The 55,798-nt window shown below is 61.0% G+C and carries 58 protein-coding genes and 1 pseudogene; 24 read left to right on the top strand and 35 right to left on the bottom strand.

Annotated elements, in window-relative coordinates:
* Positions 1–632: 632 nt before the first annotated feature.
* The 12 genes and pseudogenes from istA to AC0L25_RS17335 all read left to right on the top strand — a co-directional run.
* Positions 633–1,463, top strand: a pseudogene (gene istA / locus AC0L25_RS17390) (IS21 family transposase); the annotation flags it as partial.
* A 104-nt stretch (positions 1,464–1,567) separates the two neighbouring features.
* Complete coding sequence (gene istB / locus AC0L25_RS17385; protein WP_473596635.1) at positions 1,568–2,329, top strand: IS21-like element helper ATPase IstB; 762 nt, start codon at positions 1,568–1,570, stop codon at positions 2,327–2,329.
* Positions 2,330–3,983: 1,654 nt separating this feature from the next.
* Positions 3,984–4,334, top strand: coding sequence for a hypothetical protein (locus AC0L25_RS17380; RefSeq protein WP_473596634.1), 351 nt, complete (start codon positions 3,984–3,986; stop codon positions 4,332–4,334).
* A 142-nt stretch (positions 4,335–4,476) separates the two neighbouring features.
* The gene (locus AC0L25_RS17375) at positions 4,477–4,680 is read left to right on the top strand and encodes a helix-turn-helix domain-containing protein (RefSeq protein WP_473596663.1); all 204 of its coding nucleotides are present in this window, start codon (positions 4,477–4,479) and stop codon (positions 4,678–4,680) included.
* Positions 4,681–4,690: 10 nt separating this feature from the next.
* Positions 4,691–4,894 (top strand): hypothetical protein, encoded by a 204-nt coding sequence (locus AC0L25_RS17370; RefSeq protein ID WP_473596633.1) that lies wholly within the window; start codon positions 4,691–4,693, stop codon positions 4,892–4,894.
* 320 nt (positions 4,895–5,214) lie between these two features.
* A complete protein-coding gene (locus AC0L25_RS17365) occupies positions 5,215–5,742 on the top strand; it encodes an ATP-dependent nuclease (protein WP_473596632.1) in 528 nt (175 codons plus the stop codon).
* Positions 5,735–6,940 (top strand): ATP-dependent nuclease, encoded by a 1,206-nt coding sequence (locus AC0L25_RS17360; RefSeq protein WP_473596631.1) that lies wholly within the window; start codon positions 5,735–5,737, stop codon positions 6,938–6,940. Before AC0L25_RS17365 ends, AC0L25_RS17360 begins: the two co-directional genes overlap by 8 nt.
* Positions 6,930–7,499: a UvrD-helicase domain-containing protein gene (locus tag AC0L25_RS17355; RefSeq protein ID WP_473596630.1), complete on the top strand. Its 570-nt coding sequence runs from the start codon at positions 6,930–6,932 to the stop codon at positions 7,497–7,499. The genes AC0L25_RS17360 and AC0L25_RS17355 overlap by 11 nt, the downstream gene beginning before the upstream one ends.
* A gap of 153 nt (positions 7,500–7,652) precedes the next feature.
* Positions 7,653–8,300 (top strand): hypothetical protein, encoded by a 648-nt coding sequence (locus AC0L25_RS17350; RefSeq protein WP_473596629.1) that lies wholly within the window; start codon positions 7,653–7,655, stop codon positions 8,298–8,300.
* Between the two features lie 103 nt (positions 8,301–8,403).
* Entirely contained in the window at positions 8,404–9,009 is a 606-nt protein-coding gene (locus AC0L25_RS17345; RefSeq protein ID WP_473596628.1) for a competence protein CoiA family protein, read from the top strand.
* Between the two features lie 527 nt (positions 9,010–9,536).
* Positions 9,537–10,730: an AAA family ATPase gene (locus AC0L25_RS17340; protein ID WP_473596627.1), complete on the top strand. Its 1,194-nt coding sequence runs from the start codon at positions 9,537–9,539 to the stop codon at positions 10,728–10,730.
* Between the two features lie 2 nt (positions 10,731–10,732).
* Positions 10,733–13,249: a S8 family peptidase gene (locus AC0L25_RS17335; RefSeq protein WP_473596626.1), complete on the top strand. Its 2,517-nt coding sequence runs from the start codon at positions 10,733–10,735 to the stop codon at positions 13,247–13,249.
* 159 nt (positions 13,250–13,408) lie between these two features.
* Here AC0L25_RS17335 and AC0L25_RS17330 read toward each other — a convergent pair whose 3' ends face one another.
* The 7 genes from AC0L25_RS17330 to AC0L25_RS17300 form a co-directional block, all read right to left on the bottom strand.
* Positions 13,409–13,555 (bottom strand): hypothetical protein, encoded by a 147-nt coding sequence (locus AC0L25_RS17330; protein WP_473596625.1) that lies wholly within the window; start codon positions 13,553–13,555, stop codon positions 13,409–13,411.
* A 204-nt stretch (positions 13,556–13,759) separates the two neighbouring features.
* Positions 13,760–13,918: a hypothetical protein gene (locus AC0L25_RS17325; protein ID WP_473596624.1), complete on the bottom strand. Its 159-nt coding sequence runs from the start codon at positions 13,916–13,918 to the stop codon at positions 13,760–13,762.
* A 39-nt stretch (positions 13,919–13,957) separates the two neighbouring features.
* Positions 13,958–14,203, bottom strand: a complete 246-nt coding sequence (locus tag AC0L25_RS17320; protein WP_473581212.1) for a hypothetical protein — start codon at positions 14,201–14,203, stop codon at positions 13,958–13,960.
* Between the two features lie 1,060 nt (positions 14,204–15,263).
* On the bottom strand, positions 15,264–18,446 hold the full coding sequence (locus tag AC0L25_RS17315; protein WP_473596623.1) for an efflux RND transporter permease subunit: 3,183 nt from the start codon (positions 18,444–18,446) through the stop codon (positions 15,264–15,266).
* Complete coding sequence (locus AC0L25_RS17310; protein WP_473596622.1) at positions 18,443–19,654, bottom strand: efflux RND transporter periplasmic adaptor subunit; 1,212 nt, start codon at positions 19,652–19,654, stop codon at positions 18,443–18,445. The genes AC0L25_RS17315 and AC0L25_RS17310 overlap by 4 nt, the downstream gene beginning before the upstream one ends.
* Before the next feature lie 707 nt (positions 19,655–20,361).
* Positions 20,362–20,613 carry a DUF6074 family protein gene (locus AC0L25_RS17305; protein ID WP_473596621.1) on the bottom strand — a complete coding sequence of 84 codons (252 nt, stop codon included), beginning with the start codon at positions 20,611–20,613 and terminating at the stop codon, positions 20,362–20,364.
* Between the two features lie 260 nt (positions 20,614–20,873).
* Positions 20,874–21,980 (bottom strand): LysR family transcriptional regulator, encoded by a 1,107-nt coding sequence (locus tag AC0L25_RS17300; protein ID WP_473596620.1) that lies wholly within the window; start codon positions 21,978–21,980, stop codon positions 20,874–20,876.
* On the opposite strand from AC0L25_RS17300, the gene AC0L25_RS17295 reads away from it, so the two are divergent.
* Positions 21,979–22,134: a YjiS-like domain-containing protein gene (locus AC0L25_RS17295; RefSeq protein WP_084833633.1), complete on the top strand. Its 156-nt coding sequence runs from the start codon at positions 21,979–21,981 to the stop codon at positions 22,132–22,134. The two genes, AC0L25_RS17300 and AC0L25_RS17295, sit on opposite strands and share 2 nt — an antisense overlap.
* A 348-nt stretch (positions 22,135–22,482) precedes the next feature.
* Here the strand turns inward: AC0L25_RS17295 and AC0L25_RS17290 are convergent, their stop codons facing one another.
* The 7 genes from AC0L25_RS17290 to AC0L25_RS17260 all read right to left on the bottom strand — a co-directional run bounded on the left by AC0L25_RS17290 (position 22,483) and on the right by AC0L25_RS17260 (position 28,793).
* Positions 22,483–23,556 (bottom strand): 3-carboxy-cis,cis-muconate cycloisomerase, encoded by a 1,074-nt coding sequence (locus AC0L25_RS17290; protein WP_473596619.1) that lies wholly within the window; start codon positions 23,554–23,556, stop codon positions 22,483–22,485.
* Complete coding sequence (gene pcaG / locus AC0L25_RS17285; RefSeq protein WP_473596618.1) at positions 23,553–24,167, bottom strand: protocatechuate 3,4-dioxygenase subunit alpha; 615 nt, start codon at positions 24,165–24,167, stop codon at positions 23,553–23,555. Before pcaG ends, AC0L25_RS17290 begins: the two co-directional genes overlap by 4 nt.
* The gene (gene pcaH / locus AC0L25_RS17280) at positions 24,167–24,925 is read right to left on the bottom strand and encodes a protocatechuate 3,4-dioxygenase subunit beta (RefSeq protein WP_473596617.1); all 759 of its coding nucleotides are present in this window, start codon (positions 24,923–24,925) and stop codon (positions 24,167–24,169) included. The genes pcaG and pcaH overlap by 1 nt, the downstream gene beginning before the upstream one ends.
* Positions 24,922–25,326: a 4-carboxymuconolactone decarboxylase gene (pcaC, locus tag AC0L25_RS17275; RefSeq protein WP_473596616.1), complete on the bottom strand. Its 405-nt coding sequence runs from the start codon at positions 25,324–25,326 to the stop codon at positions 24,922–24,924. Before pcaC ends, pcaH begins: the two co-directional genes overlap by 4 nt.
* Positions 25,323–26,123, bottom strand: a complete 801-nt coding sequence (gene pcaD / locus AC0L25_RS17270; RefSeq protein WP_473596662.1) for a 3-oxoadipate enol-lactonase — start codon at positions 26,121–26,123, stop codon at positions 25,323–25,325. The genes pcaC and pcaD overlap by 4 nt, the downstream gene beginning before the upstream one ends.
* A 5-nt stretch (positions 26,124–26,128) precedes the next feature.
* Complete coding sequence (locus AC0L25_RS17265) at positions 26,129–28,021, bottom strand: bifunctional sugar phosphate isomerase/epimerase/4-hydroxyphenylpyruvate dioxygenase family protein (RefSeq protein ID WP_473596615.1); 1,893 nt, start codon at positions 28,019–28,021, stop codon at positions 26,129–26,131.
* A gap of 85 nt (positions 28,022–28,106) precedes the next feature.
* Entirely contained in the window at positions 28,107–28,793 is a 687-nt protein-coding gene (locus tag AC0L25_RS17260; protein WP_473596614.1) for a TetR/AcrR family transcriptional regulator, read from the bottom strand.
* 102 nt (positions 28,794–28,895) lie between these two features.
* Here AC0L25_RS17260 and AC0L25_RS17255 point away from each other — a divergent pair, with 102 nt between their 5' ends.
* The 6 genes from AC0L25_RS17255 to AC0L25_RS17230 all read left to right on the top strand — a co-directional run bounded on the left by AC0L25_RS17255 (position 28,896) and on the right by AC0L25_RS17230 (position 34,090).
* Complete coding sequence (locus AC0L25_RS17255; protein WP_473596613.1) at positions 28,896–29,879, top strand: shikimate dehydrogenase; 984 nt, start codon at positions 28,896–28,898, stop codon at positions 29,877–29,879.
* A 48-nt stretch (positions 29,880–29,927) separates the two neighbouring features.
* Complete coding sequence (gene dctP / locus AC0L25_RS17250; RefSeq protein ID WP_473596612.1) at positions 29,928–30,914, top strand: TRAP transporter substrate-binding protein DctP; 987 nt, start codon at positions 29,928–29,930, stop codon at positions 30,912–30,914.
* A 74-nt stretch (positions 30,915–30,988) separates the two neighbouring features.
* Positions 30,989–31,507 (top strand): TRAP transporter small permease, encoded by a 519-nt coding sequence (locus AC0L25_RS17245; RefSeq protein ID WP_473596611.1) that lies wholly within the window; start codon positions 30,989–30,991, stop codon positions 31,505–31,507.
* The gene (locus AC0L25_RS17240) at positions 31,504–32,805 is read left to right on the top strand and encodes a TRAP transporter large permease (protein ID WP_473596610.1); all 1,302 of its coding nucleotides are present in this window, start codon (positions 31,504–31,506) and stop codon (positions 32,803–32,805) included. The genes AC0L25_RS17245 and AC0L25_RS17240 overlap by 4 nt, the downstream gene beginning before the upstream one ends.
* 4 nt (positions 32,806–32,809) lie before the next feature.
* Positions 32,810–33,244: a type II 3-dehydroquinate dehydratase gene (locus AC0L25_RS17235; protein WP_473596609.1), complete on the top strand. Its 435-nt coding sequence runs from the start codon at positions 32,810–32,812 to the stop codon at positions 33,242–33,244.
* Positions 33,245–33,253: 9 nt separating this feature from the next.
* Positions 33,254–34,090 carry a 3-oxoadipate:acetyl-CoA acetyltransferase gene (locus tag AC0L25_RS17230; RefSeq protein WP_473596608.1) on the top strand — a complete coding sequence of 279 codons (837 nt, stop codon included), beginning with the start codon at positions 33,254–33,256 and terminating at the stop codon, positions 34,088–34,090.
* 168 nt (positions 34,091–34,258) lie between these two features.
* Here the strand turns inward: AC0L25_RS17230 and AC0L25_RS17225 are convergent, their stop codons facing one another.
* Both AC0L25_RS17225 and soxR read right to left on the bottom strand, forming a co-directional pair.
* Positions 34,259–34,828, bottom strand: coding sequence for an SMI1/KNR4 family protein (locus tag AC0L25_RS17225; protein ID WP_473596607.1), 570 nt, complete (start codon positions 34,826–34,828; stop codon positions 34,259–34,261).
* Between the two features lie 315 nt (positions 34,829–35,143).
* Entirely contained in the window at positions 35,144–35,578 is a 435-nt protein-coding gene (gene soxR / locus AC0L25_RS17220) for a redox-sensitive transcriptional activator SoxR (protein ID WP_473596661.1), read from the bottom strand.
* An 85-nt stretch (positions 35,579–35,663) separates the two neighbouring features.
* Here soxR and AC0L25_RS17215 point away from each other — a divergent pair, with 85 nt between their 5' ends.
* Positions 35,664–36,386 carry an SDR family NAD(P)-dependent oxidoreductase gene (locus tag AC0L25_RS17215; protein ID WP_473596606.1) on the top strand — a complete coding sequence of 241 codons (723 nt, stop codon included), beginning with the start codon at positions 35,664–35,666 and terminating at the stop codon, positions 36,384–36,386.
* Positions 36,383–37,417: an S-adenosylmethionine:tRNA ribosyltransferase-isomerase gene (locus tag AC0L25_RS17210; RefSeq protein WP_473596605.1), complete on the top strand. Its 1,035-nt coding sequence runs from the start codon at positions 36,383–36,385 to the stop codon at positions 37,415–37,417. The genes AC0L25_RS17215 and AC0L25_RS17210 overlap by 4 nt, the downstream gene beginning before the upstream one ends.
* A gap of 183 nt (positions 37,418–37,600) precedes the next feature.
* Here the strand turns inward: AC0L25_RS17210 and AC0L25_RS17205 are convergent, their stop codons facing one another.
* Complete coding sequence (locus AC0L25_RS17205) at positions 37,601–37,963, bottom strand: hypothetical protein (protein ID WP_473596604.1); 363 nt, start codon at positions 37,961–37,963, stop codon at positions 37,601–37,603.
* A 336-nt stretch (positions 37,964–38,299) separates the two neighbouring features.
* On the bottom strand, positions 38,300–38,878 hold the full coding sequence (locus tag AC0L25_RS17200) for a GNAT family N-acetyltransferase (RefSeq protein ID WP_473596603.1): 579 nt from the start codon (positions 38,876–38,878) through the stop codon (positions 38,300–38,302).
* 228 nt (positions 38,879–39,106) lie between these two features.
* On the opposite strand from AC0L25_RS17200, the gene AC0L25_RS17195 reads away from it, so the two are divergent.
* On the top strand, positions 39,107–39,826 hold the full coding sequence (locus tag AC0L25_RS17195) for a DUF899 domain-containing protein (protein WP_473596602.1): 720 nt from the start codon (positions 39,107–39,109) through the stop codon (positions 39,824–39,826).
* A gap of 140 nt (positions 39,827–39,966) precedes the next feature.
* Here AC0L25_RS17195 and AC0L25_RS17190 read toward each other — a convergent pair whose 3' ends face one another.
* Together AC0L25_RS17190 and AC0L25_RS17185 are read right to left on the bottom strand one after the other, a co-directional pair.
* Entirely contained in the window at positions 39,967–40,383 is a 417-nt protein-coding gene (locus tag AC0L25_RS17190; RefSeq protein WP_473596601.1) for a GFA family protein, read from the bottom strand.
* Positions 40,384–40,406: 23 nt separating this feature from the next.
* Positions 40,407–40,877: an SRPBCC family protein gene (locus AC0L25_RS17185; RefSeq protein WP_473596600.1), complete on the bottom strand. Its 471-nt coding sequence runs from the start codon at positions 40,875–40,877 to the stop codon at positions 40,407–40,409.
* A 104-nt stretch (positions 40,878–40,981) separates the two neighbouring features.
* Here AC0L25_RS17185 and folP point away from each other — a divergent pair, with 104 nt between their 5' ends.
* The gene (gene folP / locus AC0L25_RS17180; RefSeq protein ID WP_473596599.1) at positions 40,982–41,815 is read left to right on the top strand and encodes a dihydropteroate synthase; all 834 of its coding nucleotides are present in this window, start codon (positions 40,982–40,984) and stop codon (positions 41,813–41,815) included.
* 94 nt (positions 41,816–41,909) lie between these two features.
* Here the strand turns inward: folP and pqqE are convergent, their stop codons facing one another.
* The 9 genes from pqqE to AC0L25_RS17135 all read right to left on the bottom strand — a co-directional run bounded on the left by pqqE (position 41,910) and on the right by AC0L25_RS17135 (position 49,415).
* Positions 41,910–43,031, bottom strand: a complete 1,122-nt coding sequence (pqqE, locus tag AC0L25_RS17175) for a pyrroloquinoline quinone biosynthesis protein PqqE (protein WP_473596598.1) — start codon at positions 43,029–43,031, stop codon at positions 41,910–41,912.
* Positions 43,028–43,324: a pyrroloquinoline quinone biosynthesis peptide chaperone PqqD gene (gene pqqD / locus AC0L25_RS17170; RefSeq protein WP_473596597.1), complete on the bottom strand. Its 297-nt coding sequence runs from the start codon at positions 43,322–43,324 to the stop codon at positions 43,028–43,030. Before pqqD ends, pqqE begins: the two co-directional genes overlap by 4 nt.
* Entirely contained in the window at positions 43,321–44,079 is a 759-nt protein-coding gene (gene pqqC, locus AC0L25_RS17165) for a pyrroloquinoline-quinone synthase PqqC (protein WP_473596596.1), read from the bottom strand. The genes pqqD and pqqC overlap by 4 nt, the downstream gene beginning before the upstream one ends.
* A complete protein-coding gene (pqqB, locus tag AC0L25_RS17160) occupies positions 44,076–45,014 on the bottom strand; it encodes a pyrroloquinoline quinone biosynthesis protein PqqB (protein ID WP_473596595.1) in 939 nt (312 codons plus the stop codon). Before pqqB ends, pqqC begins: the two co-directional genes overlap by 4 nt.
* Positions 45,015–45,167: 153 nt before the next feature.
* Complete coding sequence (locus AC0L25_RS17155) at positions 45,168–45,263, bottom strand: pyrroloquinoline quinone precursor peptide PqqA (RefSeq protein ID WP_101954564.1); 96 nt, start codon at positions 45,261–45,263, stop codon at positions 45,168–45,170.
* Positions 45,264–45,429: 166 nt separating this feature from the next.
* On the bottom strand, positions 45,430–45,987 hold the full coding sequence (locus AC0L25_RS17150) for a PQQ-dependent catabolism-associated CXXCW motif protein (RefSeq protein ID WP_473596594.1): 558 nt from the start codon (positions 45,985–45,987) through the stop codon (positions 45,430–45,432).
* A gap of 10 nt (positions 45,988–45,997) precedes the next feature.
* A complete protein-coding gene (locus AC0L25_RS17145) occupies positions 45,998–46,861 on the bottom strand; it encodes a quinoprotein dehydrogenase-associated putative ABC transporter substrate-binding protein (RefSeq protein WP_473596593.1) in 864 nt (287 codons plus the stop codon).
* A 1-nt stretch (position 46,862) separates the two neighbouring features.
* Positions 46,863–47,387, bottom strand: a complete 525-nt coding sequence (locus tag AC0L25_RS17140; protein WP_473596592.1) for a c-type cytochrome, methanol metabolism-related — start codon at positions 47,385–47,387, stop codon at positions 46,863–46,865.
* A gap of 177 nt (positions 47,388–47,564) precedes the next feature.
* Positions 47,565–49,415 carry a methanol/ethanol family PQQ-dependent dehydrogenase gene (locus tag AC0L25_RS17135; RefSeq protein ID WP_473596660.1) on the bottom strand — a complete coding sequence of 617 codons (1,851 nt, stop codon included), beginning with the start codon at positions 49,413–49,415 and terminating at the stop codon, positions 47,565–47,567.
* Between the two features lie 715 nt (positions 49,416–50,130).
* On the opposite strand from AC0L25_RS17135, the gene AC0L25_RS17130 reads away from it, so the two are divergent.
* Entirely contained in the window at positions 50,131–50,484 is a 354-nt protein-coding gene (locus AC0L25_RS17130; RefSeq protein ID WP_473596591.1) for a hypothetical protein, read from the top strand.
* Between the two features lie 60 nt (positions 50,485–50,544).
* Here AC0L25_RS17130 and AC0L25_RS17125 read toward each other — a convergent pair whose 3' ends face one another.
* The 6 genes from AC0L25_RS17125 to AC0L25_RS17100 form a co-directional block, all read right to left on the bottom strand.
* On the bottom strand, positions 50,545–51,408 hold the full coding sequence (locus AC0L25_RS17125; protein WP_473596590.1) for a quinoprotein dehydrogenase-associated SoxYZ-like carrier: 864 nt from the start codon (positions 51,406–51,408) through the stop codon (positions 50,545–50,547).
* Positions 51,409–51,528: 120 nt separating this feature from the next.
* Positions 51,529–52,500 (bottom strand): quinoprotein relay system zinc metallohydrolase 2, encoded by a 972-nt coding sequence (locus AC0L25_RS17120; protein WP_473596589.1) that lies wholly within the window; start codon positions 52,498–52,500, stop codon positions 51,529–51,531.
* Between the two features lie 35 nt (positions 52,501–52,535).
* A complete protein-coding gene (locus AC0L25_RS17115) occupies positions 52,536–53,294 on the bottom strand; it encodes an ABC transporter ATP-binding protein (protein ID WP_473596659.1) in 759 nt (252 codons plus the stop codon).
* Positions 53,263–54,084: an ABC transporter permease gene (locus AC0L25_RS17110; protein WP_473596588.1), complete on the bottom strand. Its 822-nt coding sequence runs from the start codon at positions 54,082–54,084 to the stop codon at positions 53,263–53,265. Before AC0L25_RS17110 ends, AC0L25_RS17115 begins: the two co-directional genes overlap by 32 nt.
* Positions 54,081–55,085, bottom strand: a complete 1,005-nt coding sequence (locus AC0L25_RS17105) for an ABC transporter substrate-binding protein (protein WP_473596658.1) — start codon at positions 55,083–55,085, stop codon at positions 54,081–54,083. The genes AC0L25_RS17110 and AC0L25_RS17105 overlap by 4 nt, the downstream gene beginning before the upstream one ends.
* Positions 55,086–55,117: 32 nt before the next feature.
* Complete coding sequence (locus AC0L25_RS17100) at positions 55,118–55,327, bottom strand: hypothetical protein (RefSeq protein ID WP_352961940.1); 210 nt, start codon at positions 55,325–55,327, stop codon at positions 55,118–55,120.
* Between the last annotated feature and the right edge of the window lie 471 nt (positions 55,328–55,798).

The following is a 55,798-nucleotide window of genomic DNA, read 5'->3' as shown; positions in this document are numbered from 1 at the left end:
CGATCGAGAGGCACACGATCGTCGTGGTGACGTGGACGCGATCTATGACCTCATCCAAGACCATTCTATAGTCATGCCTTGGCCGGTCGCATACGAGACAATCCGAACGAGACTAGCGAGACGTCACATTGCTCTATCGCGAGTTGAGATGGAACTTAAATCTCCGCGCATTGGCTGGATCGATGACGCACCCTATCGGCAGCGGGCGCTAGAATTGGCCTTTCAGGCGGGGGTTCGAGAACATCGGCCCCTAAGCATGGTCGATTGCCTCATACGGCTACTGTTGGACGACCGCAATCTCAAGATCAACTATCTCGCGACATGGAACGAAGGCGACTTCGATGACGTCTGCCGAAAAAGGCGCATCGAGATTATCGGGTAGCGCCAAATCAACGCTCAGACGAATCCTATGGACCGTACGCGTTGCTCAGGCTGCTGCGTATTTCAGGCGATCGTGAGCACGGATTTCACCGCATCGTGAGCACGGATTTCACGGGATCATGAGCAACGATTTCAGACGATCGTGAGCAGCGATTTCAGAGGATCGTGAGCACCTTTTTCGGAGGTGCTGGACGCTTCGGCCGACAACTCAACCGGTCTACAGGATGCCTCGTTCAAAACGAGGAAGCCTGATGCCAACCCAGAGATTGTCGATGCGCCGGATCAGAGAAGTTTTACGTCTAAGGCATGTCCAGGGCCTGACCGAACGCGTCATCGCGCGCACGCTCGGGGTGAGCAATGGCGTCGTGCATGGTTATCTGCGGCGCGCCCGTCTTGCCGGGCTGAGCTGGCCGCTGCCTGAAGGAATCGATGACGAAGGCCTTGAGCTGCTGCTCTTCCCAGCGCCGAAGGCGGCGTCGCAAAGCCCCCGGCGGCCGGTGCCCGATTGGAGCTATGTGGAGAGGGAGTTGCGCCGGCGCAGCGTAACGCGGGTGCTCCTGTGGGAAGAGTATCGCGCCGCCAATCCCGACGGCTTTGGCTATACCTGGTTTTGCACGACCTTCGAGGCTTGGAAAGGGCGCGCGCGCCCGACGATGCGCCAGACGCACCTGGGCGGCGAGAAGGTGTTTGTCGATTTCGCCGGCGACACCATCGACATATTCGACCCCATCACCGGCGAAGCGCGTCCCATGAAGCTGTTCGTCGCAGCGATGGGCGCGTCGAACTATACCTACGCCGAGGCGTGCCCGAGCGAGAGCCTGCCCGACTGGATCGGCGTGCATACAAACCTTTTCGCCTTTCTGGGCGGCGTGCCGAAGTTCGTGATCTGCGACAATCTCAAGGCCGCCGTCACCAACCCCGATCGCTACGACCCCGGTCTCAACCGGACCTACGCCGAGATGGCGAGCCATTACGGCACCGCCGTGCTCGCGGCGAGGCCGAGACGCCCGAAGGATAAGGCAAAAGTTGAAGTTGCGGTGCAAATTGCCCAGCGCTGGGTGCTGGCGCGTCTATCCTCAAGAACGGCCTTGATAGCGCTTTCCTCGACGAGGCGCCCGATCACCAACCCCTGCGCCACGGCAACATCCGCGGTCAGGGCTATTTCCACTGAACCATGGAGATTTGAATGCTCACCCACCCCACTCATGAACGGCTGATCGCACTCGGCCTGACCGGAATGGCCAAGGCCTTCGAGGAGCAGCGACGATCACCGGATCTCGATGCCCTGTCGTTCGAGGAGCGCATCGGGCTCCTTGTCGATCGCGAAGCCGCCGAGCGCGACACCAAACGGCTTACGACGCGCCTCAAATTCGCCGCGCTGCGCCAGAGCGCATGCGTGGAAGATGTCGATTTGCGCACGCCACGCGGCATCGACCGCGCCGTCTTCGCCAGGCTCGTCGCCGGCGAATGGATCGACCGCCACGAGAATCTCCTGGTCACAGGCGCAACCGGCCTGGGCAAAAGTTGGCTTGCCTGCGCGCTCGGCCACAAAGCCTGCCGCGACAATCGATCGGTGCTTTATCATCGCGTCCCGCGCCTCTTCGAGGCGCTCGCGCTGGCGCGCGGCGACGGGCGCTATGGCCGCCTGCTTAAGACACTCGGGCGCGTTCAGCTCCTCATCCTCGACGACTGGGGCCTGTCGGTCCTCACCGCGGCCGAGCGCCGCGACCTGCTGGAGATCCTCGACGATCGCCATCGCCGTGCTTCCACAATCGTCACCAGCCAAATCCCCGTGCAGCACTGGCACGACGTCATCGGCGATCCCACCCTCGGTGATGCGATTCTCGATCGCCTCGTTCACAATGCTCACCGGCTTCAACTCACCGGAGAAAGCATGCGAAAACAGAACGCTCAACGCTCAGCCCTTGACGCAGACTCAAACACCTGAATCAATGAACAGGTCGGTCGAAGCGGCCGCTCATGATCGCGTGAAATACCTGCTCACGATCAAATGAAATGAGCGCTCACCATCGCGTGAAATGGCTGCTCACAATCAGCGAAATGCGCAGGCTGCACCGTTTTGTTCTAAATTGACCGGTTAATCCTGGGGACCAAGGGAGCTTGCGGCGTCACATGCTTAACGACGGCCAGGATCACGATACCGATCATCGGCAGTGTGGGATCTCGTCGACGATCCGCCTGTAACTCGCGGGCTCTTCATTGCGGTTCTCAGCAAATTTGCACACCGCGCGGGCCAGCTAGCCCTGGACCGCAGACAGCAAAAACACCGCGGCTATCTTGGCGCGCAGCCAGCGCCCTCCAATGCAAATCGTGGGGCTAGCCGGCGCAACACAGATCTGGCTCGAAGCGCAGCTTCGCCGCTGTCGGGCACGCAGTACGCTTGTCGATAGTTGGTTTCGAACGGCTACACCAGGGTGCAGGCCGGTGCGCGGGCAATTGACCGCCAACGTCCCACTTCGACTGCGTGGAGTTCGCCGATCTGGCAAGTCTTCCATCGCGATTGGCACGTTGATGGCCCGCGCCACTTCATAGAACTTGCGGCGGGTGTGCGCGCAACAGGCAGCGAGAGCGATGTTCCCCTCGCCGTGAGATGCTCGAAGCCGGCATAGCCAGCGACAGGCAGGACGCCTTTGAAGTGGTCGACATGCGAGGCCGGGCGTTCCGCTCTGCGGTCCGGCGCGAACAGATAGATCGACGCCGGCGACTCCGCCCAGCCGAGCGCGTTGTTGGCGCGGTTAGATCACAACCGCCCCGTTTTGGTGCGCCCACGGCCCCCGATTGAGCACCGGGCCTGCATGTCCCACGGCGAACAGAGATCTGTGGCGAACATCTTCGTCAGCCGCTCATGCAAGACTTCGGGCCACCTGCAGGGCGCCAGCGACCCAGCCGGCGAGCGTCGAGCGTGCATGGTCGACGACATCCCCGGCCACGATCTGCGAAGCGTCAAGTGCGGCGTGTGATCGCAATATTTGCCAACCGGCACCTGTGCCAGCAGCCCCGGGGCCAACGTCGCCCAGCGCCGATCTCAAGGACCGCAAGCTCCCGCGAGCACATCGTACGACGGCAGATGAACGCATGGCGTTGGTACGCTGACGGGCGCCATTTGAGATAAGGAATATCAGCTCCTGCGGATGAGGACCGATGCAGACCAGGAACCACGGAACGCACGTTATCCTGCCTGCGGCCGTGCCGACGATGAGACGGCCGGACCGCGCTCGAGTGCTTGTGACCATGCACCGCCAGTCCGATGGAAGAGTGCGCCACGACGGTTCGAGCGCTGCGTTCATGCGGCCGAACCACACGTCGTAGAGCGCGGAAGACTGCACGGCGCATCGGAACTCGACGCCTTTGCGCTCCAACGCACCAACGCACGCGCTGCTCGCATCTGCGCGCCAGTGATATCTTTCATATCATATGATTACAAAGTGATCTCTGATCTGCTAGATGATAAAAGACAACTCACGCGAGCCGTCTGCAGTGTCCAAGTCCCTGCAGTACTGGGTGCGCGTAAGTACGGCAGGGCGACGTGCGACTACACAAAGCCCAGCCTAACCACGCCAAGCCTGTTGGGAGCTCGGATCATGGGCGATTCCGACAATAGCACGCGTTTGTCTTTCGTCACGAGCGGGAAGGAACTTGCGCGAACGGCAAATGCAAAGCTGCGACTGCGGACAACCGAGTTTGCGCGGGACGACTTGGAAAAGGACCAAACTTCCGATCGTGCGGTAACGGTGTGGCGCCATTGGCAGGATGCCCACAACTTGACCGAGCGGCTGTGCCGTGAGCAACAACGAGTTTCCCTGGCCCCAAATCCGCTCGGCCATCGAGGATGTTGTCCGGATTGGCCGGCAGAGAGCCGGGTTGAAGCCGTCGATGCCGTTTCGCGCAGGTCTTTAACTCCCCAAGCATTCGGAAATCTGCTGAGTTCCTAGCGCGCACCGTGACAGGCTCACATTCCGGGGGTGACAGCTGCAACAGCGAGAGGCCTTGTCGGAGTCGAAACGGCTTCCTGCCTAGGCAAGGCCCAAACCTCAAACGAACCGTCATGCCGCGGATCAGCATGTCGGCAGGCAGATTGCGATCGTTCGTGTTCAGTCGGACGTATCGCAAGCCCAACTTGCCCGATCCATAGGCATCAGCTTCCAGCAGCTCCAGAAATATGAGAATGCGAGGAACCGCGTCAGCGCCTCCACGCTATACGAGATCGCCACATCGCTTGGCGTTCCCGTCAGCCGCTTCTTTCCAAGGCTTGCCGGGAGACAACGAGGCCATCAGTGAAACTCCACCCTTGCCGGTCGACGAGCGAATAGCGCTCATCGCCAGTGCGGAAGGCCGGCGCTTGATCGAAGGGTTGATGCAGCTTCATCCTCGGTTGCGAAGACGCGTGTCCGCCCTGATCGCTGCATTGGGCGAGGAGCTGACAGCCCTCGCCGAGGGCACGCACAGCGCAGTGGGCGGCGAGGCAGCGCCGGCTCGACGCAAGACGGCTTGATGAGAGGACATTGCCTACGCAAAAGGCCCATACTATAGAGTTCACCCAACATCATTTACGCCAAGCAAGCACACCCGCAACTGCATTTGTCTCCGAAGGAAGGGGTCATGCGTTCGAATCGCGTCGGGTGCGACAAGATTTTCAAGCAGTTACACAACATCCAGGCTTGTCGATTATTTCGATGTAACTTTCATGTAACGGATATCCGACCACTGGAATCACTGGGTATCGGACCGGGGTGCCTCGTATGATGAACGGCGAGGCAATACTCATGGCCGGATGGTCGCTGCAGTATATATTTCTGATTTGGGGGAGGCATCATGGCACGTATACGGTTGATAGAGATTGCAAATTTCCGGGGGATCAAGGAGCTTACATGGGCTCCATCCGCTGGAATCAATTGCCTGATCGGCCCCGGGGATAGCTGCAAAAGCGCAATTCTCGACGCCATTGACCTTTGCCTCGGTGCGCGCCGCAATCTCCAGATAACCGACGCCGACTTCTTCAACCTGGACGTAACGCAGCCGATTTCGATCTCGTGCACCATCGGATCGCTGGCCGACCGATTGAAGAACATTGAGACGTACGGTCTCCATGTGCGCAATTTCATCGCGGAAACGGCGCAGTTGGAGGATGAGCCGGAGGCTGCGGGCGAAACTGTGCTTACCGTCAATCTCAGTGTCGGTAGTGATCTCGAGCCGGTCTGGACGCTCATCTCGAAGCGCGCGGCCGATGCAGGCCTGGTCCGGAACCTCGTATGGGCAGACAGGCAGGCGATCGGGCCCACACGCATCGGCGCGTTTGCGGACGGCAATCTCATGTGGCGGCGAGGGTCCGTGCTTGAATAAGCTCTCGGAAGAGAAAGCCGACATCTCGGCAGAATTGGTGAAAGCTGCGCGCGAGGCACGTGCCGGCTTCGGCGACCGTGCCGGTGCCCAACTGGGCGCGACACTGGCAGTCGTGAAAGACACGGCCAATGAACTCGGTATCCAGGTGGGCGACGATGTAAAAGCCATGCTTGACGCCCACTCGGTGTCCTTCAGCGGCGGCAGCATTTCTCTGCACAGCGACACTGGGATTCCCCTTCGTGCTCTCGGCGTGGGCTCGACGCGCCTTCTGACAGCAGGCCTGCAACGCAAGGCCGCTGCAGAGGCGACTATGGTGCTTGTCGATGAACTCGAACATGGCCTAGAGCCGCATCGCATCCATCGGCTGCTGGGATCTCTCGGAAGCAAGGACACCAATCTGCCTTTGCAGGTATTCGCGACGACGCATTCACCGGTGGCTTTGCAGGAGCTTAGCGGCACACAATTGATGATCGTCAGGCGCAATGCCGGTCAGGTGTCGGTACAAACCGTCGGCGCCGAAGATGACGTCCAGAGCACCATCCGTCGTGATCCGGAAGCATTCCTTGCTCCATCAGTCATCATCTGTGAAGGAGCGAGCGAGGTGGGCCTGCTGCGAGGGCTCGATCAGTTTCGCGTCGCGCAGGGCGAGCAGTCACTGACAGCGCTTGGCGTCGCGTTGCTCGATGCCGGCGGGGTTGGCAATATCTACAAACGGGCCAATGCGTTGCTTAAGCTCGGCTACCGTTGTCACGTGCTTCGCGACGATGACGTCGAGCCGGACGCTGCCGACGAGGCTGCGTTCCTCGCAGGGGGCGGTGCTGTTACAAAATGGCCCGCCAAGCGCAAACTCGAACAGGAGCTATTCTTCAGCCTCGGAGAGAATGCCGCAGGTAATCTCGTCGGTTATGCCGTCGAGTTGCACGGCGAAGACCTCATTGATGAGCATATCAAGTCGAAGTCCGGCGGCTTGACAACCTACAACGACGTGGACACCGCGCTCCTACTGGGCGATTTCGACCAAGCCACCCGTGAATTGCTCGGCGTCGCTTCCAGCACACGCAGCAATGGCTGGTTCAAGCAGGTCACATTGATGGAAAACGCCGCGCGTCTCGTTATCGCGCCAGGGCTTGAACACGCTGAGGCGTCTTTTGTCGCGATCATTGATGCGCTTTTCGCATGGATGCGCAATGGCCGCTGAAATTGATCTCTTTGCGGTCAGGCGAGGGTCGGTTACCGCACCAGCCGGCTGTGGCAAGACCCATCTCATCGCGGTCAACTTGCTGGAACACGATTATGCAAAGCCGACACTCATACTCACGCACACTGTTGCCGGTGTGGTTGCCTTAAGGGGCCGGCTCCAGCAACTCGGCGTGCCCGCGGCGGCTTACCGGCTTATGACGCTGGATGGCTGGGCCATTAGGCTGGCAACCATGTTCCCGGCTCGCTGTGGTGTTCCGCCCGAGGTGTTGCGCATTACGAATGCCCGCACCGATTACAAGACGATCCAGAAGGCCGCCGCCGAACTCGCGAAAGCCGGTCACGTCGATGATATCCTCGCCGCCAGCTTTTCGCGCCAGATTGTTGATGAGTATCAGGATTGTTCCCAGTCACAGCACGTCTTGGTCTATTATTCATCCCGCCGCTTGCCGACATGCGTCCTCGGTGACCCCATGCAGGCCGTATTCGGCTTCAGCGGGCCGCTGCCCATGGCGCTGGATAAACGCAGGCACGGAGCCGTTCGGCCGGTGGCTACTTGACGTCCGGAAAGCCCTGAAAGACGGGCAGACCGTTGATCTGAGGGGCGCACCCCCGAGGTTCGGTGGGTGCAACTTGATGGCACGGAGGATCATCAGCGGCGCCTGCGGGCGGGGCTCTCCAAGGTGGAGGGGGGCCAGGGGACTGTGCTCATCATGGGTGACAGCAAGAACCCGCCGGGCCAGCGGTTGTTCGCCAGCCAGACGCCAGGCGCGGTTACAGTCGAAAGCGTTGACCTGAAGGACTTCATCCAATTCGCGCTGAAGTTCAGGCTCGATGCACCTGACGCGCTAAGCCAGCTTCTCGGCTTTGCCGAGAGCGTCATGACGAATGTAGGAGCGGTCGACCTTCAGCAGCGCGTCACGACCTTGCTGGCCGGGCGCCAGCGGAAAGAGGCGACGGAGACGGAACAAGCCGCCATTGCTTTTGAGCAAGAGCGCACGTTCAAGAGTGCAGTCGAGCTGCTGGTTGAGGCGAACAGACGCCCGGGCACACGTCAGCACCGGCCCACCGTGATGAGCGCATGCATCCGGGCGCTCAATTCAGCAAATGAAGACGATCCGTCGTCGTTGCATGAAGCAGCAATCCGTGCACGCGAGGAAAACCGTTTCCGCGGGAGGCCGCTTCCGGCGCGTGGCGTCGGGAGCACGTTGACACTCAAGGGCTTGGAAGCCGACGTTGCGGTCATCCTCGATGTGACAGAGATGGATGCCAAACACCTCTATGTTGCGATGACGCGAGGATCGAAAATGCTTGTCGTCTGTTCGGCATCGCCTCAGCTGCGGCCAGTGGCTGCGTCATGAGCGAGAGTTTGGACAGCGTCGGGCGACACACTCTCAACGACATAATTATGTGAGAGGGTTCGGATAATTGGGGCAGATCGCGTACAACGCGGCGACAGGGGACATGGCCGAAGCGTCCTCGGCCTCCGATGCCGCTTGGCTGAGTATTTGCAATGCGCAGCTCGGGACATGGCTAATGCCGCGCACGGCCTGGCCGGCCGTGCCCAAAACGTCAATCCGGGGCTTACGATTCTTCGCGCACGCACCTGGATTTACAGGTCAGCTTCCCGGCCCGGAGAGCTACGCACACACTGGCCTGAAGATTGATGTGGTTAAGGCTGCGCGGGCTATGGGCTTTCGGGCGGAACTTGAGGCCTGGGGGACAGACGGAGCAGGCGCCGACTGGATAGCGGACGTGCTGGTGTTTCTGGCTGATGGGACGCGGGTTGCAATCGAGATTCAACTCTCAAGCCAGCATTTGGACGATTTCATAACCAGGACGCAGCGCTATCTGCACTCAGGTGTCAGGTGTTGTTGGATCATGTCCGAGAGGCCAGTAGCCTTGCGTCTGACAAACGCCCTCATCTACAGAAACAGCCAGTACCGCCGTGAGACCGGCGAGGTCTTATGCGATTGCGAGGAGTTAGTGCCATTTGCAATCGAACTTGCGGGAAAAGACACTTACCCAGATGTTTTGCACCGATCAGGTTCGGCAGAGGCCGGCACATAAAGCGGATGGCGCTGACGGAAGCCATCGCCGGCATGCTGCACGGATACCCTAGCTGGCAACTGCCAGACTGGCATTGGAAAACGCCTCAAATATCGGTTGATTGATGCTTGTCCCAGGTCTGAAGCACGAAGATTGACATAGCGCCAGCCAGGTCAACGGCGGCATGCCTGCCGTCGGACGGAAAGGGCTTGCAGCCCCTGCCATGAGCGCCATTGAGCTTGTTTTGGATTGCGTCTAGGCCTTCGACGACCGTTCGGCGGCAGCCTTAGAATCCTTGAAAATGTCCTCCACGTGCTGGTCCGGTGCCAGATTGGGGCACTCAGCATTGGCAGCTCGACCTTTGCTCACACGGGTAGGATCCATCCAGGTCGTTGACATAATCCCACACTCCTGCGAGAAATGGCGCAACGATACATCAAACCAGTGCAACAAGTTGCCAAATTTCGCAACTGCGGCGCTTGCACACTCATCGTTATGGTGGCATAGTGCAACTTATGTCAGATCGTTCCAACGTAAAGGCTTCAACCATGGACCACTTTCCGATTGTGCAGGCGCTTTGCCGCGCTGCCATGGCTGCGCCGAACCCTGCTGTCCGCAAACAGATCGAACGGCTGTCTGCCGCACTAAGGGAAGCCGGGGAGGCAAAGCAGGCGGGCACCTTAAACGGTATCCTTACTAGTGCGGACCGTGCCGGAGATATGGCACCTAGTAGGCTGGTGCGCTCTAAGGCTGTGTTGGCAGGGGAAACACTGACAACCAATACGCCGCTTCCCGTGGACAAAGAGACGGCTAGTGCTTTGGCGGAGGTGATTTTCCCCCAACAAGTCAGCACGACCGCGCCGTTTTTTAGCGCGCCCGTCGGGGCTGCCGTGAAGAGCTTGCTTGACGAATGGAGTCATTTGAGCGAGCTCGAAGCGCTCGATGTCACGCCCGCCAAATCATGCCTGATCTTCGGTGCTCCGGGAACCGGAAAGACCCGGCTGGCCTACTGGATCGCGAGGCAACTCGACTTGCCGATCGTTGTGGCGCGCCTCGATAGCCTCATGTCGTCCTTTCTGGGCACATCCGCCCGCAATATCGGTGCGCTTTTTTCGTTCGCGGGGCGGTACCGCTGCATCCTGCTTCTGGATGAATTCGACTCCTTGGCCAAGCTGCGGGACGACCCGCAAGAGGTCGGCGAGATCAAACGTATTGTGAATACCCTGCTCCAGAACCTGGATGCACGCAATGATGTGGGTCTCACCATCGGCATCACAAACCATCCACAACTCTTGGATTCGGCGGTGTGGAGGCGCTTCGAGATACAACTCGAAATCCCGGTTCCGGACCTGCCCCTGAGACTTGAAATGGCGCGTGCTTTCATGGTGCCAGCCGAGGTCCCGGAGTCGCACATCAAGCTGCTGGCATGGTTTACCGATGGGGCGACCGGCGCCGAACTAGAGACGCTTGTCCGAAGTTACAAGAAGCTCCGGGCGGTCCGCGGCGATGCATCCGAAGAGGTTTTCGACGTGTTCCGGCAATTTGCCACGATGAACAGCGGTCGGCTTAGCAAAGCGCGGCGCGCTCTTCTGTTTGGCGACCAGGCGAATCTGATCTCGGCGCTTCATGATGCCGAGAGCCCCCCCTTTTCCATGACGGAGTTGGGCGAACTGCTGGGGCGGGACAAGTCCACGATTAGCCGCATCATCAAACAAGATCGCAAAGCGAAAAAGAGCGATTAGCCATGGCAACCCCAGTGCAGATTGTTCTCAATGCCAACAACTTCTCGGAAGACCGAGACGTACCTCCCGGCCGGGGTAATCGGACGGACTTTTTCCAGGACAATGAGAACGCGTTTCTAGCCCACCGCGACAAGATAGCTGGGCACTTGGAGGGAGTGGCGGAAGAGATCCGGCGCAGCGCCGTTTCTTTCGGCGAAGTGGGACATATCAAGGTGATCCTGCGCCGGCGGGCCTGGGCGAAGAGTCATCGTCCTTTGTCCGCATTGTTCCCGGGAGACAGGACGCCATTGGTCGGGGGTTTGGACCTCGGCGAGCTGATTCTTGAGGTAACCCCTCGGTCGTTGGATCAGGCCGCAGCCCAAGTGCGGCAGGCAGAGGACCGTGTGAAATGGGAAAAGAACAAGGTCACTAACAAACTTGAGGCACATCCGACCGCTCGCCGCAGTGAAACGGGCGCGATCGAACAGATTGAACTCTACGGTGCCGCTGACCGCCGCCGTTTCGACATCGAGAAGGCAGTGGTCTGGCTCTCGAACAGCAAGACAGGCGGCCAATATGAGGTTGAACTATTTGACTCTCCGCCACCTCAAGGGGACTGGGATGCGGATCGCGTGCGGCAACGCCTGTATGTATCTTTCTTGAAAGGGTTGCAGGGATTCGGCAGCGGTCTGACGGTAAGCCGTCTGGCGGACAAGTCATCGCATAGCATGGCACGTGTGTCCGTTCGGCTGGAACGTTCATCGCTACCTCCGCGTGTCCAGATTACTGGAGAGGGCCCTGGCCCTGGCGCAAAATTCTCCGCTCTCGCGCCTTTCGACGACAGGATGGAGCGCCACATGCAGGTTCTCAAATTTCTTGAGAACCATCCCTTGGTAAAGCGCATCGAGTTGCCAGGCATTTTGGTGCCGAGCGCCAACCCATCCACAACTAGTCGCACTTCGCCAAACGGATTCGTCATGCCTCCCCGTGACGCCGCGCGAAGCTGGCCTCGGGTCGGTGTTATCGACGGTGGTATTAGTGACGCGGCCTTGGGTGACTGGCTTATCGGTCGCTGGGATCAACTGGCGGATGGCGATATCGATCCCACGCATGGCACCTTTATCGGCGGCCTTTTGGTTGCCGCCTCCACCCTTAACGGCTTAGACACCTGCGCCGATCCAGATGGCACCGAGATATACGATATTGCCGTGCTACCCTCTTCAGACACGGCGTTCACCGCTTACCACGGTGACCTCAACGGGTTTTTCGAACAGGTCGAATACGCCATCATTGAGGCGCGCACCCGCCATAACGTGCGCATCTTTAACTTCAGCATGAACGTGCAAACTCTCGTGGCTTCAAATAATTATAGCAAGGTCGCCGAGCGGCTCGACCAGATAGCGGACACGCACGACGTTCTGATCTGCATCTCGGCCGGTAACCTTTCCACGTCCCGCCAGGAATGGAGCGCGGATGTTACCTCTGTCTTGCAGATGATGGCGACGAGCCAAAACGATGGCATCTTTATCCCCGCGGAGAGCGCGAGGAATATCTCTGTAGGGGCATTGAATCCCACCTACCTCGACGGTGCGATAGGGCATGTTCCCGCCAACTATTCCCGACGCGGGCCAGGGATTCAGTGCCTTGTGAAGCCGGACTTTGCCCACGTAGGCGGCTGCGGGCATGGACTGCCATCAAAGGCCCATGGTCACTACTCGGTCGATCCCAACGGGGTTGTCACCGAAAGCTGCGGCACCAGTTTCGCCGCGCCGCTTTTGGCAAAGCAGGCCGCCCTCTTGGACGCGCAGATCGAGGGTAACGTTTCTAGGGAAACTCTAGTGGCCTTGCTCACACACCATGCCAGAACGCCATCAGGCATGGGCGCAAAGGAGCTCAGCGCAATCGGGCGTCAGCTTATTGGCCACGGAACGCCTCCCTCTGTCGGCGAGATTTTGGAAGGTGACGACAGTCAGATCACCCTGGTCTTCGCGGCACGTCTAATGCCGGGAAAACAGTTGAAATTCGAATTCGCATGGCCGGCTTGCTTGGTGCAAAGCGGCAGATGCCGGGGTAAAGTGCGTCTAACCCTCGTTTCCAGTCCGCCCCTCGATCAACGCTTCGGTGCGGAGTTCGTTCGCGTCAACGTCGAAGCGGCACTGCAGCAGGAAACCGTCAAGGACGGAAAGCACAGCTGGAAAGGGCAGCTGAAGCCGCTTTATCTTCCGGATTCGTCCGTTGAGCATCCAGTCGAGGCGGAGCGTATTGAGCACGGCCTGAAGTGGAGCCCGGTGAAAGTCTACGGGGATCAGATGCCGCAGGGCCGGGGATCGTCATCCACCTGGAGACTTCTTGTGAGTTACCTATCCCGGACCGACAACTCTGCCGTGCCACAGGAGGGCATTCCGTTTACGGCTATTCTCACCATTGAAGACATGGCTGGCGAGGAGCCGGTGTTTAATGTCATGCGCCAGCAATTGGCTGCAAGCCCCTTCCAGATTTCCGACATCCGGACAGCAGCGCGTGTGACGACTCGGGTCTAGGCAAGTGCACGACACGCTAAAAAGACCGAATAGGGCGCGCCTGCCAGCTTTCTGAAAGCTGACCTTGGAGTGGAAAGCGGAACTCTATCCAAAGGTCGGAACCATCGTTTTGCGCGAGGCGGACTACGCAAGTGCTTAGGCCGCTACATGCCCGACGGCCTATTTTTGGATGGTCCGATCGCTCACAATCGCTTTTTCAAACCAATCAGGAACCTTCGCTATCTGCGACCCGATGACACTTTCGGGAACATCTTGCCAGAACGCGACAATCGCGTCCGAGAACGCCTGAAACTGGTCATCACTCACCTAGAGGTTCGTGTGATCCAGCATTTTCTCTGCCCATGGCGATCCCGAGCCGCTAAGCGGATTGTCGAGATATTCAGGGTAGTTCTGCTTCAGGTCATCGAGAGATTTTCCGACGCCGTGCTTGTAGACGTTGACCACCAACCGGCACGCATCGAGCGTCTTGAAGTAGTCCGTGCCTCGGATCTTCCAGCCGAAACTCTCCAGCTAGTCTGCAATCTTGCCGAAATCCGCTGACCAGACCTTTGCAACTGCCGTCTCGCCTCGATGCCAGTGAAAAATTTCCCGCACCAGCCAGTCCCGCAGCTGTTTATCCCACTCGTGAAACATTCCGGCGACGACGCTCAGGCGGGTCTGGTCGCGCATGTCGCTCAGGAGCTGATAGAACTCGAGGGGCGGCGCCCCTTAGCGTATTTCATAGACGGCCATGCTTGCGCTCCCTGCCTTGTGAATTTTGGTGCCCCGGATATCGAACTGAGCCATGGAGGCGCTATTCGCCTTGTGGATTGAATTTCCGCGGATTTCGTACTCGGCCATGCTCGCGCTGCCCGCCTTATGGATGCGGCTGCCGCGAATGTCATAGATGGCCGAGCTAGCGCTACCGGCCTTGTAGATCTTCTTTCCGTCGAAACGGCTATCGTTCGCACTCATGTCCCCAACTCCAATTCTGCATGTGACAAAGCCCATCATACAGATGATGGCCTTCTGAGCAGGCACCGCCTACATCCGAACCTTAGGATGTTTCGAGTTCCTCATCATCCACGGTGCAGAAAATGAATGAGAAGAGCCCAAAAATTCGGCTGAAATGGCCGGCTTTCCTTGTTAACAATTAGATGTAAGAAGGCTATTCGGTCTCCAAAACCGCAGGTCCTTTTACCGATGGAAGCGATCGAGGCTCTGTTTCAAAGCAGCGCGATCATGGCCGCGACCGTCGATCGGAGGCGTTCAAGGCCCGAGATTGCGGACTGATACCACCACTCGCGTCAACTATGGAGCCTTCGCCGCTTGGATAGTGTGAAGCATTTGGGTCTGAGGTGCGTATAGCGCCGTAACATCTTCCAATCCTTGTGCCCTGTGACCAGCGCTACCTGTTCAATTGTCGCCTATCGCGCCTATCCGGAGTGCCTGCAAACCGGAACGGAATGGGCAGCGGCGGCTGATCGCTACGCGAAATCATACCACGCAAAGCCCACATCCTAGGACCTGCATGGAAGTCCATCTTGTGCAGCGTCCTTTGCTTAAGCGCGGAACCATACGGGGCGATACGGGAAGATTTCTGATTTTTGCCCGCGAAAAAGACAATGAAATCAAAGTTCTTGATACATCCTCCGGGCCCACCATTGTCGCTCCATATCAATAATTTATGGCCGACCTCTATCTAAGTGGGCCACTTGAGCTCCGCTATACCCGCCGTATTCAGATCGAATGTTGTCGCCTGATCGAAGGGCAGGAGAAGCGATCTTGTGCCTGTTTCTATCCTCTATTTTTGCTCCTGTTCGTCGGTCGGCCGACGACCCCAGCGGCGATCGGCTCGATGCGCTTTTCTGCGCAATCCAGACGGCTTGGGCGTGGACGATGCGAAGCGAGCGATACGGCGCGCCGGAACATCTCGATCCGCTCGAGGGATGGATCGCCGATCCATCCCTCCGCGAGATCCAGGAACCCGCCGGTCCGGCTTCAGCCTGAAACCGGCGCCTCATCGGCTCGGCGTCTACTCGGCTGCGCCGCTCTCGGAAGCCAGGGTCGGGCCGGCTTCAGGCCGCCTGCGCCGGAATGTCCTGCGCAGAGCAACGTAGAAGACCGGCGTCAGGAAGAGGCCGAACAACGTCACGCCCAGCATGCCGGAGAACACGGCCGTGCCGAGCGATTGGCGCATTTCCGCGCCAGGCCCGCTGGCGATCACTAGCGGCACCACGCCCAGGATGAAGGCGAATGCCGTCATCAGGATCGGCCGCAGCCGCAGCCGGCAGGCCTCGACAGCCGCCTCGACGGCGTCAAGGCCGCGCTCCTCACCTTGGCGCGCGAACTCGACGATCAGGATCGCGTTCTTCGCCGCCAGGCCGATGAGCACGATCAGCCCGATCTGCACGAGGATGTTGTTGTCGAGACCGCGGAAGGCGACGCCCAGGAGGGCGGCCAGCACGCTGAGCGGGACGATAAGCACGATGGCGAAGGGGGTAATCCAGCTTTCGTATAGCGCGGCGAGCGCCAAAAAGACGAACAGAACCGACAGGCCGAAGATGAAGACCGCCGTGTTGCCGGTCTGCCGCTCCTGGAAGGCGAGTTCAGTCCATTCGAAGGAAGTGCCCTGCGGCAGCGATTCGGCTGCGATCCCCTCCATCAGGTCGAGCGCCGTGCCCGTGGCGACACCCGGCGCTGCATTGCCCTGAAGCGGCACGGAGACGTACATGTTGTAGCGTTGCACGAGCGAGGGACCGGTGACGTCGCGGATCTCGATCAGTGTGCCGAGCGGCACCAGGTCGCCGGCCGCCGAGCGCACCTTCAGCTTCAATATGTCGTCGCGATCGATGCGGAAAGCCTGGTCGGCTTGCGCCCGCACCTGGTAGACGCGACCGAAGGCATTGAAATCGTTGACGTAGGCGGTGCCCAGATTGATCGACAGCGTCTCGAAGATGTTGGGGATGGGCACGTTCAGCATGCGCGCCTTGTCGCGGTCGATCGCCAGGAAGAATTGCGGGCTGGAGGCCGAGAAGGTGGTGAAGACGCCCGTCAACCCGGGCGTCTGGTTGGCCTTGCCGGCGATTTCGTTGGCCAGCGCCAGGATCGGCCGCATGTCGGCGCTGTTGCGCTCCTGGAGCATCATCTTGAAGCCGCCGGAGTTGCCGATGCCCCGTACTGGCGGCGGCGGCAGCGCGATGATGAAGGCCTCCTGGATGCTTTGCAGGCTGCCAAACAGCGTGCCGATGATCTTGTCGGAAGTATCGCCGCTCTCGAGCCGTTCCTCGAAGCTCTTGAATGGCGCGAAGATCACGCCGGAATTGCTGGCGTTGGTGAATGTCGCGCCGTTGAATCCTGCGAAGGCGACGGCGTTGGCGACACCCGACGTCTCGCGGATGATATCCGACGCCTTCTGGATGACTGCGTCCGTTCGGGCGAGCGAAGAGCCCTCCGGCAATTGCACGACGACGATCGCATAACCCTGGTCCATGTTCGGGATGAAGCCGCGCGGCACCGTCTGCAGCATGTGATAGGTCGCGTAGAGCAGGCCTGCAAAGACGAGCAGCATGGCGGCAAGCGCCAGAGTCGTGCCGACCAGTCTGTGCACCAGCCACGCATAGCCGTCCGCCATCCTGTCGAACCCGTTGTTGAACCCGTTTGCCAGAGCGCGGCCGAACCTAGCCAGGAAGAAGTTCGAATGTTCCTCGCTGTGCGGCTTGAAAAGCACGCCAGCGAGAGCCGGCGAAAGCGTCAGCGAGTTGAATGCGGAGATCGCGGTGGAGACCGCGATGGTGATGGCGAACTGCAGGTAGAACTGGCCGGGAATCCCGGGAATGAAAGCCGCCGGAACGAAGACGGAGATCAGCACCACCGAGATCGCGAGGACCGCGTTTCCCACTTCATCCATGGTCTTGTGCGCAGCGGCGCGCGGAGCGAGCCCCAGCCGGATGTTCCGCTCGATATTTTCCACAACCACAATGGCGTCGTCGACAACGATGCCGACCGCCAGCACCAGCCCGAACAGAGTGAGCATGTTGAGCGAGAAGCCGAAGGCTAGCAGCACGGCAAGCGTGCCGATCAGCGAGACCGGTATCGCCACGATCGGCACGATCGCCATGCGCCATGACTGCAGGAACACGATTATGACGATCACCACCAGCAGGATCGCCTCGGCGATGGTGACATAGACCTCGTTGATCGATTCGGCGATGAACTCGGTCGGGTTGTAGATGATCTCGTAAGCCAGCCCCTGCGGGAAATCCTGCGAAAGCTCCGCGATGGTCTTCTGGATTTCTTCCGCCGAGGCCAAGGCATTGGTGCCCGGCCGCTGGAAGATGCCGAGCGCCACCGCCGCCTTGTTGTTGAGATAGGAATTGGTGACGTAGTCCCTGGCGCCGAGCTCTATGCGCGCCACGTCCTGCAGGGAGATCAAGCGGCCGTCCTCGGCCGACTTGACGATGACGTAGCGGAAGTCGCGCGCGTCTTCGAAGCGCCCTTGCGTGGTGACCGTATACTGGAAGGCCGAGCCATCGCCAACCGGCGGCGCGCCGATCGAGCCGCCCGACACCTGGACGTTCTGGTCGCGCAGCGCCTGGACTACGTCGCCTGCGGTCATGCCGTAGGCGGACAGCTTTTCCGGGTCGAGCCAGACGCGCAGCGAATATTCGCGCTCGCCGAAGATCTGCACGTCGCCGACGCCGTCCAGTCTCAGCAGGACGTCGCGCACGCGCGAACGCGCATAATTCGAGACGTAGAGCTGATCATATGTGTCGTCGGGCGACAGCATATGGATGACCATCATCAGGTCGGGCGAACTTTTCGCCGTGGTGATGCCGAGCCGGCGCACCTCTTCCGGCAGGCGCGCTTCAGCGATCGAGACGCGGTTCTGGACCAGCACCTGGGCCGCGTCGAGATCGGTGCCGGGGCGGAAGCTGATGGTGAGCGACATCGAGCCGTCGCCGGAGGAATAGGACGACATGTAGAGCATGTGCTCGACGCCGTTGATTTCCTGTTCGATCGGCGTCGCCACGGTTGCGGCGACCGTCTCGGCGTCGGCGCCCGGATAGGAGGCGCGCACCACGATGGTCGGTGGCGCGATTTCGGGATATTGCGCGACCGGGAGCTGCGTATAGGCGATGCCGCCGACGATCACGAGCACGATCGACAGCACCGCCGCGAAGATCGGGCGGTTGACGAAGAAATGGGCGAAGTTCATTGCGTCTGCCCTTCGGCTTCAACCTCGGGCGGCAACGTCGTCATCTCGGGCTTGACGGTGACGCCCGGCCGCACTCGCACCAGCCCGTTGATTACCACGGTCTCTTCGCCGGTGAGGCCCGCACGGATAACGCGATAGCCGTCGATGCGCGGGCCGGTGCGGACCGGCTTGGTCGAGATCAGGCCTGCCTCGTCGACAACGAAGACGATGCGGCGGTTCTGGTCGGCGCCGATCGCCTCGTCAGGCAGAAGCACGCCCGGATGCGGCAGCGAGCCGGGCACGTTGATGCGGCCGAACATGCCCGGCTGCAGCACGCCGTCCTTGTTGTCGAAGCGCGCCCTGGCCCGCATCGTGCCGGTAGCTTGGTCCAGGCGGTTCTCGGCGAAGTCGAGTTTGCCCTTGAACGTCGCTTCATCACGGTCGGCGACACGGACGACAACATCGACGCCGCCGGCGCCCTCCTGCATGACGCCGCCGCGCTCGCGGGCGTCGCGCGCATAAGAGAAGTAGGTCCGCTCATCGATGTCGAAATAGAAGTTGATCGGGTCGATCGAGACGATGGTGGTCAGCACGGTCTGGTCGGCCTGCACCAGATTGCCCGGCGAGATGAGCCGGCGGTCGACCCGGCCGGAAAACGGCGCCTTGATCTCGGTGAATTCGAGATCGAGACTTGCGTTTTCAAGGGCCGCCTCCGCGCCGTCCAGTTGCGCTTGGGCGGCGAGATACTCGCGGCGGCGGTCGTCCAGTGTCGAAACCGGTATGTTGCCTTCGCGCGACAGGGTCTCGGCGCGCTCGAACTGCATCTTGCTGAATTCGACCAGGGTCTTGGCCGAGTCGACCTGCGCCTGCGCCTGGTTCAGCGCCGCCTTGAACGGCCGCTGGTCGATGGTGAACAGGAGGTCGCCCTGCTTGACCAGCGTACCGTCCTGGAAATGGACCTGATCGAGATAGCCGCCGACGCGGGAGCGCAGCGAAACCTGGTCGACGGCTTCGAAACGGCCGACGAACTCATCGTCCTCGACGATATCGCGCACCAGTGGCTTGGCTACCGTGACGACGGGCGCGGGAGGCGCTTCCTGCGCCTGTGCGGCCAGGGCCGCGAGCAAGCCGATCGTCGCGCAGGTCGCGGCGACGAGCCATTTTGCAGGGACGTTTCTGCTGGAGGGGGCGGCCAAAGAATCGTGGCGGAGGCGTGCAGTGTGAACCATGGTTACCCCTCGTAAGCGGCCCTTCATGCGAAGTCCGTAACATCTAGGCAGCGGGTGTACCGCACAAATCAATCTTTTTGAACTGACCACCACAACCGACAGCTTGTTATTGAACGAACATCGAACACCATCAAACTTGACAAGGAAGCGGCTAACTGGGGAGCGCGAACGCACATCTCGCGTTTATCCGCTGCGTAGGCATTGCCATGCGCTCGAGCTGAAGCGGATCTGACAAGCCATTGCGCATCCCGACGTGCGGCGGTTCTGTCGGGAGGAACAGGGCCGCTCTCGCATAGAGGTCCGACCTGCTTCTCATTCTGCGGTTATAGGCGGCGATATAGGCTTCGATGAAATCGGCAGATTGGACATTTGCTACACTCCGAAAACGCTTGCACCACCCGCATACGACAAGCAGACCGGCGATCTGCTGTTCGATGTGGACGGGGCAGGAGGAGCGGCGACAGTCAAGCTTGCCGCTCTGGACCCGAGCACATTTCTCACAGTGGACGACTTCTTCGTGTCATAAGCGCGCGCATGGTGGGGGGCAGCTACATAGACCGGGCGTGATCGCGCCCATGCGCAGGATTTCCCTCCCCATTTCGCAGTAAGGGGCGTCAGGGCTCATCCGAGCCCTTGATGCTGGTGTCTGCAACGGTGAGGCATGATTTCGACGAACGCGGCAATCCATCGTCGTGAGCCAGCCGATGCTATTGTGCTAGTTTCGCCGCACTGCGGGTGGCTATATCATCCAAGACAGCATGAAGAAGCGTTCCAACTTCCTGTTTGGCCAGCCCGGGTGCAATTCCTGATTCGGACAGTTGAACGAGAATTGCCTTGGCGGTGTTGCGCCAGAAGGCGTTCGCGTCCTCCCCGTTTTTGGACTCCAGGACCCGGGCGATCCCTTCGACCAATTTCCGCCGCCGATGCAGCGGAAATGCGCTTATGTTTGAATCGCACATCGATCATCTCACCCCTTCAGTCGCGCGAATAAGCATTGGCGGGTTAGAAAATTTGGTTAACAGCGCTCTTTCTGACGGTGGTCAGCAATGGAACAACGCGTCCGCTGGGCTCGATGGACGGTGCCGCGAATAGCGACTGGACGCAGCGGCATGGGCGAGTTCGAGTCCCTGTCAAAGAACTCCATCGGCGATGATCCAGCCGCGGGCGATCACGCAGGAAATGATACGGTACAGCCGATCAAGCCACCGACGCCTGAGGCTTACCGGATCGGCGTCTCGCCGCGAAACAGCGGCTGGTGCGCCCGCATCAAGGCGGTAATCCGGTCGGCGACTTTTCGTACCGGCGGGGAGTGACGTTCCTCGTGATGGGTGACAATCCATTGGTCGGTTTCGAGTTCGGGAATAGGCTGAGCGACGCGAACCAGCCGCGGATCGCTGTCACCAACGAAGCACGGAAAGATCGAAAGGCCGGCGCCGGCGGCCACCAGTTCGCGCACCGAATGGGTGTTGTTGCCGCGCACGGCGATGCGGTCGCGGTGATGGGCTCGCAGCCAGCGCGCCGAGGCAATGTTTGCCCCTTCGCCGGTGACGCCGACGAACAACCCGGCGGCGATGCCGTTGATCAGCTGGCGTCCTGAATACATGGCGTAGGCGACCTTGCCGCTCTGACGGCCGGCCAGCCACTGCTCGGTCGGGCGCTCGCTGCGGATGCCGATGTCGGCGGCACGGCGGCCGATGTCGACGCGGTCGGTGGTGGTGACGAGTTCCACCCTTATGCCGTCGTCGACCGTCCAGATCTCGCCGATATGGGCGGAAACGAAGGCTGAGGTCCATGGCCCGGCCGAGACGCGGACAATGCGGTCCGGCAGGTTTCCCTCGCGCCAGCGGGTCAGCGACTGCATTGCTGCCTCGACGTCTTCGGCGCGCCGCAGCAGTTCTTCACCGACAGGGGTCAGCCGGTAGCCTGTCTGCTGACGCACGAACAGCGGTTCGCCGATCTGCTTTTCGAGCGCAGTGACGCGTCGTCCAAGGGTGGCTGCGCTGAGGCGCGTGGTTCCCGTCGCTGCGCTCAAGCCACCCAGCCGCGCGACGTCGAGAAACAACCTCAGATCGTCCCAGTCGATATCCATTTTGCAGAAATGAAAAACTCCTTGCGGCCGTGGCTGTAGCGCGAAGCGGGCATCACGCGCAAGTATGCCGGCGTTGCAGGCGTTGGACAATCCTGCCTGGAGCGACAGTGACAAGCGCCTCGGCTGGCCAACGAGCCAGCGCAATCCTTTCGATCGCGCATGCACTTCGCGCAGATGCTTTGCGCTTTCGACCAACCCAAGCGCGCGGGCTTTCTGCGTGCCAAAGGAGACGATCATGTTCGATAAACTTCGACACCGTTTCGCGCGCTGGCTTGCCTATCGTCAGACGCTTGCGAGCTTGAGGCAGGCCCCAGACAGCACACTGGCGGATGCCGGCATTTCTCGCGAAGAGATCCGCGAGCATGCCCGCCACGCCAGCCTGCGTCGTTGAGATAATGGAGGCGGGGTATGCAGATGATGGAGCTTTGGGATGGCCGCTCGGTACCGCGCATCGGGATCGGCATCTGGGCGGCGGGTGGCGCCGCGCGCTGGCGTGACACCGCGACCATCTATGGCGAGGCAGCGCCTGCGGCGCAATTGTATGGACGTCGCGCTGCCACGAGAAGCCCAATGAAATCAACGTTCCCGGCACACCTCCGGGGCCCACCAAAACCTATCAAGGTCAATAGCTTATAGCGCAAGTGTGTGGCTGATGGCAGCTTACGTGACCGCTTGATCTTACTGACCAAGTGGTAGCGCAGACGGAATCGCAGATCCACGGCGTGAGCCGCGTGTGGGATCAGTCGATCCTGCCTCCGATTGCCGCTATGGTTCGGACCAGCCTGTCCGCGACACAGGTCGATGCTCCAGCCGCCATGAGCATCTGCGGCAGGATCAACCATTCCAGCGTCCAGGCTGCACCAGAGCGCTCTTGCTCATGGATCAGCGCATGATGCATTCCCGACACTTGGACTGCGTTGTAGCGGGCAAGCGTCACCAGCATCTCTGCGTCGATGGGATTGCGCTTGTGCGCCATGGCCGACGACGAACCGCCGCCCGCCCGTTGCAGCTCGTCGCCTGCCTGCGCCATCAGCGCAATGTCCTGCCCGAACTTGCCGAGGCCGCCCGTCACAAGCGACAGCCAGTTGGCCAGCTCAGCGATGCGGTCGCGCTGGCTGTGCCATTGCGGCGCGTCGCCGAGGCTCAAGCGCCGGGCCAGCGCGGCACGGATGGCGGCGCCCTTGTCTGCGAACTTCTCGAGTGTCCCGACGGCGCCGCCAAACTGGATGACGAGAATCGATCCTCGCACCGATTGAAGCCGCTCGTGGTGGCGCACCAGCGGTTCGCGCCAGCTTGCGACGCGGCCGGCTACGGAAATCGGAATCGCTGCCTGCATTCGGGTTCGGGCCATCAGCGGGCGATCGCCAAACCGATGGCCGAGATCGGCGAAGGCGACCACCAGAGCCGAAAGCCGTTCTTCCAACAGGTCGATACAGGCGCGAATTCTCAGGATCATGGCCGTGTCGATCACGTCCTGGCTGGTCGCACCGAAATGCACATGCTCCGCATGCGGCTCTCCGACAGCATGCCTGATCTGCCGCACGAGCTCCGGCACCATGACGCCGTCGCGCGCCGTTGCGTCCCTCAGGGCCTGGATTTCCGGCCGGAAGTTGTCGAGGACGCGGCCGATTGCGCCTGCTGCAGCCGCCGGGACGATGCCGAGTGCAGCTTCTGCGTCGGCGAGCGCTTTCTCGAATTGCAGCATCGCCGCAATTTCGGCCTCGACGCCAAGCAGCGTCGTCATCTTCTCATCGCCGAGAAGCCCGGACAGGAGGGGCCCGGACAGGAGGGGATTGTCGAATGCTGCGATCATATGTCGAAGAAGACCGTCTCGTTGATGCCCTGGAGGTGAATGTCGAATCTATAGATGTCGCCATCGCGCGGCGCGACCAGCGTGGACACGCGCTCTTTCTGCTCAATGCGCATCAGGACGGGATCCTCGGCGTTGGCGGTTTCCTCGTCGCCGAAATACATGCGGGTGTGAAGGCCAATGTTGATCCCACGCGCGACGATCCAGACCGTCAAATGCGGCGCCATCATGCGGCCGTCAAAAAACGGCACGCGACCGGGTTTGATGGTTTCGAACAGGCATTCGCCCGTCGTCATGCCGGTGGGCAGCCGGCCCCAGCCGGTAAAATTCGGGTCGGCGGAGCCGCGCAGATCCGCGGGCGAATTGTAGATGCCGGCGGCGTCCGCCTGCCAGATCTCGACAAGCGCGTCTTTCAGTGGCGAGCCGGCGCCGTCGATCACCCGGATGTTGACCCTGATGCGTTCGCCCCTGGTCTTGTCGTTGACCATCGCGGCGCCAAGGTCGCAATCATAGACGCCCGAGATACCGGCAAAGTTGGGCGTCAGCCCGATGTGGACGTAGGGTCCCGCGGTTTGCGAGGCGCTTTCCTTCAGCCGGCCGAGAGCCTGGACCATCAGTTGCCCTCGATGCGGTTTTCGAACAGCGTCGAGCGGCGGCCGCGCAGCACAATGTCGAATTTGTATGCCCGCGCATCCATCGGTATCGTTGCCTGCATGTCGAGCGCGGCGATGAGGCCTTCAATAGCGCGGCGGTCGTTGATGGTCCGCACGATCGGGCACCTCCAGATCATCGGGTCACCCTCGAAATACATCTGGGTGATCAGGCGCTGCGCGAAGCCGTGCCCGAAGATCGAGAAATGGATGTGAGCTGGTCGCCAGTCGTTGGGTCCGTTGGGCCAGGGATATGGCCCCGGCTGGATCGTGCGGAAACAATAGGAGCCATCCTCGCCGGTGATGGCGCGGCCGCAGCCGCCGAAGTTCGGATCGAGCGGCGCGAGATAAGTCTCCTTCTTGTGTCGATAGCGTCCGCCGGCGTTGGCCTGCCATATCTCCAGCAACGCACCGGCGACGCCGATGCCGCGCTCGTCTAGCACATGGCCATAGACGAGGATGCGCGGCCCGATCGCGCTTTCGCCCGGCCCGGCAAAATTGTGTATCAGGTCATTGTCCAGTTCACCGAGAATATTGTGGCCGAAGACCGGCCCCGTAAGTTCCGACAGGGTGTTGTCGAGGGAAAGAAGCGGCCGTTGCGGCGAGCGCAGCACGGAAGTCTTGTAGGCTGGCGTGAAGGCCGGCGGATGCCAGTTGCGGTCACGCTGAAAGAAGGCGCCGATTTCCGGCGTGCGGTTGGCGGGAAAGCGCGAGTTGGTCATGATTTGCCGGCTTGAGCGTCCATTTCGTCGAACGTCTTCCTGGCGATCTTCATCGCATGATTTGCCGCCGGTACCCCGGCATAGATTGCCACATGCAGCAGCGCCTCGCGTATGTCGTCGCGCGTCGCCCCGGTATTGACGCTGGCGCGGATATGCATCGCAACCTCTTCGTCCTGCTTCAACGCGGCGAGCAGCGCGATGGTGATCATAGAACGCTCGCGCCTGGTGATATCAGGCCGCGACCAGACGTGGCTCCATGCAGCCTCCGTGATCAGTTCCTGGAAAGGAATGTCGAATTCGGTCTTGGCCGCCTCTGCGCGGTCGACATGGGCGTCACCCAGCACCGAACGGCGCGTCGCCATGCCTTCGACGTACCGGTCGCTGTGTCGGGGCTTGCTCATTTGCGCTCTCTTGCCATGTCGTTCAGGAAGCCACGGATCAGCCCGGCGAGCTTTTCCGGCTGCTCGACGCAGGGGATGTGGCCCGCACCGGCGATGACCTCGAACCGTGCGGCGGGGATCGAGCGCGCCAGCGATTCCACCAGTTCAGGTGGCGTCGATCCGTCCTGATCGCCGACAATGCACAGTGTCGGCACTTTGATCGCGGCGGTCGTCGCGGTGAAATCGGCATCGCGCATAGAAGCGCAGGCAGCGGCGTAGCCGGCCGGATCCTGGCGCGTCAGCATCGTTTTATACCCTGCCAGTTCCTCGCCGCGATTCTTGTGGAAATCCGGCGTGAACCATTTTCGCATCACGTCGTCGGCAAAGCTCGCGATGCCCTCCGACAGGGCCGCGTTGATGCGCCCGTTCCACATCTCGGCCGTACCGATTTTCGCTGCCGTATCGCAAAGGATCAACCCCTCGATCAAATCCGACCGCGTCTTGTAAAGGCATTGCGCAATGACGCCGCCGATCGAAAGCCCGCAGATCACCGCACGCCTTACGCCGAGATGGTCGAGCAGCCCTGCAAGGTCCGTCGCATGGGTCTCGATTGTTTGCGGCGCGTCACCCAGTTCGCTCAGGCCGTGTCCGCGCTTGTCAAATGCAACTGATGTACAGTCGTCGGCGAGCCTTCGCTCGACCTCGTTCCAGATGCGCATATCCGTGCCGAGCGAGTTCGCGAAGACGACCGTCGGCCTGCCGGCTGTGGGACGATGCCGGTAGTGGATCGTCGCGCCATTAATGCGAGCAAAGTTCATACCCGTCATAGCTTTGGCATTCCTTTGGGCCGCATCAGCCGTTTTTGCGCGGCGATGCGGAATGGTGCGTTCGGCGCACCATATCCTGCATAAGCGCCGCGCCGTTCAACAAACTCGATAATGAATCCCTCTCCGAATGTCGGCGCATAGAGCTGGAAAAATTCGCCGTTGTCGTCGCGGTCATAAAGGATATTGGCTGAGCGTAACCGATCGGCGACCTCCGGATCCAAACCGAAGCGCGCTTCTACGTCGTCGTAGTAGTTCATCGATATCTGAAGCGGTTCAAAGCCGTTGGCCTGCAGCTTCGCCGCCGTCGCAAAGATGTCATCCGTCGCGAGTGCCAGATGCTGGACGCCGGAACCGAAGGTTTCGGCGATGAAATGGCCAGCCAGCGTGCGGTGACTCTCGGCGCCGTTCAGCGTCAGGCGGAAGCGCTTGTCCAGACCTTCGATGACCTGACTACGCACGAGGCCGGCCGGATCGACGATGTCAACCATGGGGGTTTTGGTCGTCCTGAAGATCGAGACATAGAACAGCAGCCAACTCGGCATCTCCTCCTGTACCATGGTCTGGCCGACATGATCGATACGGGTGAGGCCGACGCCACTGCCGGAACTTGCCGGCATGACCGGCGTGAACTCTATATCCCAGACCTTTGCCAGGTCGGTCTTGGCATCGAGGAAGTAGATCAGTCCGCCGCCGACGCCGCGGATCGCCGGGATCGACAACTCGCCGGGCCCGACCCGCTGGTGAAAGATCTCCGCGCCCAGCGCCTCGGCGCGCGCGACCGTGGCGGCGGCGTCCTCGACCTTCAGGCCCATCGCGTATGCCGACGTGCCATGGACAACAAAGGAAGAATGGGCAAAGCCCTGCCGCTCGGTATTGATGACAATATTGATCTCGCCCTGGCGGTAGAGCGTGACGTCCTTCGAGACGTGCCGACCGGCCTCGACAAAGCCGAGCATGCGCAACAGCGATCCAAGCTGTCCAGCGTCCTGGCGATCGGCCGCGAACTCGATGAACTCGACCCCTCCAACCCCGATGCGGTCGGGCATTGGCGGGATAGCCATGTCAAGTGCCGGTTCTTCACGCCGCACCTGATCCATCAGCCATACGAGCGAACGCCGTCCGTCGACGGAGATCGCCTTTGCCGACCCGCCACGGAACTGGTCGTTGAAAATCTCGAGCGACAGATAGCCGTCATAACCGGTTGCCGCGACCGCCTGCATGAACTGTCGCACCGGCAGATCGCCTTCGCCTGGCATGTTGCGGAAGTGCCGGCTCCAATAGAGCAAGTCCATTTCGATAAGCGGCGCGTCCGCGAGTTGGACGATGAAGATCTTGTCAGCGGGTATCGAACGGATGGAGCCGAGTTCAATCCTGCGGGCCAGAGTGTGGAAGGAATCGAGAACCAGCCCGACGTTCGGATGGTCAGTCCTGCGCACGATTTCCCACGCATCGCGATGATCGTTGACGTGACGCCCCCAGGCCAATGCCTCGTAGCCGACGCGCAGACCGCGCTTGGCAGCGCGCTCGCCAAGCTCGTGAAAATCCGTGGCCGCCCGGTCGATCCCGCCAAGCGAGACCGGTGACACCGACGAGCATACCAGCATCAGGTCGGTGCCGAGTTCCTGCATGACGTCGAACTTGCGCTCGGCACGATCAAAGGCGCGGTTGCGCTGGGGCTCCGGCAAACCCTCAAAATCCCTGAACGGCTGGAAGAGCGTTATGGTCAGACCTGTGTCACCAGCCATTCGGCCGACGTCGCGCGGTGAGCCGTCAAAGGCGAGGAAATCGTTCTCGAAGATTTCAACGCCGTCGAAGCCCGCGGCGGAAATTGCCGCGAATTTCTCCGCCAGGTCACCGGCGATCGACACCGTCGCGATCGAAGTCTTCAAACGCGCCTCCTCCCCGGTTTGTAGTGAACGAACCAGTTCGTACATAACTAAGGCAACGCTGGCAGCACCGCAAGTTTCGGCGTTCTCAGCGTTCTGCGGGAGCTTCGTCCTTGGCGACAAAACGCAACAGCATTTCTACGCTGTTGCGCTTGAGCCGCTCGAGTTGTGCCGGCGCGCCGAAGTCGCGTCCGAAAATCATCGAAAAGGTGGTGCGATTGGAAACGTTGAAGAAGCACAGCGCGCTTACCTGCCAATGCAGTTCGACCGCGTCGAGTCCCGGCCGGAAGACCCCCTCTTCGACACCGCGTGAATAGATGCGAGAGATATGGTCGATCGCAGTCACGTTCAGTTCGCGGATCGCATCCGATTGTTCGAGGTATTGGCCGTGATGGATGTTCTCGATCATCACCATGCGGATGAATTCCTCGTGTCGGTGATGGTGGTCGAACGTGAACTCCACCAGGCGTGCCAGTGCCGCCACGGGGGGCAGGCCTTCGATATCAAGTTGGGCCTCGCCCTCGCGCACCTGGCGATACGCGTTCTCGAGCGCGCGCAGGTAGAGACCTTCCTTGTCGCCGAAATAGTAGTAGATCATGCGCTTGCTGAACCGTGTGCGCGCTGCAATCTCGTCTATGCGCGCGCCCGACAAGCCGTTCAGGGCAAACTCCTTGGAGGCGATCTCGAGGATGTTGCGGCGCGTACCCTCAGGGTCCTGGATACGCGCCGTGCTCGCGTCCGGCTTCGGCTTTCGTTCTTTCTTGATAACGGCCATGCAGTTTGAGTTCCCGCCCCGGCGCAGCCGGCATTTGACTAAACTAACCAGTTAGTACATCATTCGCAAATCGCGACGGACTCATTTACCGGCGCGTTTGGCGTGAACACAAGGGCGATCCAGGAATTGCTGCATTCGGGCTGGGAGGCGGCCCGCCACAGGGAGGAATTTCGCGAGATGGGCGACAGCCTTGTCGACCTCCTTTGCCGTCTTGCGGACGAGCATAAGGGCGCCGCCAGCGGCGACAGCGAAAAGGTCGTGATTGGCCTTGTCGGACGCGGTATTCAGTCCTCGCGCACTCCCGGCATGCACGAGCGTGAAGCCCGGCGCCTCGGCATCGGCTATTCCTATCTTTTACTCGATTTCGACCGGCTCGGATTTCCGGACGCGGCGATCGGCGACTTGATCGCGGCGGCGGAAATTGCAGGCTTTCACGGCCTCAACGTCACTCATCCGTTTAAACAGGCTGTCATTCCCGTCCTCGATGCTCTGTCGCCGGAAGCGCGCGCAATAGGCGCGGTGAATACGGTCGTCTTCGCTGGCGGACGCAAGGAAGGCCACAACACCGACAGCTGGGGTTTCGCGGAGAGTTTTCGCGAAGCGATGACAGGCGCATCGATGGGCTGTGTGGCAATGTTCGGCGCCGGCGGAGCGGGCGCCGCAGTCGCAAACGCGCTGATGCAAATGGGCGTTGGGCGGCTGTTCGTCCTCGACAGCCAACCCAGTCGCGCCTCGGATCTTGCGTCGCGCATGGGCGCGTTGTTCGGCGGTCGCGTCGAGACGTGGCCGGATCCGGCCGCAGCCGTGCGCATGGCAAACGGCATCGTCAACACGACCCCGGTGGGCATGGCGAAGTACCCCGGAACACCGTTCGACACGGCTCTTCTGACAGCCGAAAAATGGGTCGCCGACATAGTCTACTTTCCGACCGAAACAGAGTTGTTGGTCGCGGCCCGTGCGATCGGCTGCAGAACGCTGCCGGGCATCGGCATGGCGATCTATCAGGCCGTCCGCGCGTTCGAACTCTTCACCGGGCGCAAGGCCGACCGCCGCGCCATGGCAGATCATTTCGAGGCCGCCGCATGAAGGCAATGACGCCTATAATTGCATGAAGATCACTGGGAGGAAATCGACATGAAAGCTGAAATGAACCGACGCATGTTTATGGTCGCCGCCGGCGCACTCGCCGCCGGGACCGCCGTTCCCGCCTTCGCGCAGGACAAACCGAAGCTGCGTTTCTCGGCCGTGTTCTCGGAACAGGACATCCGGGCCGAGATGATGAAAATGTTCGCCGACGCCATCAAGGACGACTTTGCCTTCGAGGGTTATTACGGCGGGAACCTGTTCAAGCAGGGCACCGAACTTGTCGCCATCCAGCGCGGCAACCTCGAGATGGGCAACGTTGCCCCGCAGGACATCTCCAAACAGATTCCGGCGTGGTCTATCGTCACCGCCGGCTACCTGTTCCGTGACGCCGCACACGTGAAGGCGTTCTTTGCCAGCGATGCCGGTGCGGAGCTGAAGCGGATGACTGAGGACCAGCTCGGCGTGAGGGTGCTCGGCCCTACCTATTTCGGCCTGCGCCAGGTCGGTCTGAAACCGGACAAGGAAATCAAGACTCCCGCCGACATGGCAGGCATCAAGCTGCGTATGCCGGGTGGCGACGCCTGGCAATTCCTCGGCCAGGCGCTCGGTGCGAACCCTACGCCCATGGCATACGCCGAGGTCTATACCGGCCTGCAGACAGGCGCAATCGACGGGCAGGACAACCCGCTACCCAACGTCGAGAACATGAAGTTCTACGAGGTCATGTCGCAGATCGTATTGACCTCGCACCTTGTCGGTTTCGACCTTCTCAGCATCTCGAAAAAGGTGTGGGACGAGATGGGGGCCGAGAAGCAGGCAAAGGTCCAGGCCGCAGCGGACAAGGCGATCGACTTCTCGACAGAGAAACACCTGACACGCGAGAAGGAACTCGTTGAAACGTTCAAGGGCAAGGGCCTGAAGATCTACGAGCCCGATGTCGCGGCATTCCGCAAGCATGTGCAGGAGCAATATCTTGCCTCCGACCTGGCCAAGGAATGGCCGGCCGGGATGGTCGACAAGATCAACGCGCTTTGACGCGACAAAACTCGCCGGCCGGTCCGCTTGCGACCGGCTGGCGAGTTTGGCCAGACGCCCGCCAGGGAGGCATCATGAACCCGGGATTGAGAAAGATCGGCGGCTGGCTCTACCGGCGCGCCGAGAACGCAATCGCCATCGCAATCGGCGCCATGTTCGCCGCGTTTCTGCTCCAGGTTGCTTTTCGCTACCTTCTCAACTGGCCGACCGGCTGGAGCAACGAGCTCACCGTCGTACTCTGGATCTGGGTTGTGCTGTTCGGCGCAGCCTTCGTCGTTCGTGAAGAAGAGGAAATCCGTTTTGATCTCCTCTACGCCACAGTCGGTCCGGAGATCAGGCGGGTGATGACGCTTGCCTTCGCTATCGCTCTCGTCGCGCTCTATGGCTGGTCCTTTCCGGCCGTCTTCGACTACGTGATCTTCATGAAGGTCGAGAGCACCGCCTACCTCAAGATACGCTTCGACTGGCTGTTCTCGATCTATCTCGTCTTCGTGGTCGCCGTGATCGCCCGCTACCTGTGGCTCGCGTGGCGTGCTCTCCGCGGCCAAGCATCGGCGGAATTTGACCCCACGAAAGCGAGCTCCGGCGTATGAATCTCGCGAGTCCCTTTTCGCTGTCAGTCGTTGCGATCACAGCGCTGGCCTTGCTTGGCCTGCCGATCGGTCACTCGATGATCGCCGGGTCGATCCTCTATCTCTGGCTTGCAGGGCTCGACATGGGCACCTCCGCCGAGCAACTCCTCAACGGGCTCTACACAAGCTACATTCTGCTTGCCGTACCGATGTTCATTCTCGCCGCGGAGTTAATGAACGCCGGAACAATGACCGACCGGCTGCTGCAATTCTGTAACGCTGTCGTCGGCCGTTTCCGCGGCGGCCTGGCGCAAGTCAACGTGCTGCAGTCGATCATCTTCGCCGGCATGTCCGGCTCGGCCATCGCCGACGCCGCGGGCACCGGCAAGATGATGCAGCAACTCATGACTAAGGATGGCAAGTACCCGGCGAGCTATGCCGCTGCGCTGACAGCCGTCACCTCCGTCATCGGCCCGATCATTCCTCCGTCAATTCCGCTGGTCATCTATGCGCTAATCTCGGATGCATCCATCGGCTACCTCTTCATTGCGGGTATCGTGCCGGGCCTTCTTCTCGCCCTGACGCAGATGATCATCGTCGCCATCGACGCGCGCCGGAAAAACTTTCCGGTCGAGAAGCCGGTGCCGCTCAGGGAATTTCCGGGGATCACCTTGCGCGCATTTCCGGCGCTGATGCTGCCGGTCGTTCTGCTGGTCGGCATAAGGGGCGGCGTGATGACCCCGACCGAGGCTGCGGCGGTCGCCGCCGGCTACGCGCTGCTCATCTCGGTCGCGATCTATCGCAGCGTGACGCCGGGTCAGCTCTACCATGCGCTTCTCAACAGCGCCCGCACCACCGCCTCGATCGGCATGCTCATCGCCGGCGCCCTTGTGTTCAACTACGTTGTCACGGTTGAGAACATTCCGCAGTCCCTGTCGGTGATCCTGCAGTCCTGGGATCTTTCGCCGATGGGTTTCCTGATCCTGGTCAACATCCTGCTGCTGATCCTGGGCTGCGTGCTGGAGGGCACGACGATCCTGCTGGTAATCGTGCCGGTGCTGATTCCGACGGCGAAGGCGCTCGGCGTCGACATGGTGCATTTCGGCGTGATGGTGGTTGTCAACATCATGCTCGGGCTCGTCACCCCGCCCTACGGGTTGCTGCTGTTCATCATGACCCGCATCGCAGAGGTGCCGCTGCGCGACCTGGTGCGCGACGTAATGCCGTTTCTCTACGCCATGATTGCCGCCCTGATGCTGATCACCTTCTTCCCATCGCTGGTGCTGTGGCTGCCGCGCCTGCTGGGCTATCAAGGATAGGACCATGACCAAGCCAATCTTCGTCCTCAACGGCCCAAATCTCAACCGGCTCGGCATGCGCGAGCCGGAGATCTATGGGAGGACGACACTCGCAGAAATCGAGGGGATGTGCCGCGACGCCGCCGGCGACCATCCGATCCGTTTTCACCAGTCGAACATTGAGGGCGAAATCGTCAACTGGGTCCATGAGGCGATCGACGAAGGCGCGGGCATTCTGATCAATCCCGCGGGTTTGAGCTTCATTTCGATCCCGGTGCTCGATGCGCTCAAAATGTTTCCGGGCCCGATCGTCGAACTGCATATCTCGAACATCCATCGCCGCGAGGAGATCTATCATCGGTCGCTGGTATCGAAGGTCGCCACCGGTGTGATCGCGGGGCTCGGCGCCGAGGGATATCCGCTCGCGATCCGCTGGCTTATGGACCAGGTCGACCGATAGTGTATCGCCATGCCTGAACCCTGTATCATCGCCGTTGCGATCACCGGCTCGCTGCCGCGCAAGGAAGACAATCCTGCGGTGCCAATCAGCGTGGCCGAACAGATCGAGTCGACCCAGGAAGCCTTTGAAGCAGGTGCGTCGCTGGTGCACATCCACGTGCGCAATGACGATCAGAGTTCATCGTCTGAACCAACGCGCTTCGCTGCCGTTCAGGAGGGGGTGCGTAGGCACTGCCCCGGTATGATCGTCCAGTTCTCGACCGGCGGGCGCGGTCGTGATCCTGTCGCGCGCAGCTCGGCACTTTATCTGAAGCCGGACATGGCCTCGCTTTCGACCGGTTCGGTCAACTTCCCATCCATAGTCTACGAGAACCATCCCGCCCTGATCGTTGATCTCGCAACCGCGATGAAGGCAAATGGCGTGCTGCCGGAGATCGAGATCTTCGACCTGTCGCACCTTCACACTGCCAGGCGGCTGGCCGACGGGGGACTTATAGGTGAGCGCCCGCACATCCAGTTTGTCATGGGCGTGCAAAACGCACTGCCTGCGGAGGAGAGATTGCTCGATGTGCTCCTCAGGGAAGCGAAACTCCTGTTTCCACAATCCACCTGGACAGCGGCCGGAATTGGCCGCAACCAGACGATCGTAATGCAATGGGCGTTGGCGCGCGGAGCAGACGCAGTGCGTACCGGACTTGAGGATAATATCAGGGTCACCAGGGAACGCCTGGCGCGCAGCAACGCGGAGCTCGTCGAACTCGCGGCGGCCTCAGTCGAGAGGCTTGGCCGGCGTGTCGCCACCGTCAACGAGGCGCGCCAAACGCTTGGTCTGGCGTCAGGACCGTAATCCTGGCTGCAACTTCGCGCCGCGCTGTCGGACCTGTTGCGCCTTGGCAACGTCCTCGTCGATCCTTCAGACGTCGCTATCCGCGACAAGGAGGAAGCTCGACATCCTGGCGCACCCGGACATCAATAAGGCCGGCTTTTGCCACCGAGCACGGCAAAAAGTGCACTGTCACCGTAATTCAAATTCAGTAGCTTCTTCCAAGAGGAAGCTGAACACGCTTGAGTAAGATTTCACCGACCCTGACAGAGGTTCATCCCTCTCCCAGCGAAATATTTTCCCATCCGGAGCCATGCCAATTAATTTTCTATTCTTGCCGATGGAACCCAAAAAAATAACATCGTCCGGCGCATTACTTGGTCGTCTCTCTATGTTCGGTTCCAATATCGAGAAAGGCTGTTGACCTGCCTCCACCAAGTTTGTGCGAGACCAACTACGCCTCAATCCATATACGTTTATACAGTTAGCAAATAGGCCGATCCCATTGTGAAGCTGGAGAAAACAACGAAAACTTTCTGGAAATCGACGCGAGATTTCAATTTCGAGCTGCTTAATCAGACTGCCATCAAGCGGAGCATACAGCTGGTGCAAATATGCTTCAGGAGCCCGATCTGGCGTATGTCCGATCCACTCTGTTCCATCCGGAAAGGTCTTCTGCCCGAGGCGTTTCCATTTATCGACTAAGATGCGGAGCTCTCTGTATGCACGAGCATCTTCATTGCTTGACCATTCTTCCTGCATACGCATTGCCCGTAAGTTTGACGGTTCGTAGGGTCTAGCTTGTCAAGCTGATCCATCACATCGAAAACTTTACCAAGCATTACGGTGCATTACGGTGACAGTGCACCATTTCTTTTTCCCCGCCTGGCCGCGTTTTCCCGATTCACGGGTTTTCCGGTTTGCTCGGCAATCCGGTCCGGAAGTGCTTCGCTGCCCACCGGCCGCAGATGCCGACATCGGCTGCGCGGCAAATGCAAGTCGAGCCATGCGTTCAATCTACACACAGCGACAGCCGAGCAAACATGGCAAAAAGTGCACTGTCACCGTAATGGCAACTCACCCCAGCCAATATCTCGGCCCCGGCCCCTTGCGACCTGCCAAATCGGCAGGGTTCGCAAGGCTACAGCGGTCGATCGACAGGCAGCCGCAACCGATGCACTCGGTGAGCCCGGACCTCAGACGCTGCAACTCGGCGATGCGCTGGTCGATGCGCTTGGTCCACCGGCCTGATAAACGCGACCAATCCTTACGCGACGGCACGCGATCGGCTGGCAACTTGGCGAGTTCGCCGCCAATCTCCTCAAGCGTCAGTCCAATTCGCTGCGCGAAGACGATGAAGGCGATCCGGCGCAGCACCGAGCGCGGATAGCGCCTATGCCCCGAGCCGGCCCGCTCGGAAGCGATCAGCCCGCGCTCCTCGTAGAAACGCAATGCCGATGAGGCGACGCCGCTGCGCCGCGCCACATCGGTGATGGTCAGCATGGATTCCATGCGTGAACGAAGCACGATTCCCCCTTGACTTCAAGTTAACTTGAACTTGTAGCAACGGGCAGTACAGATTGAAGGAGCACCGGCAATGCAGACGAATATCGATCTTGGGGGACTTCGCGTGGCGGTCACGGGCGGCACGTCCGGCCTCGGACTGGCGCTTGTGCGGCAGCTTGCCAAGCAGGGTGCGTCCGTCGCCTTCGTCGCCCGCACCACCGCGGACGTCGAACGCATCGCCGACGAGACCGGCGCGCACGGCATTGTCGGCGACGTCGGCAAGAAGGAAGACATCTACCCGATCGCGTTGCAGGTCACCGCCAGCCTCGGCGGGCTCGACGTCCTGATCAACAATGCGTCGAGCCTCGGACCTGTTCCTCTGGCGCTTCTTGCCGATACCGAGTGCGAGGAGCTGGAAAAAGCGCTCGCGGTCAATCTCGTCGGCGCGTTCCGGCTGACGAAAGCCCTGTTCGGTGCGCTTACCGCATCCGCACGCGAGGATCGTGGCGCGCTGGTGATCAACATCTCCAGCGACGCCGCGGTGAACGCCTATCCCGGCTGGGGCGCGTATGGCGCGAGCAAGGCTGCTCTTGCCCATCTGACGGCGATCTGGGACGAGGAGGCGAAAGACGACGGCATAAGGTTCCTCGCGCTCGACCCCGGCGATATGGACACCCCGCTGCACGCGCTGGCGCTTCCTGACACCGATCCGTCGACCTTGAAGCGCCCCGAGCTGGCTGCTGGCGAGATCATCGAAAAGATGCTCGACGCGTTGCCGGTCCGCTCTACGCTTCTCGCCGGGGCACATACATGATTGCCGCCGACCGCCCCGATCGGCGCTCCGCAAGGCTGTTCGTCGTCGAGGCCGATGGCACGATGCGCGACCTGCCGCGCGCTGTGCTCGCAGCGCTATTCGATCCCGGCGATCTGGTCGTCGCCAATGACGCCGCGACCTTGCCTGCCAGCTTGCACGGCACGCATGTCCCCAGTGACGAAGCGATCGAGATCCGCCTGGCAGGCTGGCTGTCACTTCCCGATCCAACCCGCTTCGTGGCGATTGCCTTCGGCGCGGGCGATCACTGTACGCGCACGGAAGACCGGCTGCCTCCGCCTCCGCTGTCACCAGGCGATCGCCTCCAGTTCGGCCCGCTTGAAGCCGTCGTCGAGCGCCTTCTCGACCATCCTCGCCTTCTCGAGCTGCGCTTTCCAGGCAACCGCGCAACGGTGCTCGCAGACCTGGCGCAGCACGGCCGGCCGATTCAATACGCGCATGTTCCCGAGCCGTTGGCACTGTGGGATGTCTGGACGAAGATTGCCGCCGGGCCGGTCGCGTTCGAGGCGCCGTCGGCTGGCTTTGCGCTCGACTGGTTGACGCTCCAAGCCTGGCGTCGGCGCGGCGTCGGCTTCACAACAGTCACGCATGCCGCGGGCGTTTCCTCCACCGGCGATCCCGCGCTCGACCTGCGCCTCCCTTTCGACGAGCCGTACCGCATCCCTGAGCGCACTGCGGCGCAGGTTGCGCGGGCGAAGCTCCGCGGCGGCCGCATCATCGCGGTCGGCACGAGTGTAGTGCGCGCGCTTGAGGCGGCCGCCAATCCCGACGGGAATGTGCGTGCCGAAAATGCCATTGCGACAGGGCGCATCGCGCGGGGCTCGCGGCTTCACGTGGTCGATGCGATTCTCACAGGCGTCCACCAGCCCGGCGAAAGCCATTTCGAGCTCCTGCGCGCCTTTGCCGACGATGCTCTGCTCGCCAAGGCCTCGGCAGCCTTCGCCGCGTACCGATACCGCGCGCATGAATTCGGCGATACCATGCTGCTCAATCGCCAGCCGCTGTATCTATAGCGCGAACAAGACCGGGCCTCCTCCCTCACATGCGCCCATCACAGTCATGGAAGATTGCCCCATCGCCTCCACGGTGGCACCCTGGACGCTGCATACGGCGAGGCGCACTTCTATCTAGAGATGAGCGGTTGCCGGCTGGCTAGATTCCGACCCCACAACGACGGCTTGCAACTTTCACCCGCACTAGCCTGACGACTGCTGGGTTTCAGCGACGAATGATGTTTGCTTGCGCCGAGCGACTATGTCCAATGCGGATTGCACATCCCGGTCGATCTGCTCCCGCCGCGCCATGAACCAATTCTTAGCGCCTGGATAGTCAGCCGCCGATTCCCTGGAGTCTGAAAAACCTAGCGTATTCTGAGACAAGGCAAGGATGCCTTGCTGCCCCAATACAACGAAAAGAGTGACACGTTTTTCGGCGGAATTGTTCTCAAGCCATTTGGCGACCCCGATACCGACCATATTGTTCTGTAGGTCCTTCATGATTTCCAAAGTCGTGTCAGGCTTTCCGCGTTTCACATAGAGTTCAGCAAATTCATTGACCATTCCACACCGGACGACCTCCGAAACCCCGAGAAGCCTCAGTCCGGAATAGAGATAGGAGGACGCCGAAGCATGCTTGAGGGCGTTGCGAAAAAGCGAGCGGCGGCAAAACGATCAGGAGAGCTAGCGCTAAGAGCTTCCTCATCTTACGATGCCGTCAAAACTCATCTTTCGTCTTTCTGGTAAGGGATCATCAGCGCCATCCGCGCTTCCACCGCATTACGGTGACAGTGCACCATTTCTGTTTCCCCGCCTGGCCGCTTTTCCCCGATTCACCGGTACACGCAGCGACAGCCGAGCGAACATAGCAAAAATTGCACTGTCACGGTAATGACAGGCTCAACGCGGTCGCCGCAGCATCGGGACTTGCGTCGGCGATGAACCGACCTGGATCGCGCCGAGCGGTTCGAAGCCGTGGCGCCGGTAGAACGGAATGTTGCGCGGGTTCGAGGATTCCAGATAGGCGGGCGCGCGATCGCACTGCGCGAGCGCGTATGCCATCAAGGCTTCGCCGAGACCTTCGCCCTGATGCGCCGGGTCGACGCCGATCACGGGCAAGTACCAATGCGGTTCGGCCGGATGGTACTTGGCCATCTGCTCGAATATAGCGGCGACTTCAGGGGCAAGAGAGGGCGCAACCGTGCTCTCGACAACCGCACCAAGCCCTTCCTCGTCGGGATGCACACCGGGCGACAGCCACAACGCCGTCCCGGTATAGCCATCGGTGCAAAAGGCGCTTCCGTTTGAGAATGCCCTGGCCCCGAACGCGCGGACCAGTCGCGGCATGGCCGCAAGGTATTGGTGTGCATGCGGCCAGGTCCATCGCGCCATGGGATCCGCTGCAAACGCCAGCACGATGGTTGCGACCGCCGGATCTTCATCGGCCGCGGCCATAACTCTCACTGTCGGCGATTTCATGCTGCCCTCCATGCGACACAGGTGGTTCGACGAGGCGCCCGCGCCCTCAACTGGCGCCCCAACAAGCGGGCTGGAATCCGTGATCAGGCAGTCCGTGATCAGGCAGTCCATCGGAAACCCGCTCCACAACTGGCTAGCATGTTTCGCCTCCGGCGTTAAGTTTATCTCCTGACGCAACAAGTTGTTTCGAGAAACGGAAAGAAAACCCCGGGGAAGGAGACAGGAGCGATGACGAAACACAAGACCGGAACACGCGAGGAATGGCTCGGAGCGAGGCTCGCACTGCTCGAGTCGGAGAAACGGCTCATGCGGCAGAGCGACGAGCTGGCGCGACAGCGACAGGAGCTGCCGTGGGTTCGGATCGACAAGGAGTATCTATTCGAGGCCGAGGAGGGAAGCGCCTCGCTCGCCGACCTCTTCCAAGGGCGCTCGCAACTCTTCGTCTATCATTTCATGTTCGGCTACGGATACCGGCTCACCGATGAGCGCCAAGGATGCACAGGATGCTCGTTGATCGCCGATCACTTCGACTGCGTCATCCCCCACCTGAACGGCCGCGACATTACCCTCGTTTGCGAATCGATCGCCCCGTTGCAGGAGATCCAGGACTGCAAGCAGCAAATGGGCTGGCGCTTCCCGTGGGTTTCGTCGCTCGGGAGCGATTTCAAATACGACTTCGGCGCCGCCTTCACCGAAGAGCAGCAGAGAGCCGGCGCCGACTACAACTATCAGCATGTCGACAGGGCCGAGCCGCAGAAGGAGGGAATGAGCGTCTTCGCGCTCCAGGACGGTGCCGTCTACCACACCTACTCGACCTACGCCCGTGGCACCGAAACGTTTATGGGCGTCTACCGTTTCCTCGACCTGGCTCCGTGGGGAAGGAACGAGAACGGGCTCGAATTCCCCCAGGCGTGGTGGCGCCGCCATGACGAGTACGGCAATCGCTGAGCGTCACGGGCACAACCGCGAATTACGGTGACAGGGGCACTATTTTCCTTTCTGCCTGCCGTGCCTTCGATCCGTAATGCCGCGGTGGGCGCAGATCCGCCTCCTGAAGATAGTGCGCGTCCGCCCTGCCGCCGGGCCGGTCAGCCTGATGGCATCTTGTGGAACGTCGTCAGCCCGGTTTCCATCTTGTCCCAGGGGAGGGCCCGGATACCGTAGGTGACAACGGTCGGATTGAACCGGCCCGGATCGTCGAGGCTTGCGGCATGGACCGTGATCACGTCCGGCATGGCGGCGTATGTCAAGTGTGTCGGCGTTCCGCAGACCGGGCAGAAGGAATGGATTTTCTCATTCCCGTTGTCCGCCGCGACACGCCAGTCCTTCGTCGTGCCGGTGATCGTCACGTCCGCCCGTGACGCAAACGTCAGGTAAGATCCGTGACCGGTGCCGCTTCTTTTCTGGCAATCGCGGCATTGGCAGTGGTTTTCGAAGATCGGGGCTGCCTTTGCCTCGTAGCGGACCGCGCCGCACGCGCATCCGCCGGTGTAGAGAGTGCTCATCTGCTCGGTTCCTTGTTCCGGGGTCAGGCCGCCCGTTCGGACGCGCGCGGCTTCGCGAAGACATCGATCGCCTGACCCGTTTCGAGGAAGGATTTCAGGCTGGAGAGGACGACCGGCCAACCGCGCTTGATGCCGTTCGCCATTCCGCTGCCGGATTCGAGTTCGTCATGGGTGACGGTCAGCCGGACCATGGCCTCGTATTCCTCGAGCTCGAAGGTCACCCGGCTGTAGCTCGCCGGATCGGACGCCTGCGAAGCGTTTGCCCAGGTGATGACGAGACGGGTCGGCGGCGAGACCTCGACGACCTTGCCGACGAGTTCGACGGTCCGTTCATCATTGGCGCGGATATGCTCCCAGCTCGAACCGGGCTTCCAGTCGGAGACGTTCTCGTGGCCCCAGTAGCGCCGTGCGAGGTCGGGTTTGGTTATGGCCTCGAACACCTTTCCCGGTGTCGAGACAATATAGGTCGTATAGATAAAGCTTTCCTTGGTCATTGCTACGCTCCTCTTGTTTCGCGAGCATAGGTAGATGGGGAAACCGGGTTCGTGTGAGTGACAATCTTGTCGCGAATTGCATCTGATATGAAAAGGGTTGACGCATGACGCGCTGGCAGCTTGCTCATGGACGGCATCTCGATCTTGGCGCGCAATCGTTGCTGATGGGGATTTTGAACGTCACGCCGGACAGTTTTTCCGACGGGGGAGAATTCGATCGGCCGGAGCGGGCGCTCCAACAGGCGCGGCGCATGATCGGCGAGGGCGCGGCGATCATCGATGTCGGCGGCGAGTCCACCCGGCCCGGCGCCGGCGCCGTTTCTGCCCGGGAGGAGCAATCGCGCATCCTTCCGGTCATCGAGGCGCTGTCGTCAGACGGCGGCAGCCTCGTTTCGGTCGACACCTATCGGGCCGAGACGGCGCGTCTGGCGGTCGCCGCGGGCGCGCATATCGTCAACGACGTGCATGGCCTGCAGCGCGAACCCGACATCGCGCACGTCGCAGCGGAAACCGGCGCCGGCCTCGTCATCATGCACACCGGGCGCGACCGTGAAAAACTGGCGGATGTGATCGCCGACCAGTTCCTGTTCCTGAACAGATCGCTGGAGATCGCGCGCGACGCCGGCATCCCGGACGACCGGATCGTGCTGGACCCCGGCTTCGCCTTCGCCAAGGACGGCGAGGAAAACCTCGAGCTCATGGCTCGCTTCGGTGAATTGCGCGCTCTCGGTTTTCCATTGCTGGTCGGCACGTCACGCAAGCGTCTTGCCCGTCACCTTGTCGGCGGAACTGACGAGGGGCGGGACGTCGGCACAGCGGCGACCAGCGTCATCCTGCGGTTGAAGGGCGCTTCGATCTTTCGCGTGCACAACGTTGCCGTCAATCGCGACGCACTGGCCTTCGCCGACGCGGTGCGCGAGCGCGAGACCGTGGAATAATGCATGTCGCCCAAAAGCATGCCCTCGGGCTTGAACCGAGGGTGCGCAGCGGTTTTGGGATAACGACATGCATAAAAACAAGAACTTAGGCGCGTCAGGCCGGCTCGGTGACGACGCCGATCCGCCGGTAGACGAATTGTTCGTCGTTCGAAGGAACTGCCGCAGCACGCTGGGCTTCGTCGATCAGCATGGCCATGCGCGCATGGATCGGCGATTTCGCGCAAGCCGGGTCCGTCGCGGCGGCGTCGCCGGCAATCGCCATCGCCTGGCAGCGGCAACCGCCCCAGTCGATCTCACGCCGTTCGCAGCTGCGACAGGGCTGCTGCATCCAGTCGGTGCCGCGAAAGGCGTTGAATGCCGGCGAATCGGTCCAGATTTCGGCCAGGCTGCGCGGGCCGAAACGCTCAAAGCTGAGCGACGGGATGGTCTGTGCGGCATGGCATGGCAGCACGGTGCCGTCCGGCGCCACCATGAAGGCGTCGCGCGCCCAGCCGCCCATGCACGGCTTGGGATAGATGGCGAAATAATCCGGCGGGACGAAATCGATGTTCATGATGCCGATGAGCCGTTCGCGTGCCGCCGCGACGATCTCCGCCTGCCGGTCGACCGCAGCACGCTCGGGCATCAGTTGATCGCGATTGGTCAGCGCCCAGCCGGCATACTGCACGTTGGCGATCTCGAGCCGCTCCGCGCCCAGCGAGAGGGCCAGATCGATGAATTCCGGCACTTCCTCGATATTGTGGCGATGGATCGGCGCGTTGATGGTAAGCGGCAGGCCGGCCGCGCGAGCGCGGCGTGCCGTCTCCAGCTTCTTTTCGTGGCCGCCCTTGTGGTTGCCGATGCGGTCGGTGGTCGCCGGCCGTGCGCCTTGAAAGCTCAGCTGCAGATGGTCGAGCCCGGCTTCGGCAAACGCCTCGATGCGGCCTTCGGCAATGCCGACGCCGGCGGTGATCAGGTTGGTGTAGACGCCGCGCGCCGAAAGCCCGGCGATCAATTGCTCGAGGTCGCGGCGCAGCGTCGGTTCGCCGCCGGACAGATGCACCTGGAGAACGCCGAGAGCGGCAGCCTGCGAGAACAGGTCGAGCCAGGTCTGTGTATCGAGTTCGCGATTGGCTTTCAGCAATTCGAGCGGATTGGAGCAATACGGGCATTGCAGCGGGCAGCGATGCGTCAGTTCCGCCAGCATGCCGATCGGAGGGAGAAGGGGCTCGCTCATAGCTTCACCAGCAGCTTGTCCGACCATTCCTGCAGGAAGGCGATGACGTCGGCGGCCACGGCCTCCTGTTCGGCCTCATAATCCGCGGCAAGGTCGGCGATGATGTGGCCGACCGTGGACCGTCCATCGCAGCGGCGCAATATATCGAGGCTGATGTCGTTCGGCCAAAATACTTTTTCCGGCGAAAGCACGGCGAACGCCTGCCGCACGGGGTCGTACTGTATGCGCACGTGCTTCGGCAGCGATGGCACCGACTGCGGCGACACCAGGGCTCTTTCGCGCAGCGCCATCATCGGGCTGCCTCCGGGCGGAAGGCGCCAGGCGGTATATTTCCCGGCTCGGCATAGGCGTGTTGAAGCGCGTCGAGCATGGCCCACAGTATGTCGCATTTGAACACCAGCGCATCGATCGCCTGCTGCTGGCGTTCCGCCGTGTCGGCATGGCCGAGCACGTAGGCGAGAGCGAAATCGGCGTCGCGCGAGGCCTGTTCGGGCCGTCGGGTGAAGTAGGCCAGCGTATCCTCGGTGATGTAATCGTATTTGGCCAGCATGGCCGGGACCCGCTCGCCGATGATGAGCGGCGAAAACATCTCGGTCAGCGACGAGGCGACCGCCTCGAACAGCGTCCGGTTCGTGCAAAAGGAGAGGTAAGCGCCGACCGCGAAATGTGTCGCCGGCAGCGCCAGCCTTTCGCTCTTCACGTCATCGGGATCGAGGCCGAGCGAGGTCGCCAGATGCAGCCAGCGCGCGATCCCGCCGCTCCAGCCGTCCTGGCCGTCATGGTCCTCGATGCGTTTGCGCCAGGCGGCGCGAAACGCCGGATCTTCGGCATGAGCAAGGATCATGGCATCCTTGCGCGGGATGACTGCCTGGTAGCAGTAGCGGTTCAGCGCCCAGGCCTGCATCTCGGTCCTCGACAGCGCACCGCTAGTCATCCTGTGATGGAAAGGATGGCGGTTATGATAGCGCTCGGCGCCGACCTGACGCAGCACGGCTTCGAGCTGGCTGGAGGACAGGCCGTTCCTGGCTACGTCGTGGAAATCACTCAAAATTCCATCTCCATCCCGTCGCGGGCGACTTCCCAGCCAGCCGCTTTGACCGCTGCGTGTTCGCCGGAATTCTCGTCCAGAACAGGGTTGGTATTGTTGATATGAACGAAGACACGGCGGCCGATCCTCACATCGGCCAAGCCGGCGATCGAACCCGCGTCTCCCGACATTGCCAGATGCCCCATGCGCGCACCGGTTTTTTGCCCGACGCCGGCAGCAATCATCTCGTCGTCCGTGTAGACCGTGCCGTCGAACAGAAGGCAGGCGGCATCGGCTAGACGCGTGCGCAGGGCCGCATCGATGCGCGCGCAGCCCGGGATATAGAAGACGGAGCCGCGACTGCCGGCATCAGTGATGCGGACGCCGATCGTGTCGCCCGACTCGGAGCTGAAATTGGCTTCCGGCTGGCTTCTTTCCTCGAGATAGAGGGCTATCTTCCCCGGCACGGGAAAACTCTCGACAGTCACGCCGGTGTCGTGGCCGTCTGCGTCGCAGATCGCCAGTTCTTTTGCCGGCGACAGGATGCGTCGCGGCACGAGCGCCGGATCGAGGACATTGAAAATCGAATTCGCCTCCAGCGTCGCCAGAACCTGTGTCGTTGCATAGATAGCGAAAGGCTGCCGCTCACGCAGGCTGAGCAGGCCGGCGACATGATCGACATCGGCATTGGTCAGCACCACCGCACGGACAGGCGTCGATCGCAGCGGCGCATCAGGCGCGGGCTGCAATTCAGGCGTTTGCGCAATCTGCTGGCGAATATCGGGCGAGGCGTTGAAGAGCACCCAGCCGGCCCCATCCACTGACGCGGCGATGCTTGATTGGGTTCGCGAATACACGCCAGCCATCCCGGTGCGAGCCGCGCGGCTCAGGCGATAGTTGCAGTTCCATTGCGGAAAGCCACCGCCTGCCGCCGAGCCGATGATTTTCAAGCGCATTGCAATGCCCGCTCTGCGGCTTGTTCAACCGGCAGCAAGTTTTCGACCGCGAATGGCTTCGCGCCCGCATTGAACGCGCCAAAGCCTTTCCCGAAGACCTCGCGCGGCAAGGCAGTGCGTGCCCCCGTTGCCAGGGACACGCACCTCTGCGGCCTACTTCTTGGGAGGAATTTCAGCAGGCAGATACCGCGAAATTTCGAAGCCCGCAGCAACCTGGCACATGGTCGGTTTTGTCCAGCTCTTCTTCATGGCATTTCTCCTCTTATACCAGCCCGAAGGGGCCGATTCTTTTCTCAGTCAACCATTGCTGGGCACCTTTGCAATGGCTCGTCCATCAGCTCTCAAAATGGACAAATGAAACGGTAGGTTCTGAAAACTCGAAAAACAAGACGCTCGAAAATAACAATGCTCATGCTCAATTGCTAATCACATAAGGCTTTCTTTCCTCCAGCGGAAGGTTCGCACCTTCCCATCCATCGGCGCCGGGCGGATACCAGATCACCGAGCTGTAGCCCCATTCGACGGCCCGTTTGGCGGCATTCCAGGACATCCAGCAATTCGTCATGCAATAGAACAGAATCGCGCGCGACTTGTCGGGACCGGCTTCGGCCGCGAGGCCTTGGCGAAAATAACTGGCGGTCTCCTCGGAAATAGCGCCGTAACCGACATTGGCCAGCCAGGTGCTGCCTGGGATATCCTTTCTGATCGTCTCTCTCCAAATCGTTCCTGCCGGCAAATTGGCCGGCTTCGGCGTGTACGGCATGACGTCGAAGAACACCGCCTTCTTCCCCCGCCACAGCGCCTCTGCCTCTGCCGTCGTCACCACCTTCGCGCCCTGCAGAGTCTGCGGCACCGGCGCCCGATAGTCGTCCATCCGGTAGCCGCCGGGCTCGGCGATATCGCCAGCCCACATCGGTTCGGTCAGACCCAGAAGGCCCGCAGCGACCAGCAAAATCGTCTCCTTTCCCTTCATACCGGTTTCGTCATTGCGTGATCGGATTATCGTGTTCGTCGATCAGCGGCACATTGTAGTCCAGCAGGATCCTGTTGATCTCCGCCTGGTTTTCCCTGATCACCCGGTTGAGCGTCCGCTTCCATTCCTGGTCGGATGGACGCACGCCCATTGTGATGCGGTAGGACATGCGCGAGCCGGTTTTTTCCTTCACCAGCGGAACGATCGTGAGATCGGCGCCGAGCTGCTTGGCATAGTAGCCTGCCATCGGTCCCCATATGACCGCCGCGTCGATCTTGCCGGCGAGCATGTCCTTGATCATGACCTCGCCCATGGAAGGGGTGAGGCGCGTATCCACCGCCAGCGGATAGATCTTTGCCGTTCGCAGGAGCTTGTTGGCGGCCATGCTGGCAGTCGGCGGCGTGCTTTCGACGACACCGATCTTCTTGCCGGTGAGTTTCGGATCCTCGATCGTCTCGACGCCTTCCATGCGATTGCCCTTCGGATGCACCAGCACATAGGAGGAGCGATAGTAGGCGTTGGTGTTCTGCACCAGCTCATCGCCCTGGGCATAACCCATGATGATGTCGCAGCGGTTGGCCGCCAGCGTGTTGCGCACGAAGCCCGCAACACTAGGAAACCATGTATAGGCGACGGACTTTCGACCGGTTTTCGCGGCAACCAGCTCGGACAGTTTGTTTTCGAAGCCTTCGCCGCTCTTGTCGGTGAAGGGCATGTTCGAAGGATCGGCGCAGACGCGCAGAATGTTTGGGTCGACCAGTTCTCCCGCGGCACCAAGGCCAGCGTCCTGCGCCTGAGCGTTCGAAGGCAGCAAGGCGAGTGCGCCGAGCATCGGCAGGACAAAACGCAGCTTCAACGCATCACGGCCAATCATATCATCCACCCATACAGGATGCTTCCGCATCCTTCGCTGCCTGTGGCTTGTCGGTTTTTTTCGGCGGTCTGCCGCGGGGCGCCGCACCGTCGGCGCGGGCACGCAGATAGACGTAGAGATCATCCATGTAGCAATAGACGTTCTTGTTGTCGCCAAAGGCAGGCATGACATTCTCCTTGCCGCCGCCGACATTCTTGCGGCCTTCGGCGACGATCGAGATAAATGTGGCGTAATCCATAGTTTTCAAGCTGTTGACCAAGGCCGGCGCATAGCTCGAACCTGTGCCGTCCGGTCCGTGACAGACATGGCAATCGGAGTGATACCGGCGGTAACCGCTGAACGTGTACCAATCGACGGTTCCGTTTTCGATCTTGTAGGTCGGATTACCCTCCGCGTCGAAATGCTTGCCGCCTTCTTCCGTCACCGCCTTGGCTTTTTCCGCGCTGTCCTGGGCTTGTGCGAGGCTTGTACTTGCCAGAGGCAGCAGAGCCAGAGCGAGAGCGGAAATTACAATGCGAACGGACATTCAGACTCTTCCTTCATTTCGCCTGCACACGGTTTTGCTGTCGTGAAGCGGCATTGATCGATGTTTGAGTGCGCGGCGAAATTGAGAGCCCGGGCCTGGCTTCCCGGTGATCCGGGCTCTCGCTTTTCAACCCTTGGTCTTTTTACAAGACCGAGGCGTGCCTAAGGTTCCCGAGTATCAGTCCGGGAGACCGAAGACGGTGAGCTGGCCACCCAGCGTCGTGTAGTCGGCAAGTGCTGCGTAGCCACCGACAGCGCCCAGACCAGCAGTCCCAACGACCGCGGCCTCGTCGCCTTGCGCACGGCCCTGATCGACGGCGCCATGCCAGGCAGCGGCGTTTTCGGGCGCAAGCAGTCCACCTGCCAGACCGATGCCGGCCCATCCACCGACGCCGGACAGAACGGCGATGTACTGCTTGCCGCCATGCTCGTAGGCCGTGATGTTGCCGATGATGCCGGACGGGGTCTTGAACTTGTAAAGTTCGTTGCCGTCATGATCGACCGCCTTGATGTAGCCCTCGAGTGTGCCGTAGAAGACGACGTCGCCGTCGGTTGCAAGAGCGCCCGACCACACCGAGAACTTCTCGGGCTTCGACCAGACGATCTCGCCCTTGGCGGCATCCCAGGCAATGAAGTTGCCCATGTTGTCCTCACCAGCGGGAGGATACATCGACACGGTGGCGCCCACGTAAGGCTGGCCGGCAGTGTAGCTCACCTTGTAAGGCTCATAGTCCATGCAGACATGGTTTGTCGGCACGTAGAACAGGCCGGTCTTCGGCGAATAGGCCGCCGGTTGCTGGTCCTTGGTTCCAAGCGCCGCCGGGCAGATGCCCGTCGTGTTGGTGTCTTCGCCGTTCTGCTGGGTCGAATATTTGGCCACGACCTGCGGGCGGCCATACTGGTCGCTGTTCGGGTCCATATTGACTTCCGTCGCCCAGTTCACTGCCGGATCGTATTTCTTGGCGACGAGAAGCTCGCCAGTGGCGCGGTCCATGGTGTAGGCAAAGCCGTTGCGGTCGAAATGCACCAGCACGTCATGCTTGGCGCCGCCGACCTCCATGCCGTCGACGAGAATCATCTCGTTGACGCCGTCAAAGTCCCATTCGTCATGCGGGGTCATCTGGTAGAGCCATTTGGCAACACCAGTATCCGCATCGCGAGCCATGATCGTCATCGACCAGCGATTGTCGCCTGGGCGCTGGACCGGGTTCCATGTCGAGGGATTGCCGGTACCATAGTAAACCAGGTTCAGCTTGGGATCATAGGAATACCATCCCCATGTCGTGCCGCCGCCTGTCTTCCACTGTTCGCCTTCCCAGGTGTTCGTGCCGGAACTCTTTCCAACAGGCTTGCCGAGATGGGTGGTCTTCTCGGGATCGATCAGGGTCTCTTCGTCCGGCCCTGTCGAATAAGCTTTCCAGGCGAGGCTGCCGTCTTTCAGATTGTAGGCGGCCAGCCAGCCGCGAACGCCGAATTCAGCGCCGGAGACGCCGACGAGCACCTTGTCCTTGACGACTACGGGCGCTGACGTACCGGATTCGCCCTTTCCGCCATCGGTCTGCTCGCCGTTCTTGACCGACCAGACAACCTTGCCGGTCTTGGCATCGAGCGCCACGACGGTGGTGTCGGCCTGGTTGAGAATGATCTTGCCGTCACCATAGGCAACGCCACGGTTCACCGTGTCGCAGCACATGATCCCAATAACGTTCGGGTCTTGCTTGGGCTCGTATTTCCAGAGGATCTTTCCGTCATTCTTGAGATCGAGAGCATAGACGGTGTTCGGGAACGGCGCGTGGACATACATCACATCGCCGATGATCAGCGGCCCGCCTTCATGGCCGCGCAACACGCCAGTGGAGAAGGTCCACTTGACCTGCAGGTTCTTCACATTGTCCTTGGTGATCTGGTTAAGCTTGGAAAAGCGGGTGTTGGCGTAGTCACCCGTCTGCATCACCCAATCCTTGGGGTTTTCGGCCATTTTAATCAGCTCGTCATTGGCCGACGACATGTGGACCGCGCCGAACGACATGAGCGCCGCGGTCGTCAGTAGGTAGGCAGTTTTCGCAAGTACACGCATCAAAGTCCTCCCAGGGTTCACAATGAACGAATCGTCCGTTGAGCCCACGAGGGCTTGCCCAAGCGATTCATATGGGGGAAGTATTTCCGGCAGCGTGTCACGACCTAAGCCGAATGAGCAGAGGGCACCGTTACTGCCCATCCCACTTGGCCTACGAAAGACTGTCGCCGCTCCCTAATGACGGTGACGCCCTTGAAGCCGGAAACAGGATGAAGCTATGTCATCCCCAGGCGGAAGGCAAGAAAAATCACTTCCGTCCATGTTGCAGTGCAATATAGAGAAATAGATATGAAAAAATCCGAACGGAAAGCTATTGATCGACTGATGATGAGGCGAGATGTATATAAGTGACCGAATTTTGCGTATTTTTTGGGCAAAATGTATTGATTTCTATTTGGGAATATTCCTTAGAGCGTAGGATTTTAAGTATGCGCGCGTCGCTCCCGGTGCCGATAGTCGAGGAGACATGAAATGAAGCTCAGCACCAGGATTTGGAGCCGATCACCGTGCCGTCGGGGAGGCCTTTTGCCCGCCGGTACGGCCTGCTCCTTTGGTACTATATGGCCAGCATGAGAACTTGACTGGCGTAGTGGCACGAGGCCAACTGGTGCGGTGATCTGTATCGATCCGTCGATCAATCGCGTCCGGGCCACTCGGAGGGTTCTCCATGATCAGATATGCCGGCTTTTCGACCTTGCCGCTGTTGCTCACATCGGCCCTGGCCTTCGCCAATCCGGCCGGCGCCGCTGGAGATTATCCGACGGTGACGGTTGTCGACTATGTGCTCGGCTGCATGCAGACGAATGGCCAGACACGTCAGGCGCTGGAGAGCTGTTCCTGCTCGATCGACGTCATCGCCTCGATCCTTCCTTTCGAGGATTATGAAAGGGCCGAGACCTTCAAGAGCATGTCCCTGACGACCGGGGAGCGTTCGGGGCTGTTTCGCGAAAGCGCGCCGGCAAAAGCCGCAAGCACGGAACTGAAGCGCGCGCAGGCGGAAGCCGACGTGCGCTGCTTTTAGAGCGTGCCCTGGTAAGAGCGCCGACGGCGAAGACAACCCGCGGCATACGGTTTCGAAGCTTCAGAGTCCCGTAGCTTCCAGTGGCCATTGATCGCGAAAGACCTTGCCGTCCGTATCGATCGCTTCGACCTGAATGTCGCCAGTGCCGTGCGCGGTGAAATCGAACCGGAAATTGGGGTCTTCCGAAATCGATATCCCGCCTTCCATCGAGAGGATCGGCCGGTCTGCCTGCGAGATCGACAGTTTCTGAACGAAATGCGCGGGGATGAAATACTGGGTCAGTGGATTCCGCTGCAGGCCCGAATTGTTCGGGTGCCGGATCATCAACTGCAATTCCTGCGCCTTTGTCATCGTCTCTTGCGGCGGGAATTGGCGCAGCTTCATCTGCCCCATCGTCGCGATCGCTTCGTCCTGGTTCTTGACTGCCGGGGCGGAGCATCCGCCCGACGCCTTGACGAAGGTCTGAGCCATGTGAAGTTCACCGCCCTGCGTTTCTGCTATCGCACGCAAATAGGAATAGTCGTTGACGCGCACGCGCGTCGACAGATGTGTCACGCCGGCGTCCTTGCCGATCTGGAACGTCGCCGCCACCGGTGCCGGATTGACGTCGATGATCAAGGTGACGGACTTGATGCCGTCGGGTGCCTTGGCGGGGTCGATATAGATGTCGACGGGCACGATGGCGGCATCCTGCGCCCGCTTCGGCGCCTCGACCCGGACGACGCCGGTATCGACCAGAATTGCCCGATCGCCGAACACGTCGCCTTTCAAATCCTGCCAGATCCTGTCCGAGGATGCGGTTGTCTGCTGCGCGTGGGCGGCTCCGAAGGAGCCAAAGAGCGTGCCGACGGCCAGGATGATCGCGGCGAAGATGGCTGCGAGCGGCAAAGCGAGCTGCCGGCTCCGGTAAGCGTGGTCTTGCATTTCGATGCCTCCACCAATGTCAGAGAGAGGTGGTGCCCAGGCCGATGTCGAAGGATAAACCCTCGACGATGTGTTGGCAAATCGATCCGCCTGATCACGTCCAGCGCTTGTCGGTGTGATCTATTCCCATTCGAGTTCGGCAAAGGCAGCCGTTGCATTGCGCTCGTTGTAGTCGTCGAACAGATGCCAATTGCTTCGTTCGCTTCGGCCGGCGGTCCTGACGGCCTCGCTGAGCGGCACCCCGTCGGCGATCGCCTTGCGAATATCGCGCGCCAGAACCTCGAAATAGCGCCGCTCCGCCGTCAGCGCCTCCGGCCAGTCGGCCGGCACCGGGCCATGTCCCGGCACGACGCGCGCAGCGCTGATCGCGGCGAGCGCATCCATCTGGCGGAGCCAGCCGAGCAGCGATCCGTCGAGCGTTGGCAAGGAGCCTATGAAAACGAGATCGCCGGCAAACAGCGTGCGCGTCGCGCTGTCGAAGACGGTCAGGTCGTTGTCGGTGTGAGCCGCCTTCCATCCCTGTAATTCGAGCACACGTCCGCCGAGGTTGAGCTGCAGGCGGTCGTTGACCAGCATCGTCGGCGGTATGATCTCGATCCCTTTCATCAGCGCGTCGCCGATCTGTTCGCGAAAGCTTTGCAGGTAGAACGCGCCGCGCGCCTCGAGCGCGCGCGGCAGATTGTGGTGGCCGACGATGGTCGCGCCGATCTCCCGGAATGCCGCGTTGCCGAAGATGTGGTCGGGGTGCATATGGGTGTTGATCAGATAGCGAACCGGCTTGGCGCTCATTTTGCCGATCGCGGCGATGAGGGCGTTCGCCTCGATCAGGCTGCCGCCGCTGTCGATGACGGCAACGGCGTCGGTGCCGACGACGACGCCCAGGTTCGAGATCGCGCCCTGGTTGGCCGCGCTCATCAATTCATCGACGCCCCGGAAAGCGAAGACGCCGTCGGCGATTTTCCTGAGCTTGAATTCAAGCCCGCCGGCAGCAGCGAGAGCGGCCCGCCCGAGGCAGCAGGGCAGCATCGCGGTGCTGACGGCGGTGCAGGCGAAGCCGTTCACAATCTTGCGTCGTGTCGTATCGATCGGCATGGCTTCCCCCGATAAGCATTCCGAGCCGTAGGCGATCAGGCCACGCCCGGAAATTTTTGGTGGAACGACCGCAAAAGGTCGCTCATCACCTGTGGATTGCGATAGTGCCGCGGCAGCCTTACGTCGAACATGCCGAGCACATGGGCCGGCCGCTGCGCGAGCACGATGATGCGATCGGACAGCATCAAGGCCTCGCGGAGATTATGGGTTACCATCAGGACGGTCGTAGGCCGCGCCGACCACACGGTCAAAAGCAGGTGCCGAAGCCGCTCGGCGGTCCGTTCGTCGAGTGAGGCGAAGGGTTCGTCCAGGAGAAGCACCGCCGGTTCGGTGGCGAAGGCCCTGGCAAGTGCTGCCCTGCGCGCCAGGCCGAGCGAAAGCTCCGCCGGATAGAGCGAGCGCATGCCGGCGAGGCCGAGCGTGTCGAACAGCCCGTCGAGATTTTTCGTTCTCAGGCTTTTCGGCAGCGCCAGCCTGACATTCTGCTCCACCGTCCGCCACGGCAGCAAGGTCGGCTCCTGGAATACGGCGGCGATGCGGCCCAAGCTTCCCTCCGGTAACTGGCCGCCTTCAGGCAGTTGGAAGGAGCCGGAAAAGTCTTTGTCCAATCCAAGCAGGATGCGCAGCGTCGTGGTCTTGCCGCAGCCGGATGGCCCCAGCAAGCAGGCGAATTCGCCTTGCCGGACCTCGAAGGAAAGGTCCTGGAGCGCCGTGATCGAGACGCCTTGCGCGGACCTGAAGGTCTTTTCGGCGATGTCGACCCTAAGCGGGACGACGGCGCCAACGGGTTGCATGTCGTTCAACGGGCTGCACCAGAAGGAGTTCGATGACAAGCATCACCGCCACGAAAGCCAGCGTGTAGGCAAGAATGGCGGCGACGTCGAAGAGCTGGAAATAGAGATAGATCTGGAAGCCGACACCATTGGAGCGGCCGAGCAGTTCGACCACCAGGACGATCTTCCAGATGAGGGCGATGCCGGATCGTGAGGCGGCGGCAAGATAGGGCTGCAGTTGCGGCAGCAGGATATGGCGAATGCGATCGATGAGCCCGAAGCGGTAGACGGCGGCCATTTCGGCGTAACTCGGATCAAGCGCCCTGGCGCCTTCGCGCACCGTCACGACGACATTCGGGATTTTGTTGACGGCAACCGCGCCAATCGCTGCCGCTTCGTTGAGGCCGAACCAGATGTAGGCGAGCACGATGACGACCAGCGCGGGAATGTTGAGAAACAGGATCAGCCAGGGACTGAAGAACCGGTCTGCGCTGCGGTGGCTGCCGAGGAGAACGCCGATGACCGAGCCAACGACCATCGCGACGATATATGCCGCGGCAACCCGGCCGAGTGTCGCGCCGAGATGATAGAAAAGGTCGCCGTTCGCCGCCTCTGCGAGCAGCACCTGCCAGACCTGTCCCGGCCCTGGAAAGGCACGGCTAGGCCAGGCATTGGCCGCAAGACCCCACAGCAGGCAAAGCCCGAGCAGAGAGACCGCGACCGTCAGCACCGGTGTCCGCGCCGTTGCAAGGCTGGACTGGCTGCCGGCCGCAGCGCCAGGCGGGCGATCGCCGGTGTCAGGTGCGCTCATTTCGGCAGCTCCTGCCAGAACGTGCCGGACGCCATCTCGGGCGCGCGGCCGACCAGCTTGTCGCCGCCGATCTCGGCCAGCACGCGGTAGAGCTTGCCCGCGTCGGCCGCATCCTCGGCGACGGGGCGTCTGGGAATGCCCTCGCGATAGCGGTCGCGCAGTTTGGCCAATTCCTTGCCTTGCGCGCGGATAATCGGCGCAAGGCGCAGCCACTCATCGTCGGATCTAGCCAGCAAGTCCTTGGACTGCGCCGAAGCCTTGATGAAGCCACTGATAGCGGCCGAATTTTCGCTCGCCCATTTGTCATGAAAGACATAGCCGAGCGCCGACACGGCGCCCGAGGCCCCGAGCGCTTTTGCCGCATCATCGGCGCCGATCAGCCGACGAAAACCGTTGGCCTCGAGGCGGGCGCAAAAATGCCAGAAATTGAGCACCGCATCGAGTTCGCCTTGCATCGCCTTTTCCGAAATCAGCGGCGGCGCGCCAAAGACGATGTCGCTGGTTGCCGGCAGGTCGAGGCCGTGATCGCGTCTGGCCAGCGCCTGGATCAGCAGCCAGCTTTTATCGAGAGGCCCGCCGGCGACGCCGATCTTTTTTCCCTTGAGATCGGTGATCGTGCGGATCGGCGCCCCCTCCTTCACCATGATCGCCCCGACGGCGGTCGAATAGGGGACCAGTGTGAGGTCGACGCCTTCCGAGCGCTGGCGCGAGACCCACAGCCAGTCGGAGACGATCATGTCGATCGCGCCGGCCAGCATGGCGACGTTGGTTGCATCCTCGCCGGCGAAATCGATGACCTCCAGATCGATGCCGTTGGCTGCGTCGAACTTGTGGTGCTTCATGGTGTCAAGCGCCCAACTTACGGTGCCGAACTTCAGCACGCCGATGCGAACCTTGGCCTTGGCGAAGGAGGGGGCCGTGGCGAAGGACGGCCTTGAGACAAGCGCTGCGGCCGTTCCAAGAGCTGCCAGACGGAGCGTTGCTCGACGCGAAATCATGATGATGTCTCCTCCCGGGGAGGCCGGGGCGCCGATCAGATCGCACGGTCCTTGTTCGGGAAAGCGCATTTCCAGCGCTTGACCTTGAGGGTCGGGTGTTCCTGCGACCATTTCGCGATTTCGCTGGGCGCCAAGACCATACATTGGACGAGAGAGCCGCGGCTCTCGAAATAGAGATGTTCGTCTCGGCAGTTGCCAGGATTGGCAATCAGGCAAACCGTCAATATGAGGTCGACCATATCCATTCAGCACCTCTTGCGCGCTTAAAGCCGCCCGCTTTGACCGAGATCCGGCCCGATCTGCGAGCCTGGACAAAATCGCCAACTGCCGGAGTCCCGAGGTGCCCATGGAAAACCGGAATGGTTTAAGGCTACGCGTTCGCCCGATGGCCGTCAACAAAGTCGAATGGATAGGGGCGGGAGGGACGGCGCCGAAACCAGAAAACAAAAACCCGCCTCGGCAGCGGGTCGTTGGCGCAAATCAGCACCATGAATAAATTCCTAGCATAACTGCCATCACAAAGCAATGAAAATACGAGGGCAATCGCTGCAGGTTGCACTCCCCCTTGCCCAGTCTTCCAGCGTTGGTGGTAGGCGAAAGCCGAAGCGGCATCCAATCTCCCCCTCGAGGGACCCTCGAGGGGGAGATGTCCGGCAGGACAGAGCGACTGTCTTGGAAGTCAAGCTGTTTGCCATGGTTTTTGGTCCCTGACGATT

This window comes from Mesorhizobium sp. WSM4813 (genome assembly GCF_055811555.1).
Note: the sequence above shows the minus strand (reverse complement) of the source record. Positions and strands in the feature narration are given on the sequence as shown.

Bases quoted from the DNA above. Each gene is read 5' to 3' on its own strand.
- istB (WP_473596635.1), top strand. From the start codon at position 1,568: ATGCTCACCCACCCCACTCATGAACGGCTGATCGCACTCGGCCTGACC.
- AC0L25_RS17380 (WP_473596634.1), top strand. From the start codon at position 3,984: ATGGGCGATTCCGACAATAGCACGCGTTTGTCTTTCGTCACGAGCGGG.
- AC0L25_RS17365 (WP_473596632.1), top strand. From the start codon at position 5,215: ATGGCACGTATACGGTTGATAGAGATTGCAAATTTCCGGGGGATCAAG.
- AC0L25_RS17355 (WP_473596630.1), top strand. From the start codon at position 6,930: ATGGCCGCTGAAATTGATCTCTTTGCGGTCAGGCGAGGGTCGGTTACC.
- AC0L25_RS17350 (WP_473596629.1), top strand. From the start codon at position 7,653: ATGGGTGACAGCAAGAACCCGCCGGGCCAGCGGTTGTTCGCCAGCCAG.
- AC0L25_RS17345 (WP_473596628.1), top strand. From the start codon at position 8,404: ATGGCCGAAGCGTCCTCGGCCTCCGATGCCGCTTGGCTGAGTATTTGC.
- AC0L25_RS17340 (WP_473596627.1), top strand. From the start codon at position 9,537: ATGGACCACTTTCCGATTGTGCAGGCGCTTTGCCGCGCTGCCATGGCT.
- AC0L25_RS17335 (WP_473596626.1), top strand. From the start codon at position 10,733: ATGGCAACCCCAGTGCAGATTGTTCTCAATGCCAACAACTTCTCGGAA.
- AC0L25_RS17325 (WP_473596624.1), bottom strand. From the start codon at position 13,918: ATGCGCGACCAGACCCGCCTGAGCGTCGTCGCCGGAATGTTTCACGAG.
- AC0L25_RS17320 (WP_473581212.1), bottom strand. From the start codon at position 14,203: ATGAGTGCGAACGATAGCCGTTTCGACGGAAAGAAGATCTACAAGGCC.
- AC0L25_RS17315 (WP_473596623.1), bottom strand. From the start codon at position 18,446: ATGAACTTCGCCCATTTCTTCGTCAACCGCCCGATCTTCGCGGCGGTG.
- AC0L25_RS17310 (WP_473596622.1), bottom strand. From the start codon at position 19,654: ATGGTTCACACTGCACGCCTCCGCCACGATTCTTTGGCCGCCCCCTCC.
- AC0L25_RS17305 (WP_473596621.1), bottom strand. From the start codon at position 20,613: ATGTGCGATTCAAACATAAGCGCATTTCCGCTGCATCGGCGGCGGAAA.
- AC0L25_RS17295 (WP_084833633.1), top strand. From the start codon at position 21,979: ATGTTCGATAAACTTCGACACCGTTTCGCGCGCTGGCTTGCCTATCGT.
- AC0L25_RS17300 (WP_473596620.1), bottom strand. From the start codon at position 21,980: ATGATCGTCTCCTTTGGCACGCAGAAAGCCCGCGCGCTTGGGTTGGTC.
- AC0L25_RS17290 (WP_473596619.1), bottom strand. From the start codon at position 23,556: ATGATCGCAGCATTCGACAATCCCCTCCTGTCCGGGCCCCTCCTGTCC.
- pcaG (WP_473596618.1), bottom strand. From the start codon at position 24,167: ATGGTCCAGGCTCTCGGCCGGCTGAAGGAAAGCGCCTCGCAAACCGCG.
- pcaH (WP_473596617.1), bottom strand. From the start codon at position 24,925: ATGACCAACTCGCGCTTTCCCGCCAACCGCACGCCGGAAATCGGCGCC.
- pcaC (WP_473596616.1), bottom strand. From the start codon at position 25,326: ATGAGCAAGCCCCGACACAGCGACCGGTACGTCGAAGGCATGGCGACG.
- pcaD (WP_473596662.1), bottom strand. From the start codon at position 26,123: ATGAACTTTGCTCGCATTAATGGCGCGACGATCCACTACCGGCATCGT.
- AC0L25_RS17260 (WP_473596614.1), bottom strand. From the start codon at position 28,793: ATGGCCGTTATCAAGAAAGAACGAAAGCCGAAGCCGGACGCGAGCACG.
- dctP (WP_473596612.1), top strand. From the start codon at position 29,928: ATGAAAGCTGAAATGAACCGACGCATGTTTATGGTCGCCGCCGGCGCA.
- AC0L25_RS17245 (WP_473596611.1), top strand. From the start codon at position 30,989: ATGAACCCGGGATTGAGAAAGATCGGCGGCTGGCTCTACCGGCGCGCC.
- AC0L25_RS17240 (WP_473596610.1), top strand. From the start codon at position 31,504: ATGAATCTCGCGAGTCCCTTTTCGCTGTCAGTCGTTGCGATCACAGCG.
- AC0L25_RS17235 (WP_473596609.1), top strand. From the start codon at position 32,810: ATGACCAAGCCAATCTTCGTCCTCAACGGCCCAAATCTCAACCGGCTC.
- AC0L25_RS17230 (WP_473596608.1), top strand. From the start codon at position 33,254: ATGCCTGAACCCTGTATCATCGCCGTTGCGATCACCGGCTCGCTGCCG.
- AC0L25_RS17225 (WP_473596607.1), bottom strand. From the start codon at position 34,828: ATGCAGGAAGAATGGTCAAGCAATGAAGATGCTCGTGCATACAGAGAG.
- soxR (WP_473596661.1), bottom strand. From the start codon at position 35,578: ATGGAATCCATGCTGACCATCACCGATGTGGCGCGGCGCAGCGGCGTC.
- AC0L25_RS17215 (WP_473596606.1), top strand. From the start codon at position 35,664: ATGCAGACGAATATCGATCTTGGGGGACTTCGCGTGGCGGTCACGGGC.
- AC0L25_RS17210 (WP_473596605.1), top strand. From the start codon at position 36,383: ATGATTGCCGCCGACCGCCCCGATCGGCGCTCCGCAAGGCTGTTCGTC.
- AC0L25_RS17205 (WP_473596604.1), bottom strand. From the start codon at position 37,963: ATGGTCAATGAATTTGCTGAACTCTATGTGAAACGCGGAAAGCCTGAC.
- AC0L25_RS17200 (WP_473596603.1), bottom strand. From the start codon at position 38,878: ATGAAATCGCCGACAGTGAGAGTTATGGCCGCGGCCGATGAAGATCCG.
- AC0L25_RS17195 (WP_473596602.1), top strand. From the start codon at position 39,107: ATGACGAAACACAAGACCGGAACACGCGAGGAATGGCTCGGAGCGAGG.
- AC0L25_RS17190 (WP_473596601.1), bottom strand. From the start codon at position 40,383: ATGAGCACTCTCTACACCGGCGGATGCGCGTGCGGCGCGGTCCGCTAC.
- AC0L25_RS17185 (WP_473596600.1), bottom strand. From the start codon at position 40,877: ATGACCAAGGAAAGCTTTATCTATACGACCTATATTGTCTCGACACCG.
- folP (WP_473596599.1), top strand. From the start codon at position 40,982: ATGACGCGCTGGCAGCTTGCTCATGGACGGCATCTCGATCTTGGCGCG.
- pqqE (WP_473596598.1), bottom strand. From the start codon at position 43,031: ATGAGCGAGCCCCTTCTCCCTCCGATCGGCATGCTGGCGGAACTGACG.
- pqqD (WP_473596597.1), bottom strand. From the start codon at position 43,324: ATGATGGCGCTGCGCGAAAGAGCCCTGGTGTCGCCGCAGTCGGTGCCA.
- pqqB (WP_473596595.1), bottom strand. From the start codon at position 45,014: ATGCGCTTGAAAATCATCGGCTCGGCGGCAGGCGGTGGCTTTCCGCAA.
- AC0L25_RS17155 (WP_101954564.1), bottom strand. From the start codon at position 45,263: ATGAAGAAGAGCTGGACAAAACCGACCATGTGCCAGGTTGCTGCGGGC.
- AC0L25_RS17150 (WP_473596594.1), bottom strand. From the start codon at position 45,987: ATGAAGGGAAAGGAGACGATTTTGCTGGTCGCTGCGGGCCTTCTGGGT.
- AC0L25_RS17145 (WP_473596593.1), bottom strand. From the start codon at position 46,861: ATGATTGGCCGTGATGCGTTGAAGCTGCGTTTTGTCCTGCCGATGCTC.
- AC0L25_RS17140 (WP_473596592.1), bottom strand. From the start codon at position 47,387: ATGTCCGTTCGCATTGTAATTTCCGCTCTCGCTCTGGCTCTGCTGCCT.
- AC0L25_RS17135 (WP_473596660.1), bottom strand. From the start codon at position 49,415: ATGTCGTTCGGCGCGGTCCACATGTCGTCGGCCAATGACGAGCTGATT.
- AC0L25_RS17130 (WP_473596591.1), top strand. From the start codon at position 50,131: ATGATCAGATATGCCGGCTTTTCGACCTTGCCGCTGTTGCTCACATCG.
- AC0L25_RS17125 (WP_473596590.1), bottom strand. From the start codon at position 51,408: ATGCAAGACCACGCTTACCGGAGCCGGCAGCTCGCTTTGCCGCTCGCA.
- AC0L25_RS17120 (WP_473596589.1), bottom strand. From the start codon at position 52,500: ATGCCGATCGATACGACACGACGCAAGATTGTGAACGGCTTCGCCTGC.
- AC0L25_RS17115 (WP_473596659.1), bottom strand. From the start codon at position 53,294: ATGCAACCCGTTGGCGCCGTCGTCCCGCTTAGGGTCGACATCGCCGAA.
- AC0L25_RS17110 (WP_473596588.1), bottom strand. From the start codon at position 54,084: ATGAGCGCACCTGACACCGGCGATCGCCCGCCTGGCGCTGCGGCCGGC.
- AC0L25_RS17100 (WP_352961940.1), bottom strand. From the start codon at position 55,327: ATGGATATGGTCGACCTCATATTGACGGTTTGCCTGATTGCCAATCCT.